This is a genomic window from Campylobacter concisus (assembly GCF_902460715.1).
GTDB classification, from domain to species: Bacteria; Campylobacterota; Campylobacteria; order Campylobacterales; family Campylobacteraceae; genus Campylobacter_A; species Campylobacter_A concisus_AK.
Genome location: NZ_CABPUX010000003.1, coordinates 30,870 through 88,540, shown reverse-complemented (window position 1 = coordinate 88,540; position 57,671 = coordinate 30,870). Strand labels below are relative to the sequence as shown.

Here is a 57,671-nt window from a genome sequence, read left to right as displayed (position 1 = left end):
AAGGTCATAAATGAGCCAGCCACGCTCTTTTGCATCGTAAAATTTATAGACAAATTCATAGTTTTTGCCGTCATTTAGAAGCTCTGATGTGAGCCAATATCTATTTTTTTGAGGCTCACTCTCTCCAGTGATGTGGATTTGTTGGTCTTTGTAGCCTAAGAGTTTATCTATATATGAGCTTTTTAGTTTTTGCTCAAATGCAGCGTCAAATTTAGCTTGCTCGTCAGCACTTAGGCTGTTGTAGCGTTTGCCAAGGCTGATCTTTGCCATTTGCTTGTAGTCAAATAGTGGATCAAGCAGAGCAAAAATCTCTTTTGTCTTTGCATTGTTGTCTAAATTTGTATTTTTTAAAATTTCAATCACCTTTGTTGTCTTTGCCTCTATCTCAGGCTTTATCTGCTCTTTTGAGAGGGCAAAAAGGCTAGTTGCTAAAAGTAAAATTGCCGCAAAAGCTTTAAAAATTTTCATACTTACTCCTTGATAAGTTTATCGCGTCTTTGCTCGTAAGCATCGCGTAAAAATGGATATAGATCGATCGCGTCTTTTCTTAGTTTTTCATAAGCAGTTGGATCTTGTGCAAAGCTATTAAACGTCCTATAAGACTTGATACCAGCCGATAAAAGCATAGGATCTACGTAGCTGATAGGATCGGCAAAATAGTCGCCAACTAGGCCGCCAGTATCTCTTAAATTTGATGGTCCGATAAGTGGCCAAACGATGTGAAAGCCGCTTCCAAGCCCCCAGTATCCAAGGGTCTGTCCAAAGTCCTCGTTGTGAGCCTTTAGATCATAGTATTTTGCCCCGTCTGTTAGCCCACCAAAGCCAATTATCGTATTTGCTAAAAAGCGCAAAGTCTCTTCGCCAGCATTTTGAAATTTAAACTGAAGCAGGTTATTTACAAAGCGCACTGGAAAAAGGAGGTTGTCAAAGAAATTTGCAACCATCGTTCTAGCTGTGGCTGGCACGACATAAGCGTAGCCTTTTGCTACTGGAGTTAGCATGTTTATGTAGATAAAGTCATTTACATTTGTCATCACTCGGTTGTAGCCACTAAGCGGGTCAAATACATCTTTTTTTGCTTCAAATTCAACATCAAAGTCATCATTTTCATTGCCATTAGTCGCGTTTATATCGGCGCTGGCACAGGCTAAAAGCAGGCTACAAAAGATAGCTAGCAAAAATTTCATCATAAAACCTTAAAATTTATTTATAAAATACAGCTTGATTTTATCTTCTTGAAACTTTACAAAAAGTTAAAGAAAATTTGTAATTTTAAGTTTTTGTATTAATATAATTAGATATACTTTGCAAATTATTATTATATATTTAGAGGTTAAAATTTTGAAAGCAGATATAAATTTAGAGCTATTTCTAGGCGAAGATACGCAGGTTTTAGCAAAGCATATAGCGCTACTTAAGGCGATAAAGGAGACAAAAAGTATCACAAAAGCAGCTGATGTTGTCGGCATATCTTATAAAAACGCTTGGGACTGCCTAGATACCATAAATAACAAAAGTAGCAAACCGCTAATTGTAAGGGCCGATGGCAACAAGAAAAATAGCGGCTCTGAGCTTAGCCCATATGCCAAAAAGCTGATAAAAATTTACGACGCCATCCTTGAGACACAAAAGGACTTTTTGCAAAAAATTTGCCAAAAGGTTGATTTTGAAGATGTTGATATCATAAACCTTCAAAGGATGAGTATGAATTTAAGCGCTAGAAACCAGCTCTCATGTGAGATCGTTAGTATAAATAGAGGCGCTGTAAATTCTGAAATAGTTGCAAAACTAAGCAATGGCAACACACTTGAAGCGACAATAACAGTTGAGAGCGAGAAAAATTTAGCTCTTAAAGTGGGTCAAAAGGTAGTTTTTATCTTTAAAGCTCCAGCAGTCATTCTCGCAAAAGATCTTGATATAAAAATAAGCACAAAAAATCAGCTAAAAGGCGAGGTCATCGAGGCAAAAATAGGCGCCGTAAATGCTGAGATCACACTAAAGCTAAGCGACGAGCAGACTCTAACTGCCATCATCACAAAAGATAGCGCCATGGATATGCAAATAGGCGCTGGCGACACGCTAATAGCGATAGTAAAATCATCTCAAATCATAATAGGAGTATAAATGAAAAGGGTTTTTAAATTTTTATGTGTGGCGGCGTTGCTTGCCGTAAATGCACTTGGCGCAGAGGTAAATGTCTATGCCGCAGCAAACACGACTTACGCATTTCCTGAGCTTATAAAAGAGTTTAACAAGCTTCATCCAGACGCTAAGATCAACCTAACTCTTGGCGCAAGCGGCGGCCTTGTCACGCAGATACAAAACCAGGCCCCAGCTGATATCTTTATGGCTGCTGATATGGGCTTTGCGCAAAAAGCCTACGACACAGGCTTTGCAGTAGCTGCTCCAAAAGTTTATGCACAAGGCGCTTTGGCGATCTTTTCTATAAGAGATGTGAATTTTAAAAAGGGCATAGAAGTGGTTCGCGGCCTAAAAGCTATCTCAATAGCAAACCCAGAGACCGCACCTTACGGCAAGGCTAGCATCGAGGCTCTTAAAAATGCAAAAATTTATGATGAGGTAGAGAAAAACATCGTCTATGCTCAAAAAATTTCTGAGACACTTTCTCAGGCACTAAGTGCTTCAGATGTTGGTTTTATCGCTGCTAGTGCGCTTTTTAGCGAGAAAATGGCAAAATACAAAGAGAGCACTAACTACATCTTCGTGCCTCAAGAGCTCTACACTCCGATCGATCAAGGCATCGTGCTTTTAAAACGTGCTGAAAATAACGCTGATGCGAAGGCATTTTATGAGTTTGTCTTGGGCGAAAAGGCAAGAGAAATTTTCAAGAAATTTGGCTACAACGTTCCAGCTAAATGATAAAAGCAAAGATCGTTCAAATTTCTTCTAAAGATGGCGTCAGTTTTTTTGAGCTTGAGTGCCTAAATTTAGGGACAAATTTATATATGCTAGCTTTAAATGAGGCTAGCAAATTTGCTCTAAATGATGAGGTGAGCTTAAATTTTAAAAGCTCAGACGTCATCTTGTCAAGACTTAAATTTGAAACTAGCTCGCTTGAAAATGAGCTAAAATGCGAGGTTGTAGGCATAACTCGTGGCGAAATTTTAAGCATAGTTAGCCTAAGGTGCGAGCAGCTTTGCTTTGAAGCTATCATCTCAAATCACGCCCTAAAAGGGCTAAATTTAGAGGAAAATGACGAGCTCTTTGCCTACGTTAAATCAACAAGTATCCACGTAAGCGCTTAAAAATGATAGAAATTTCTTGTAAAAAAGAGCTAAATGGCGGTGGCGGTAAATTTATGCTTGAGGCTGAGCTTGCTTTTGAAAGTGGCGAGTTTGTCGCACTTTATGGAGCAAGTGGCGGAGGCAAAACGACAATACTGCGGCTCATCGCTGGCTTTGAAGCCCCGCAAAGTGGCGTGATAAAGGTCGGAGATAAGATATTTTTTGATGAAAATACAAATTTAGCCCCACAAAAGCGAAATATCGGCTTTTTGTTTCAAGACTACGCCCTTTTTGAAAATATGAACGTCTTTAAAAATTTACTCTTTGCAAATAACGATGAAAATTTAGCAAATAAACTGCTTGAAATTTGCGAGCTAAAGAGCCTAAAAAACGCCAAGATAGGCGAACTCTCGGGCGGTCAAAAGCAGCGCGTAGCACTTGCTCGTGCGGTGATGAGAAAGCCAGAAATTTTACTGCTTGATGAGCCACTAAGTGCCCTAGATAACGCCATGCGTGAGAAGCTGCAAGACTATTTGCTAGCACTTCACGATGAGTTTAAGATGAGCGCTATCTTAGTAAGTCACGACATAGCTGAAATTTACAAGCTTTGCAGCAAGGTTTTTGTCCTTGAAAATGGCAAAATTTCAAGGTCTGGCAGTGCGAGCGAGATATTTTTAAAAAGTGCAGGATCGCAGAAATTTGCATTTAACGCTAAGGTTTTGGAGATCAAAAAGCGCGACGCCATTTTTGTAGCAAGCGTGCTAATAAACCGCCAAATTTGCGAGGTCGTGCTAAGTAGCGCAGAGGCTAGTGGGCTAAGAGCTGGCGACACGGTCATAGTTAGTACAAAAGCCTTTGGCGTAAATTTGGTAAAAGTATGATGAGCGAGCTAGCAAATATTGATTACGAGCCATTTTGGCTCTCACTAAAACTCTCTTTCATCACGACCTTTATCCTATTTTTCTTCTGCGTAGGGCTTGCTTACTTTATGTCGCAAAAGAAATTCTTTGGCAAGGCATTTTTAGAGTCCATCATCTCGCTGCCTTTGGTGCTGCCGCCAAGCGTTCTTGGCTTTTATTTGCTCATTTTTCTCTCGCCTTACTCGGCCTTTGGTAAATTTATAGAAGAGCTCTTTGGCGTGAGGCTAGTTTTTAACTTCACTGGCCTTGTTGTGGCAAGCTGCATCTACTCGCTGCCATTTATGTTTGGACCCATTTACGCTGGGCTAAATAGTCTAAAAAAGAGCCTTTTTGAGGCGAGCTACAGCCTTGGCAAAAGCAAGCTTACGACCATTTTTAGGGTCATCTTACCAAGTATCAGATCAAATTTACTAACCGCGATCGTTGTTAGTTTCGCTCACACGATGGGTGAGTTTGGCGTGGTTTTGATGATAGGTGGTAGCGTGGCTGGAGAGAGCAAGGTCGCTAGTATCGCGATATTTGAGGCGGTTGAGATGCTTGACTATACCAAAGCTCACATCTACGCGCTTTTGATGCTAACAATTAGCTTTTTCGTACTTTTTGCCGTCTATCTCTTAAATTCTAAAAAAGCTTAAAGATATATAATAGATAAAATTTTTAAAGGACCAAACATGATAAAAGTGCCTACAAGTATCTATTTAAGGACTTTAGACGGTAAAGAATTTGACTTTTCTGCATTTGCAAGAACCCATAACTGCGTGGTTTTTATCTATCCAAAGATAGGCGAGGACTTCGAGCTTTTAAGCGAACAGCTGCAAAAAACTGCTGGCATGAAAGGCTGCACGAAGCAAGCGATAAACTACAAAAAACTTCTTAAAGAATTTAATGATCTTGGCTTTATGGTAGTAGCTATTGGCTCCCAAGATATCGCAGCTCAGAAGAAATTTGAAGAAGAGACCGCAACTGGCGTAATGTTTTTAAATGATAGCGAGTTTATGCTAGAGCGCGCGCTTGAGCTTCCGGTATTTGCAGCTTCAAATGGGCATAAATTTTACTTTCGTCAAACACTTATCATAAAAGGTGGCAATATAAGGCGCGCATATATCGTTGATGAGCCTGAAAACGACGCTAAAAATATGCTGGAGAAGATAAAAAACGAAGACTACTAAGGATAGAAAATGGACAAAAATAGCAAGATCGAAAAGTCTTACGACGAGCTAACATATAAATCAGCAGCATTTGCGCAGTCATCGCCCTATAAACTAGAGGCTTGCGCCACACTTCTTGGCATCAATCCACCGCCTTGCAAAAACGCAAAAGTGCTTGAGATAGGGTGCAGCTTTGGTGGGAATTTGATCCCATTTGCCGTAAATAACGAGAACGCAAGAGTAGTTGGCATCGACCTTAGCGGCGAGCAAATAAGGCGTGGCAAAGAGATCGTTAAAGAGATAGGACTAAGCAATTTAGAGCTAATTCACGGCGATATCTGCGAGTTTAAAAGTGATGAGAAATTTGACTACATCATCGCTCACGGCGTCTTTAGCTGGGTGCCTGACTTTGTAAAAGATGCTATTTTAAGGGTTGTAAGAGAAAATTTAAGCCAAAACGGCGTGGCGTTTATCTCTTACAATGTCTATCCAGGCTGGAAGGTAAAAGATGTAGTGCGTGATCTTATGTTGCTTGCTGCAAAAGATAAAGATAGCACTGAAGAGCGGCTAAAGGCTGCTAAGGAGGCACTTTTAGTCTATAAAGAGGTCTTACTAACAAAGCTTGGTGCAAACTATGAAGATAAAATACCTGTAAAGCTGCTACTTTATTGGATAGACATAGTGTTTGAAAAAGATGATTTTTATATAGCACATGAGTTTTTAGAAGAGATAAACGATCCATTTTACTTTAAAGACTTTAATGCCATGCTAGCTAAAAACGATCTTGCCTATCTTTGCGAATATGGACTTGAAGACCTTTTTGTGCCAGATCTTGGCATAGAGCATGTAGATAATTACAAAGATAGCAAATTTAAAGATAGGATCGATCTAGAGCAGTTTATAGATATAGTTAATAATAAAGTTTTTAGACAAAGCCTCATAGTACATGCTAAGGCTTATGAGAGTGTGGCTAATAAACAAATAGGGCCAAGTGATGTAAATAAAATTCACGTAGTGGCAGACTTTATAAAAAAAGATGACGGATGGCACGATAAATTTTCTCTTATGCCTCAAGATATATCTTGGCTTTGCGAGGTCTTTTATAGGATGTATCCAGCGAGCATAAATCTCTCTCAAATTTTAGAGATTTTGCCAGAAGATAAGCTCATGGTTTATAGCGCTTTTGTAAGACTTTTAACTAACTCAGCAAGCGCAATGATCGTAAAAGATGAGCTAAAAGATATAGAATACGCTCCAAATCACTCAAGACTAAAGGCAAATTTAACTGGCTACATAAAGTACTTTTTAAATCACAAAGATAACGCAGACATTACCTTTGCAAACAAATTTGGTCTCACAGAACGTCTTGACAGACTTGATTACTATATTTTTTTACTACTTGATGGTAAAAATACTTTCGAAGAAATAACGGCTAAGAGTTTGAAATTTATAAAAGAAAACAGCATAAAAATATCTGATAAAAATGGCAAAGAGCTTAAAAATGACAAACTAGTCACTCACTTAAAGGGCTATATCGTGGGCACAACAAAAATAGCTAGCATGCTCTATTTGCTTGAGGAAATTTAAAATGAAAAGAACTTTAGCTCTTATATTTTGTATATTTTTAGCAGGTTGTGCGAGCCAGCCAAGCGTGAAGAACTTAAATCTTAAAAGCAGCCTAACCTACGGCGGAGAGGAGCTTGCAAAGATACTTGAGCAAGATGATGCAGTGGCGTTTAGTAGTAACTTGCGTGAGGGGGTTTTTATCTACATAAGTAATGTTAAAGTCGCAAACTATCTTGGCGTAGTAAGGGCTGAGAGACACACTAAATTTAGCGTAAAAGAGCTAGGCAAAAACGATCTTTTGATAAAAAGCGTAAATGATCTAACGCAAAGCTTTGATGCTAGTTTAGAGCGAGCTAGAGAGCTAAAATGTGGCACTTTGGTGATCAGGCTAAAAGATAAATTTCAAGATTTAGAAGCGGCAAATAAATTTTTAGAGCAAAACGAAAGCGTATTTTTAAAGATGAGTAGCGAGATAAGGTGCAAGTAGCCTTATCTACCCTGCTCTATTAGCTTAAAAACTTCATCTTCTAAGCCCAAAGCATTTTTGCCAAATGCTACGTAAAATGGGCTTTTTAAATCCGCTAGCTTGTAACTTGGCTCACATCTGTCGCTAGCATTTAAGACCTTGCCACCGCTAAATTTCACCACCGCCTCGCCTGCAGCATTGTCCCAAAGATAGCTTGGACTAAATCTCACATATACCCCACCAAGCTCAGCTAAACGGCAAAATTTAATGGCAGATCCGATGCATTTTTGCTCTAAATTTAAACTATCTCTTATAAGCGTGGCCATCTTCGTCTCGCCTCTTCTGCTTGAAAAGATAAAGTTATTTAAGCTTTTAGCTTTTTCATTTAGATTTTGCTTTGCTATGACCTCATCATTAGCGCCTAAAATTTCTTTAAAAGCGCCGTTTTCATCGGCATAAAAAAGCTCTTTGCTAACTGGGATAAAAATGACGCCAAGCACCGGCCTAGCCTCTTTTATAAGCGCTATGCAAACGCAAAATTCGCCATTTCTAGCCAAAAATTCTTTTGTGCCATCAAGGGGATCAACTAACCAAAATTCATCTTTATCGCTCTCTTGCAAGATGCTCTCTTCAGAGCAAATTTTTATCCCGCTTTTACTTAGCTCTTTTAGTATCACCTCATTTGCCGCTAGATCAGCGCTAGTTAGCGGCGAGCTGTCATCTTTTAGGCAGACTTTGAGCGCCTTGCCATTAGATGAGTAAATTTTCATTATCTCACTCCCAGCGCTAATGGCTGCTTTAATGGCTAAGTTTAAAAGCTCGCTCATTTTGGTGTTCTGTTCGTCTCTCCGACGTAGAGCTGTCTTGGGCGGACGATCTTTATAGTGTCTTGCTCTTTTAGTTCGATCCACTGGCTGATCCAGCCTGGCGTCCTGCCGATGACGAAGATAACGGCAAACATATTATTTGGTATGCCAAGCGCCTTTAGGATGAGCCCTGAGTGAAAATCAACATTTGGATACAAATTTCTACTTACAAAGTAGTCGTCATTTAAGGCGATCTCTTCGATGCGGTTGGCGATCTTTATAAGCTCTGAGCTAATGCCGATCTCATCCATCAGCTGATCTCTCATCTTTTTAAGCACCTTTGCGCGTGGGTCGAAGTTTTTATAGACCCTGTGACCAAAGCCCATTAGTCTAAATGGATCGTTCTTATCCTTTGCTCTAGCGATGTATTTATCGACGTTTGCGACCGAGCCGATCTCTTCTAGCTGGCGGATAACGCCCTCGTTTGCCCCACCATGAGCCCAGCCCCAAAGTGCGCCGATACCTGCGCTTATACATGCATATGGGTGCGCGTGCGTAGAGCCAACAGTCCTAACGGTAGTCGTCGAAGCATTTTGCTCGTGATCAGCGTGGAGCATAAAGACCGTATCAAGCGCCTTTATCTCGATAGGCTTAAGATCAACATGTTCGTATGGATAGCCTCTCATCATGTAGAGGAAATTTTCAGTAAAGCCACGATCTAAATTTGGATAGATGATAGGAAGTCCGCGTGAGTAGCGGTAGCTAAAGGCCGCAATCGTTGGGATCTTAGCGATGATACGCATAGCCATTTCGTGATACTCTTCAGGCTTGTCCATGTTTAGGTGGTCTGAGTAAAAGGCACTTAGCGCTGAGACCGCTGCCTGCAAGATCGCCATAGGGTGCGCCTTGTCTGGAAATGCGTCAAAGAGCTTCATCATGCCCTCGTGTATGAAGCTTCTTTTTTTGAGCTCATCTTTAAAGCCCCTGTATTGCTCGTTAGTTGGTAGCTCTTTGTTTAAAAGCAGGTAGGCAACGTCTAAAAATGTCTTATTTTCAGCCAAATATGCGATGTCGTAGCCCCTATACATGAGCTCGCCCTTTAGGCCGTCGATGTAGGTTATGGCTGAGCGGCACATCGCAGTTGAGGTGTAACCTCTGTCAAAGGTAAACATCCCAGTGTCACTAAAGAAGGTCGATATGTCGATGACATCTGGTCCCATAGTGCCTTTTAGGATAGGAAATTCATAGCTCTTGCCAGTTCGGTTGTCGATTAGTGTGGCTGTATTTGATGACATTTTTACTCCTTGCTTTTTGATTGCATTAAAATTTTGATGATTATAGCTCCTATTATAGCTTGTGTGAGGCTTGCTAGGATAAAAGATGAGTAAGAATAGTCACTTATCTCGCCTGATTTGTGTGCGATAGTAGCAACTGCGATCAAAAGAGTGAGTGGCATAGATTGCGAAATGGCAAATAAAAATATCCCTCTAAAGCCAAGCTTGCCCAAAAAGAGCAAACTAGATATAACTCTGGTGCCAAGCATCGCTAAAAATATAAAAATAGCATCCTTTATCACTTCGCTAGATCCTAGGCTTGAAAGCTTGAAAGTCGAGCCTATGTGGATGAAAAATATCGGCACCAAAAAGCCAAATCCAAAGCTTGAAAGCTTGTGCGGCAGATCCTTTTTGTGATCAAAAAATGTCGTGATAAACATACCTGCGATAAACGCACCAAAGGCTACTTCTAAATTTAGATATAGCATCAAGGCTATCATCGTGAAAAATACCGCGATGCAAAGCCTGATGTCCTTCTCGTCCTTGTCATAGTGTGGCATAAGCACCACTTTAAGCCCCGGATACCACCAAAAAAGCACGTCCAAAATTTTAAAACTAAGCACGCTGATAGCCAAAAATAGGATCAAATAGCCAATCGTTAGCCATAAATTTATACTCGCTCCAAACTGCAAGTAAGCAGCGGTAAATGTTAGAAGCGTGATGCTTAAAAGCTCGCCGATAGTTGCTATTAGCATGCTTAAATTTAGCCACTCTTGCTGCTTGCCATACTCCTTAAATAGCGTAAATACCATACCAACGGCCATTATCGGGATGATGATGATGTAAAGTAGGCTAAGCTCAAGTCCTAGCGTCAAAGCCGTGGCTAGAGCGTAGATGAGCGCAAGGTAGATGAGCCCAAGGCGCAAAATTTTACGGTCGATGTTTATGAGCATCCTAAGATCGATCTCCATGCCAGCTAGAAACATCAAAAAGAAAAAGCCAACTTCGCTGATGAGCTTAAACATCTCGTTGTCGCCAACGACTCCGATGTAGCCGGCAACCGCTCCAAGTAGTATCTCAGCAGGAGCAACTGGTATGCGTAAAATTTTAGAAATATAAGGCGAAGCAAAGACGATAAATGCCAAAACGACAAGGATGCTAAGCTCGCTTGCTTGGTGTAACTGCAAAAAGATCCTTAAAATAAAAATGCCTGATTGTATAAAAAGCTTTGTTATTTTTTGATTAAGCTAAGCAAAATTTGGGCAAAATGGCGGCTATTTTTAGAAATTTGGAGTGAAATTTTATGCGTAAATTTAGCCTTTTTATTTTGATATTTTTTGGCGTCTTTTCTTTGGCAGGCGAGCTAAATTTAGTTGAGAGTTTTAGATTTGATGGCAGCACATTTTATAAAAAGCAAGTGGTTAAAAATGAGAGTTTTTACTTTTTAAAAAATGAAAACATGGACGAGCACTTTGCCTCTTTTAGAGTAAAGTTTGACAAAGATGTCAAGACAAAAAACGAGCTAGAAGAGCTAAAAAGGGATCTTAAGCAAGATAAAAACGTGCTTTTTAGTGAAGAAAATGATCAAATTTTAGCCCTCATAAAAGATGAAACTAAGAGCAAAAATATAGAAATAATCTACTTTTTACTTAAAAAAGATGGAGTTTTGATACTTTCGTATGAGAGAATTTACGACCCACAAACATCAGCAGATGCGCTTAAGCCGGTGCTTTTAAGCGAAGCTAGAAATTTTATGCTGCAGATGCCAAAGGTAGAAGCTAAGTAGAGAGGTGCATGTGACGGCGCTACGCACTGCATGCAGTTTTGTTAAATTTGAGCAAATTTTAAAATTTCATGAACGAGTAATTTCGGCTCTGATTTTAGTGGCAAGCTTTGCGAGACCTAAAATCTGTAGTCAACTCTTGCGAGTGAATGAAAGTTTAAAATTTGCTTTGAGATGTAAATTTATCAAAAGGGAGACAAGGGGACTTGAATTACGAAGCCGTCCCCTTATCCCCCTTTTTAAATCCCCCAATCCCCTCGCACGTTCAAGGAGCATGCGATAGCACTATCGTGCCGCATGTGTTTTATGCCAAAGGAGTTTATAACAAATTTTAAAATTTATGAGCGAGCATATCACGGCTCTAAATTTAGTGCTAAACGAAGTGCAGCCCAAATTTAGTAGTCTGCTAAGGCGAGTGAGTAAGATTTTAAAATTTGCAAAATAGTTTTTTAGAAATTTAAAGTTTTTTCTTCTTTGTTAAGGTGGAAGAGGCTTGAATTACGAAGTCGCTCCCTTTCCCCTTAACAATCCCCTAACTCCGACAACGTTAGAGGTGCATGCTTCAGTGCTTCGCACTGCATGCGGTTAAGAAAATCTAGCAAAATTTAAGCTCTGTTAAATTTGCAAGCTCTCACAAATTTTTACCAAGTAAAATGCCAAGATAGCTTGCAAGTAGGCAAAGACTAAGGTTTAAAAATATATTTAAAAAGCCTTTTATGAGTTCGCCTTCTAGTAAAAATTTAACGCTATCAAGGCTAAAGCTTGAAAACGTGGTAAAGCCGCCAAGTATGCCAACGACTAAGAAAACCCTCACGCTTTGGCTTAAATTTAGGCAAAATAAAACACCGATAATGAAGCTGCCAAGCACATTTACGCCAAGCGTGGCTAGGGGAAAGTGGCTAAATTTTAGCAGCTCACCGACTAAAAACCTGCATCCAGCTCCGATAAAGCCCCCAAGCCCCGCACAAAGTAAATTTACTAGCATTAGTGGCAGATACTTGCAAAGCTAAAACCGCGCTTTGTAAGCTCCTCGATGTCCTTGCTTGCCTTCTCGCCCTTTGCGGTGAGGTAGTCGCCTATCACGATCGCATCGGCGCCATTTTCAAAGATCTCGTACTGCCTCTCGCCTAATATCTTCTCCCTGCCGCCAGCTATCATGACCCTAGTTTCTGGCAGCGCGCTTTTGGTCTCACGCACGATTTTTAGGGCTTCATCCGCGCTAAGAGGTGGCAGATCAAGGCGCAGGGCGTCGCTTTTTATGAAAAAATTTATAGGCGACGAAAATGGCTCAAGCTCTTTTAGGCTAGCTCTAAAGCTCACCCTGTCAGCCTCGCTCTCGCCAACGCCGTAAATGCCGCCAGTGCAAAGCATGAGCCCAGCCCTTTTTGCGTCTAAATTTGTCTGATATCTCTCGTCCCAAGAGTGCGTTGTGCAGATTTTTGAGAAATATTCGCGGCTTGTTTCTAGGTTGTGGTTGTAGCTAAAAACGCCAGCCTTTTTGAGCTCACAAAGCTGCTCGTAGGTCGCCATGCCATTACATGCGATGAGCATCAAATTTGGCACTTCTTTGCTCACAGCTCTTGCTAAAGATGCGATGTAGTCGGTCTTTTTGTTATTTAGCCTAGCGCCACTTGTGACTAAACAAAAGCCAAGAGCGTGATTTTTATATGCCATTTTGGCCTCGTCCACCACCTGCTGCACGCTTTTTTCTTTAAATTTTGTGATATCAGCGCCAGCTTTGGCACTTTGCGTGCAATAAGCGCAGTCCTCAGCGCAGTTTCCCTGCGTGACGGAGCATATCGCACAAAGCATGATTGTCTTCATTTTTTGTCCTTTTTGGGGAGCATTATAGCTTTGATAGGTTTAAAATTTAAGTAGAGTGGCTTGAATTTACGAGAAAACGGATAAATTTTAAAATTAGAGCTTGCATATCACGGCTCTAAACGTAGTGCAGCCTAAATTTAGTAGTCTGCTAAGGCGAGTGAGTAAAGTTTTAAAATTTGCAGAATTACTTTGTTAAATTAGATAGGTGTCAAGCAAATTTTAAAATTTACAAAACAGTTTAAGCAAATTTGCAAAAAAGAATAAATTTAAAAAATCACATACTTATTTATATATGTAAATTTACTAGAGAGAATTTAAGAGCCAAAAAGGCTCTTAAATTTTAGTGGAGTTCGCTCCAGACTTTGCGCTTCCAAAGCCAAGCAAAAATTCCTAAGATAAAGAAGTAGATCATCGTGTAAATGCCAGTGCTTTCGCGCTCTGCCTTTTTACTGTCGCCTACTTTTTGGATGTAAGATACTATGTCGTCTTCAGCGGCTTTGTTTAAGCCAACTCTAGGCATCGCAGTGCCTGGAAGCATCTTTTGAGTATCGTTTATAAATTTATGCAAATAGTCTGCACCTTTTGAGCGGATCATCATAGATAGATCAGGTGGGTTTGAGCCCATATAAGCTGCAAGGCTTACTTTGTTGCTAAGAGTATATTTTTTATCATACTTCATATCGTGGCATCTTTGACATGCATCAGCAAATACCTTTTCTTCAGTGATCTTGCTCTTTGCATCCGCATCAGCTGATACTTTTTTAAGATAAGCAACTATGTCAGCGATCTCAGCGTTTATATCGCCGTCAGCACCCATAAATGCAGTCATCGGATAAGGATGCTCGTCGTTAAATTTATGAGATAGTTTTACAGCCATAGTTGGATTTTTGATAAGTGCAGCCAAAAATCTCTCGTCATAAATTTTACCAGCTGTGCTAAGATCTGGCGGCACTACGCCAAAGCTTTGGCTAGCTGTCTCAGCGTCCATACTAGCTGGCATACCAGCTGCTTCGATGCCGTGACATCCTGTACATCCAGCTGCCCCAAACGTTTCAGCACCTTTTGCAGCGTCACCTTTTGCAAGGTCGATCGAGTTTATATCAGCCCAAAAAGCTGTGTAGTCATCAAGAATTTTTTGTGCTGTCTCAACATCTTTTGTAGCCGCTTCTATGCTAGCTTTGTTGCCGCTAGCTTTTGCAGCTTCAAGCGCCTCTTTTTTCTGCTCTAAAAAGTGCTTTGCGTAGTCAGTATCTTCTTTTGAGAAGTTGTACTCAGCATTTGCAGTGTGCGGATGAAGCTTTGTGTGAGCGTAAGGCTCGATACCCCAGTATAAAATACCTGAAAGGATAACAACGATGGCAAAAATTTTAAGCTCTTTCATGATTAGCCCCTTTTTCTTTCAAGTATTGTGATAACTGGAAGTGCGATTATAAATAGCACTAAAAATAGCAGTGACGCATAAAATCCTATCCAGTCGTTGATGCCACCTGTTGGGAGCTTGCCATATATCGATAAGACGATAAGGTCGATAACTAGTATCCAAAACCATACGAAAAATAATGGTCTTTTGTGAGCTGGTGCCACAAGGTCGCTTCTATCAAAGAGTGGTATAAGCATAAATGCCACGCCCGCAAAGGCAAACGCGATAAGACCGATGTTATAAGCTGAAATTCCAGCTATATCAAAGAAGAAGCCACGTAAAATTTCATACTGCCACAAGAAATACCACTCTGGATAGATGTGTGGTGGAGTTTTTAGTGGATTTGCTGGCTCAAAGTTGATAGGATCCATCGCAAAGCCAAAATGATAGCAAACGAGATACATAACAAATATCATAAAAAATGATACATACATGAAGTCTTTTGCCAAAAATCCTGGCCAAAATGGTATAACTTTAGCTTTTGCTCTGTCACCGTGTAGATAGACCTCAGCCTCTACGTCAAAGTCGATATCTTCGCTTGTTAGGTTATTTACGTGTGGAACTCTTAGTGAGTAGAAGTGGATAACCAAAACAACGATAGTTACAAGTGGTAGCAAGCATACGTGAAGCATGAAAAATCTTGTAAGTGTCGAGTCGCCAACTGCATAATCGCCCCTGATCCACTCAACCAAAGCATCGCCGATAACTGGCACGCCACCAAAGAGCTGAGTGATAACAGTAGCCGCCCAGTAGCTCATCTGACCCCATGGGAGCATATAGCCGCTAAATGCCTCTGCTGAAAAGCAGATAAATAGCACCATGCCGCTTACCCAAATGACCTCTCTGCCTCTTTTGTATGAGCCATAGTAAAGTCCAGTAAGCAAGTGGATATACATGATAAGAAAGATAGTCGATGCTGAAATCGCGTGGATATGACGCCACAGCCAGCCGTACTCGACCTCTTGCATGATAGTGTAATTTACGCTATCAAAGGCTAAATGTATGTCTGGTTTGTAATACATCATAAGCAAAAAGCCAGTGATGATCAAAAGTAAGAAAAGTGTCGTTAGGATAACACCCATCGCCCAAAGGAAATTTATATTTTTTGGGATCCAGTATTCGCTAACTAGAACCTTCATCAGTTTTGTAAAAGCTAGGCGCTGGTCAAGCCAGTCAATAACGCCAGTTGATTTATGAGATAAAGACATCGCTAACCTCCTAAGCTTTAGCTACTAATTTTTCATATTCTGGGCTTGTTTCGCCTAGAACTAGCTTGGTTCCATCTATCTTAAATGGTGGGATATCAAGCGGTCTTGGTGGAGGTCCGTATGTCTGCACGCCATCAACGTTAAATTCGCCGCCATGACAGGCGCAGACAAAAATTTGCTTGCTAGACTTGTACTCAGGGATACATCCTAGGTGTGTGCAAAGTCCGATAAGAACTACATATCTCGCATCTCCAACGACTACATCTCTCTTGTCGTTTTTAGCCATATCTGGACTTTTTTTGAGGATGAAGATAGGCTTTTTACGCCACTCAACCTGTCTCATCTCGCCATCTTTGATCGGGCTTAGATCGACAGTTGTAAAACCAGCAGCTTTTACGCTAGGGAGCGGATCCCAGGTCTTTTTCATGGCAACTAGTGACATAGCGCCACCCACAGCTGCCACAGCACCAAACGCAAGGCCGATAAAGCTTCGTCTTTCTTGCTTTACTGACATTAATTTCCTTTCTATAAATAAAATTTAAACGATTATACTCCCAAAAAATTAAAAAACTATAATCTAGCAATATAGTTTGTAAAAATAAAGTGAATTTAAGCTTTAAATTCACGTTTTTTTGGGATAAATTTAGAAATTTATTTAAAACAGCCCTTGTTAAATTTAGAGCTGTTTTTAAATTTAAGCCTTTTTCTCGCTCATCTTTATGTAGATATGCAAAATGTCAATAGCTGCTGGCGTGATACCTGAAATTTCACTCGCTGCAAAGAGCGTTGGCGGGGCAAATTTCTCAAGCTTTTCGACCACTTCGTTGCTAAGTCCGCTTATGCTTCTAAAGTCGAAATTTTCAGGAATTTTCACATCCATCATATCTTTCATTTTTTCTATCTGATTTTTTTGCTCGCTGATGTAGTGCTGATACTTGCACTCGGTTAAAATTTGATCCATGCTCGCATCGTCTAAATTTACAAATCTCTCATCAAGCTTTCTTAGTTTCTCGGCCGTAAAGCTCTTGCGTGCGACTATCTTTTGAAGGCTCACGTTTTGGCTGATCGGCTCTTCATCAAGACTTGCTAAAAGCTCTAAATTTGCCTTACTTGGTGTGATCTGAGTCTCGTTTAAAAACTCTAACCCATCTTTTAAATTTCTTCTTATATTTTCGATCTCGTTAAAAGTCTCATCATCAAGCAGCCCAAGCTCATGACCATATCCGCCAAGCCTTAAAATGGCATTTTCTTCACGCAAAAGCAAGCGATACTCCGCCCTACTCGTAAACATCCTATATGGCTCTTTTGTCCCTTTTGTCACAAGATCATCTATCAAAACACCGATATACGCCTCGTCACGGCGCAAGATGAGCGGCTCTTTATTATCAAGAGAAAGCGCTGCATTTATACCAGCCATTAGCCCCTGAGCACCAGCCTCCTCGTATCCTGTCGTGCCGTTTATCTGCCCAGCCAAGTATAACCCTTTTACCTTTTTAGTCTCCAAGCTATGTTTTAGCTGTGTTGGCTCGACGTAGTCGTACTCGATAGCATATCCGTGCCTTACGATTTTAGCGTTTTCAAAACCCTTTACAGAGCGGAGCATCTGCACTTGCACCTCATAAGGCAGGCTCGTTGAAAAGCCGTTTATGTAGTACTCTGTCGCTTCAAGGGTCTGAGGCTCGATGAAAAGGTGGTGTCTGTCGCGGTCGCCAAAGCGGTTTATCTTATCCTCGATACTTGGGCAATATCTTGGTCCGATCCCTTCGATCTGACCTGTAAAAAGCGGCGCTTTGTCGAAATTTGAGCGGATTATCTCGTGCGTGGTTTCGTTTGTATAGGCGATGTAGCATGGCAGCTGCGTTGGAGAGAAATTTTTAGTTCTAAAGCTAAAAGGCGTTGGGTCTTGATCGCCATCTTGCATTTCTAAAATTTCAAAATTTATCGTTTTTGCGTCGATCCTTGGGCATGTTCCAGTCTTTAGCCTGCCTAAATTTAGCCCAAGCTCCCTTAGACTAGAGCTTAGATCCTTTGCGCTTAGCTCACCCACACGGCCAGCCTCAAGTTTGTTAAATCCAACGTGGATAAGCCCGTTTAAAAATGTGCCAGTTGTAATTATCACTTTTTTTGCGTTATATGTGTTATTTAGGTGGGTTTTAACGCCTGTTATCTCGCCATTTTCGCTTAAAATTTCAGTAGCGATCTCTTGAGAAATTTCTAAATTTGGCGTGTTTAAAAGCAAATTTCTCATATAAACGCGGTATCTATCCATATCAATCTGAGCGCGGCTACCACGTACTGCTGGGCCTTTACTCTCATTTAGCACGCGAAACTGGATACCAACTGCATCAGTTGTAAGCCCCATTTGACCGCCAAGCGCGTCGATCTCTTTTACAAGATGCCCCTTTGCAAGGCCTCCGATGGCTGGGTTACAGCTTGCAGCGCCTATTTGCTCGGCTAATATCGTGATCAGTAAAGTTTGTTTGCCCATTCTAGCAGCCGCAAGACTTGCCTCAATGCCAGCATGTCCGCCGCCAACGACGATGATTTCATAGTTCATGATAAATTTTTCCTTGTTTTTTGATAGGCGGATTTTATCAAAAAGCATATAAAATTTAAATTTTTTCAAAGAAATTTCACCACAAAATTTATGACTAGAGTTTTTTATTAATGATATTTTAAATATTTTACTGCTAGATTTACAAAATTTTAAATCCAAAAAGGCTTTATTCATGAGGAATTTACTAAAAGTCGCTGGCTTTTTGCCCTACCTTGCGATCGCATTTTTAAACGCAAGTGTCGATCTAGCACACAAAATCACCATCCAAAACGTCCTTTTAAAGACCTACTCAGGCGACACGCTTTTCATCCTAACAGCCGTTATAAACGCGATGATCTTACTTCCATTTATATTTTTATTTTCGCCTTCAAGCTTTATAAATGACAAATTTGCAAAGACAAAGGTTATTAGAATTTGCGCCGTCTTTGGCGTTGTTATCAGCGTTGCGGTGTTTATTAGCTACCTTTTGGGCGCTTTTGGCGTGGCATTTGCACTCACTCTCATACTAGCTGCTCAAAGCGCGATCTACTCGCCTGCAAAATATGGCATCATCAAAGCACTTGTCGGCACTGAGCGACTTGGCACAGCAAACGGCGTCATCCAAGCGCTTACCATCGTAGCGATACTTGTTAGCTCATTTTTATTTTCATTTATATTTGAAAATTTATACATCCAAGGCGAAAACTCAGAAGAAATTTTAAAAAGCGTCTATCCTATCGGCATCTTTTTGGTCGTTTTTAGCGCACTTGAGGCATTTTTTGCCTACAAGCTACCTTATATCAGCGAAACAAACGAACAAAGCGGAGAATTTGAGCTCAAAAAATACATCAGCCTTAGCTACTTAAGAGAGAATTTAAAAGAGGTAAGATCAGATAAAAATATCTGGCTAAGCATCGCTGGACTTAGCATATTTTGGGGCATCTCTCAGATCATCATAGCAGCCTTCCCAGCTCACTACAAGGCAGTTTTTAATGACGACAGCTCTCTAGCAGTGCAGGCGATCCTTGCAGTAAGCGCCATAGGTATCGCATTTGGCTCATACGTGGCTGGCTCTATGTCAAAGCTACACATCGAGCTTGGCATCGTGCCGATGGGCGCTATTGGTATATTTTTCTCGCTATTATTTTTCGCTTTTGGCTCAAATATCGGCGTAGTGAGCCTTAGCTCATTTGCATTTGGCTTTTTTGGAGGCATATTTATAGTGCCGCTAAATGCGATGATCCAGTACTTTGCCCCGCAAAAGAGCACCGGCAAGATAATGGCGGCAAACAACTTCTTGCAAAACGTCTCAATGCTGCTATTTCTAGCCATTGGCATAGGCTTAGTATATTTTGAAATTTCAACCACCGGACTCTTTGTCTTTACAGCGCTTGTTTGCTTAGTCGGCAGTTTTTACGCCATTTTACAGCTTCCACATCTTTTCACAAGGCTACTTTTACTACCATTTTTAAAGACAAAGTACCGCTTTTTCGTTGAGGGACTTCAAAATTTACCGCAAAGTGGCGGCGCGCTACTTCTTGGCAATCACATCAGCTGGATCGACTGGCTCGTGCTTCAAGCCGCAAGCCCAAGGGGCATAAGATTTGTCATGTATAGAACGATCTATAACAAATGGTATCTAAAGCAAATTTTTAAATTTTTTAAAGTGATCCCAATAGGCGCAGGCGCTAGCAAAGAGTCGATCGAGCTAGTTAGAGAGTGCCTAAAAAATGGCGAAGTGGTCGCACTTTTCCCAGAGGGCCACATCAGCTACAACGGCCAGATAAATGAATTTCAAAAAGGCTTTGAGCTTATCATCAGAGATCTGGAAGAAATTTGCATCGTGCCATTTTATCTTCGTGGCCTTTGGGGTTCGAGCTTTTCAAGGGCTAGTAAATTTTACAAAGACCTCACTTCTAAAAATGGCAGACGCGACATCATCGTCGCCTTTGGCAAGCCAATAACCACATTTATAAACGCTGCAAAGATGAAGCAAAAGGTGCTTGAGCTTAGCTTTTCATCGTGGGAGAGCTTCATCTCAAGGCAAAAACCACTAACAAGCGAATGGCTAAATAACGCAAAAGAAAATAAATTTAAAGAGTGCGTGAGCGACAGCACTGGGCTAAATTTAAGCAACTTGAAATTTATAACAGCCGTTTTAGTCTTTATCAAAATTTTCAAACGCGAGCTAAAAGATGAGAAAAATATAGGCATCTTGCTGCCTAGCTCAAGCATCGCAGCGATAGTAAATATGGCGCTTCTTGCCATGGGCAAAGTGAGCGTAAATTTAAACTACACACTAAATGAGACCTCGCTAAATCACGCCCTAAGAAAGGCAGATATAAATACAGTCATCACCTCTAGCAAATTTCTTGAAAAACTAGCACTTAAGGGCTTTGATCTAAAAGATGCGATGAGTGGCAAGGCTAAATTTGCAGAAGATCTCTCAGCTAGCGTCTCAAAAAAAGAGAAATTTTTAGCGCTTTTAACTGCCTTTTTTGCTCCAACTTGGCTCATCAAATTTTGCTATTTTAAGCGTGTAAGCTTAGAAGATACAGCTACCATTTTATTTAGTAGCGGCAGCGAAGGCGAGCCAAAAGGCATCGAGCTAAGCCACAAAAATTTACTTGCAAACATTAAGCAAATAAGCGAACTTCTAAATTTCAAAAAAGATGACGTGATCTTAAACTCACTCCCTGTTTTTCACTCATTTGGACTAACAGTGACCACGCTCATGCCGCTTTGCGAGGGCATAAAAATGGTAAGCGTACCTGACCCAACAGACGGAGCGACTATCGGCAAAATGGCCGCGAGACACAGCGCTAGCATCATCTTTGGCACCTCAACCTTCTTTAGGCTCTACACCAGAAACAAAAAGCTTCATCCGCTGATGTTTCAAAGTGCCAGAATGGTCGTAGCTGGGGCTGAAAAGCTAAAACCTGAGATAAAAGACGAGTTTAGGCTCAAATTTGGCATAGAAATTTATGAAGGATATGGCGCGACCGAAACGGCGCCGGTAGCTGCTGTAAATATGCCAAATATCCTAGAAAAAGAGAGCCTAAAAGAGCTTACATTTAATAGACCTGGCAGCGTTGGCATGCCTCTGCCTGGCACTATCATCAAGATAATCGACCCAGAGACGCTTGAAGAGCTAGAAACTGGCACAGACGGGCTCATCGTCATCGGTGGATCGCAGGTGATGAAGGGCTATCTAAACGACGAAGCCAAAACAAGCGAGGTCATCACGCACATTGACGGCGTAAGATACTATAAAACTGGCGATAAAGGCCACATCGATGAAAACGGCTTTGTGTTTATCGTAGATAGATACTCAAGATTTGCCAAGATAGGCGGCGAGATGATAAGCCTTGGAAGCGTCGAAGAAGAGCTTGCAAAGGTACTTGGGGGCGACGTCGTCTTTAGCAGCGCAAACGTGCCAGATAGCAAAAAAGGCGAAGCGATCGCACTTTTAGTAAAAAGTGGCACAGAGCCTGAGAATATCGAGCAAATTTTAAAAGAGAGCAGCCTAGCTCCTATAATGATGCCAAGCTATATATTCATCGTTGATGATATCCCAACGCTTGCAAGCGGCAAGGTTGATTTTAAGGGCGTTAAAGCTCTAGCGGTCTCACTTTTAGCGGAGTGAGACGCCGCCCTTTTATTTTTGTGATAAAATAGCGCCAAAATATTACCTAGGTCGCAGTTGCGACTGACATTTGCATAAATCTTAAATTTATCTTTTTTGCAAATTCCATTATTGATTTTATTTTTTCTATAAGGAGTTTTGTATGAAATTTTCTAGTGCTTTTAAATTTGGTGCGCTCTGCGTAGTTGCTTGCTTGTTCTCTTTAAATTCTGCCTTGGCAAATTCTTACGAGCAGATCAAAAAAGATGGCGTCATAAGGATAGCAACGGAAGGCGTTTATTCGCCATTTTCATTTCACAATGAAAAAGATGAGCTAATGGGCTATGACGTGGAGATAGCAAGAGCCGTGGCTAAAAAACTAGGCGTAAAACCAAAATTTATCGAAGCTTCATGGGATGCGATGCTTGCGGCATTTGACGCTGGCAAGGCGGACGTGGTGTTTAACCAAGTAAGCATAACAGACGAGCGAAAGAAAAAGTATGACTACAGCGTGCCATATATGGTCTCTTACTCGGCCATCGTCGTGCATAAAGATAATAACGACATCAAAAGCTTTGCCGATCTAAAAGGCAAAAGAAGCGTGCATTCAGTAAATAGCATGTGGATACCAACCGTTGAAAAGTATGGCGCCAAGCTAGTTGTGGCTGATAGTTTGAGCGATCAGATAAATTTGATCATCACAAAAAGAGCTGATGATACGATAGATGATGCGGTGATGTTTTATGACTACATCAAACAACACCCAAACGCCCCTATAAAGATCATCGAAGCTGGCGATGAGCCGATGTATACGGCTGCGATTGTTAAAAAAGGTAACAAAGAGCTACTAAATAAGATAAATATTGCCCTAAATGAGCTTAGCAAAGAAGGAGTTTTAAGCGAAATTTCGCTTAAATATTTCGGCAAAGACATTTCTAAATAAGGAGAATCAATGAATTTTAAGCCCATTTTTGGCTTTATCGCAGGTGCTTTTTTAGCTTTAAATTTAAATGCTTCAACTATCAAAAAAGGCGAACTTATAGTCGCAACTGAAGGCACTTACTCACCTTACTCATTTTATGATGAAAAGGGCGAGCTAGTAGGTTATGACGTAGATATCGCAAAAGCTGTGGCAAAGAAGCTAAATTTAAAGATAGAGTTTCTAACAGCTCCATGGGATGCGATGCTAGCTGCATTTGATGCTGGCAAAGCGGACGTGGTATTTAATCAAGTTAGCATAAACGAAGATAGAAAGAAAAAGTATGATATGAGCGTGCCTTACACCATGCCATATCCAGTAATTGTCGTGCATAAAGACAATAACGACATCAAAAGTTTTGCTGATCTAAAGGGCAAAAAAAGCGTGCACTCTGCAACTAGCAACTGGGCAGCGATAGCTGAGAAAAATGGCGCAACAGTGGTCGTAGCCGATGGCTTTAGCAAAGGCGTGGAGCTTATCATCTCAAAAAGAGCTGATGATACGATAAATGACAATGTCACATTTTTTGACTACATCAAACAACGCCCAAATGCACCACTAAAGATCGCATATACTAGCAATGAGCCGATGCCAACAGCTGCACTTCTTAAAAAAGGTAACACCGAGCTACTAGAAGCGATAAACAAAGCGCTTGATGAACTAAAAGCCGAGGGCAAGATAAGCGAAATTTCGATGAAATATTTTGGAAAAGATATTTCAAAATAAAGGATCAAAATGAAATTTACAAATTTATTAAAAGTAGTAGCTGTGCTTGCGATGGCTCTAAATTTGCAAGCAAAAACTATAAAAGATGGTGTGCTAACAGTAGCAACAGAAGGCACTTACGCGCCTTTTACATTTTATAATGACAAAAATGAGCTAGTAGGATACGACGTAGATATCGCAAGAGCAGTAGCGCAAAAGCTAAATTTAAAAGTTGAGTTTCTAACAGCTCCTTGGGATGCGATGCTAGCAGCATTTGATACTGGCAAGGCAGACGTTGTATTTAACCAAGTAAGCATAACTGATGAGAGAAAGAAAAAATATGCTTTTTCAGTGCCTTATACTGTGACATTTGGTGCTATCATCACTAGAAAAGATAATAACGACATCAAAAGTTTTGCTGATCTAAAAGGTAAAAAAGATGCCGACTCAGCAACTAGCAACTGGGCGAAAGTAGCCGTAAAATACGGTGCTGAGCACGTCGTAACAGATAGTTTTGCTAAAAGTATGGAGCTTCTTATATCAAGGCGTGTAGATGCTGTTGTAAGAGATAACATCGTATTTTACGACTTCATAAAAGAGCGCCCAAATGCACCTGTAAAGATAGCTGCCTCACTTGATGAGAAAGACTACACAGCAGCAGCTGTTAAGAAAGACAACGCCGAGCTTGCGGAGCAAATTTCAAATGCTTTAACTGAACTTTCAAAAGAGGGCAAACTAGAAGCTATCTCTAAAAGCTACTTTGGCAAAGACGTCTCAAAATAAATTTATAAACCAACAAGGCAAAAATGGAAAATTTAGATAGAGTGATCGAGCTTGTTTCAAGCTCGACACTACCGATGATCATCGCGCTTTTAAAAGTGACGATCCCACTTACTTTGCTCTCGTTTTCGCTAGGGCTTGTCATCGCAATTATCACAGCAGTAGCGAGGCTTTCAAATATAAAAATTTTAAAATTTATATTTGCCACCTACGTTTGGATATTTCGTGGCACACCGCTTCTTGTGCAGCTTTTCATCGTATTTTACGGGCTTCCTAGCATCGGTGTCACGCTTGATACTTGGAGTGCGGCCACTATCGCATTTAGCCTAAACGTGGGCGCTTATGCGTCTGAGTCTGTAAGGGCTGCCATACTTTCTGTGCCAAAAGGTCAGTGGGAGGCTGCCACATCACTTGGCATGACGCACTATCAAATTTTAAAGCGCATCATCGCGCCTCAAGCAGTGAGAATCTCGCTACCACCGCTTTCAAACACATTTATAGGCCTTGTTAAAGACACTTCACTAGCAGCTTCTATAACGATGGTAGATATGTTTATGGTCGCTCAAAGGATCGCAGCAAGGACCTTTGAGCCACTCATCCTCTACATCCTAGCAGCACTCATCTATCTAGTGGTTTGCACACTTTTAACCTATCTTCAATCAAGGCTTGAAAAAGCTGTCTCAAGGTATGTCTAATGGCTATAAATTTTAAAAATATAAGCAAATCTTACGGCGATCATTTGGTGCTAGATAACATAAGTACAAGCTTTAAAGAGGGGCAAACGACCGTGATAGTTGGCTCATCTGGTTGTGGCAAATCAACACTTCTTAGATGCATAAATTTACTTGAGATCCCACAAAGTGGCACTTTAGAGGTAGATGATAGGAGTGTAAATTTTAAAGAGAAGCTTAGCTCAAAAGAGCTTTTAGAAATTCGCAAAAAAACAGGCATGGTCTTTCAAAGCTTCAACCTCTTCCCGCACCTAACAGCGCTTCAAAATGTCACCGAAGCTCCGATCTACGTTCAAAAAAAGGATAAAAATGAAGCGATAAAAGAGGCAAAAGAGCTTTTATCTAAAGTAGGACTTAGCCACAAAGAAGATACCTACCCAAACAGGCTCTCAGGCGGACAAGCACAGCGCGTGGCCATCGCTAGAGCGCTAGCTGTAAATCCATACTTTTTGCTACTTGACGAACCTACAAGTGCGCTTGATCCAGAGCTTGAGGCCGAAGTTTTAAAGGTCATCTTATCTCTTGCAAAAGAGAAAAAGTCTATGATCATCGTCACTCATAATATGAATTTTGCTAGAAAGATAGCTGATAGAATTTTGTTTTTAGATAAAGGCGTGATCGCCTTTGATGGCTTAGTTGATGAGTTTTTTAACAGCCAAAATGAGAGGATAAAAAGCTTCATCTCGGCTATGGATATATAAATTTAGCTAGAAGATCTAGCTAAATTAATTACGCAAAGTATGGTTTTATCTGCTCGATCCAAGCTGAAATTCTACCCTCAGTTTTGTCACTTTGGTTATCAGCATCAAGCGCTAGACCTACAAATTTACCGCCTCTTACGGCATCAGAACCATCAAATGTATAGCCATCAGTGCTAACTTCGCCAACTACTTTTGCACCTGCTTTTACGACCTTATCGTAAAGCTTTGCCATGCCGTTACAGTACTCATCAGAGTAGCTCTCGCTATCGCCCATGCCAAAAACAGCGACCGTTTTACCGCTTAAATTTAACGCTTTAAAATCAAACGCGTCCCAGTCATCTTGAAGATCGCCGCTACCCCAAGTCGATGTGCCAAGGATGAGCTTATCAAAGCTATTTAGCTTCGCTGCGTCCACGTCAGAGACGTTTAAAAGCTCGTTTTCAAGTCCCAAACCCTCGCTTATAAGTTTTGCTGCATCTTCGGTATTTCCCATGCTACTTCCAAAAACTATACCTATCATTTTTATCCTTTTTAAAAAATTTTACTAATAATCGTATAAGGCACGAGCTTTATGCACCCTCTTGCAAAACAGTGTCTAACCTCAACGTGCCGCCTAAATTCCTCATTTCTAGGGCAAACGATATAGACCATCTCGCACTCGTGACCAAGCACGCAAACGGCTGCATCGATGTCGTCGTTTAAATTTCTCATATCATCAAAGCTCACTTTTTTAAAGCTTGGCATGACGCTGAGTAAATTTTTGCCACCCTTTTTGACCGAGATGACGCCGCCATTTAGCACGACCTCTTTGTCCTGATGGCGGAGGCGTATTTTATCATAAACAAATTGACAAAACATCTGCGCTGCGTCAATGAAAAACTCAAATTCTCCGCTTCTATAAAGCATCTTTATCATCTTTGCAGCTGCCATCTTTGGCTCTTTTGCTACAAATCTCAACGCCTTAAAATCATTTTTCAAATAAGCATTTATAACGACGTTTGAAGGTATGCAAAAGCTATCAACTGGTTTGAAATTTAAAAATTTATCACGCAGTAAGAAATTTATCCTAGCCTCAAAAATGTCTTTGAAATTTAGAAATTTAGCGTAAGAAAGCGGTATCTTTAGCTCGCTCTCTACGCCAACATTATAAAGTGCGATAAAAATTTTTGCACGCGAAAGCTTGTCAAGCTTTGCAAAAATACTTGGAGTTATTTCGCCAATATCTGATAAAAACCCGAACTTCATCTATTATTCTTTGCATCCAAATTCCTTATCTAGGCCAAAGACCTTACAATACTCGCAAAATACGCAACTAACGCTTCTTTTTGCACAAACGATAGGGATATTTCTCTTTTTCGCTTGAGTTTTAATAGTCTTCATCGTATTGTGGTTTAAAAAGCTAGTTAGCATCACCACGCACTCAGTATCTTGTGGGATCGGCTTGCGATTTACGCGGTTTTCGTTTCTAGCGTCCCAGTGCTCTATCTTCTCAGCTCCCAAATCATGCAAAACAGCCTTAATAGGCGTGATCTCATCTGCTCCGATAACTAAAACTGACATAACAAGCTCCTAAAATTTATTCGTTTTCTGATAACGATTATAAAAAAGCTTAGCTAAAATTATTCTTAGTTATGATATTTATTATCACTTATTTGTAGAAATTTGTAACGTTTTTGGTTGTTTTGGGAGGTTAAATTTAAAAGTTAATTTTCTTTTCTAGCTTTTTAAACTCATCTGCGTAGCCCAAAGCATGGTCCACACACTGAAGCCAAAATTCGCTTCTTCTGGCATCTTTTTTGAAGTGTTTTTGCAAAAGATCTTCAACGCTCATCACCCCACTATCTATCAAAAATGCCTTATATCTTACCAGAAATTTACCGCTATCATTTTCAAATTCGCTTATTAAAAACTGCGATATCAAATAGCCGATCATATAAGGATAGTTGTAGATGTATTGATCTGTTTTGTAAAAATGCAGCTTAAAGTAAGGCAAAATGCTCTCACTATCTTTTGTCGTCTCGCCATAAAATTTATCCCACGCCATTTGCATGAAATTTTCTATCTCTTTAGCGCTCACAACGCCATCTTGTCTAGCTTTTAAAAAGGCACTCTCAAACTCATATCTAACGCCGATATTTAGCATAAAATTTGCCGCTGATTTTAGCTCCTGCCAAAGGATATCAAAGCAAAATTTATCATCACTGCTACTTTTTCTAAGGTGATTTCTAAGTAGGGCTTCATTAAATGTACTAGCACACTCAGCTAGGCTCATAGGTGGCTTTTGATGAAGTGCGCAGATGTCGCGCATGAGCCAGTAGTGCCAAGCGTGGCCCAGCTCGTGAGCCTGCTGTATGACGTGAGATAGAGCACCTGTATAGCTTGAAAAAAGTCGCGGCTGCTTAAATTTACCAAGCCAAACGCAAAATGCCCCAGCCGCTTTATTGTCACGCACCTCGGCCTCTATCCAGCCTTTTTCTAGCATCATCTTTACAAATTCGCAAGCTTCAATACCCAGCTTGCTAAGTGCTGCAAGGATCAAATTTATAGCCTCTTCGTAGGAGAATTTATCCTTGCTAGCAAATGGTGAGGGAGCCAAAAGATCGCAGGCGTAAATTTCGCCATTTGGAAGGTACTTCGCCCTAAGACTCACGCACTCTCTTATCTTCTCTAGCCTCATGCAAACTGCCTCAAACATCGCTTCAAGCGTATCTTTGCTGATCTTATTTTGCTCCAAGCTTGGCGTTAAAAAGTCGGTTTTTGCAGCATTAAATTTACTAAGCCTAAAGCCAGCTAGCATATTTAGTAAGTCTGCATATAAATTTGCATGTTTTTCATAGTGCTCTTTTAGTCCGCAAAAGACATTTTTTCTTAAAATTTGATCTGGCGAGCCTTTTAAAACACCAGCGCATTTTGCGTAGCTATACGCATTTTCTTCGCTAGAGCCATTTACTGTTTTTACTGATATGAGGTTGTTTAGGTGCCTAAATATGCCATAAATCGGCGCAAAGCTGCTAAGTGAAATTTGATCATAAATTTCGCCACTTTTTGCGTCAAGTATACGCTGATAGCTATTTTTATGCTCATCATAAAGTGGCTTTATCTTTTTAAACTCATCACTTTTAAAGAATAAATTTGAGCCCTCAAGCTTGTTTATGGCATTAAAAATAGCTAGCTTTGCTTTTTCTAAATTTACCCCACTCATCAAAAGTGGGATCTCCGCAGCGCTTGCTCGCTCGTCTTTTACGTCATTGCTCGCCTTGCACCTGCAAAACGCCAAAAGCGAATTTAGCTCACCAAAAGCAAGCTCATAAGCATTTATGGCTAAGCTTAAACCTTCTTTTTTGCTGGCTAAATTTATAGCCTCTAAGATAAGAGCTTCTAAATTTTCAAACGCCTCTTTAAATTTAGCACTATCAATGTCGCCATAAGCATCGCTAAAGTCCCAAACAACTCGCTTCATACCATCCTCACAATGAAAGTAAAAATACAAAAATATGATGGCTTACTAGTCCCAAAATAGCAGGCACACTGCAGCGTTTTACAATATCCATTGGGCTGCACTTTAGCATGCCAGCTATGGCGATGACTACGCCTGATACTGGCGAGATCGGACGGGCGATCGTTGAGGCTTGATGCATAGGAAGTACCAGCATGACTGAGCTCACGTTTAGTTTAGATGCGATTTGTGGCACCATCTCTATGAGCGGATAGAAGCTCGCTCCGTTTGAGCCAGAGATGATAGTAACTAGCGTTGTAATAACGACAAAGAGCACCGACATGCCAAAGCCAGCAAGTCCTAGAGTATTTGCGAGTTTTATGATCGCATCTATCATACCAAGAGCCTTAAAACCCTCTGCAAAGACGCCAGCTGCGATGATTAAAACGACAACGCCGCTTAAACTTTTACCCATAGCATTAAAAAAGACCTTTAGCCCATCAGCAATAACGTCAAATTTAAATTTACACCTTATCGCCTCAAATATCATGGCAATGACAACTGAGATGATGATGATAGCTGAAATATCAAGCTTGATAGAAGTGATAGCGTAGCGCGAGAATACAACGACTAATATCATCGGTAAAAATGGCAGTAGTGCATAAATTTTAGGCGCATCTTTTAGCTCGCTCTTTGTCCCCTCAAACTCCATAACATCGCCCACATGCTCACTGCAAACCCAGCCCTCTTTTTTATCCAGATATCTGTTCCAAAAAACTAGAGCGATGCCAATAACCAGCGTCGTTGGCAGACCGGCTGGAATTTTATATGTAAATACATAATCCAGTATATTAAGCTGCGTAGCCTTTGCGGCGGCAGCTGTCGAAGCACCAAGAAGCACCAGCGAAACAGCTCCAGACATAGCACAGATCGAGCCTACTGTTAATTTATTTAGCCCAAGCGAGATGAGCACTGGCCCAAGTAGCGCAAGGCACAAAACGCCCAGCCCAACGGCACTGGTGATAACCATACTGATGAGCTTTGCGACTAAAAATGCGACAAAAACCATAATGTAAGGGTTTTTTATCATCTTAAAGCGCTTTGTAGCGATACCAACGAAGGCGTGGTTTGCTCCAATGTGCGTCATATAGCTTGCAAAACCGACCATAAACATAATGATGAGGCCAAGATTTGAAAGCCTGTTTGAGAACATGTAGCGTATAAATTCTACGATGTTAAAATATTCATTTCCTGTTGGCACAGCCTGCTTTGGCATAAAGTGCCCAGTGCCAAGCATGACCGAGCAGATCAGCATAAAAACGCCAGAGAGAAAGAGAACGAGTGGCGCGTATTTGCCTTTGACGATGGCATATCCCACTACAAAAAGGGTCACTAGACCAATTATAATACCCCCAAAAGCCATTTTATACTCCTTTGAGCGAATTTAACTGGTCAAATTCTAGTGCAGAAAACCTTTTTTTAAACTAAAATAAAAATTTTCATTTAATTTACTTTTGGAGCTCTTTTGCCCTAAATTTAACCGCTGCAACGAGAAAGATGACAAGTCCAGCCGCTGCAAAAAGGCTGCCAACGTTGCCGATATTTTGCTCGCCAAGACGAACTATCGTTTGATGACCTATTAGTGCGCCAGCTCCTATGCCAATGTTATAAATGGCTGAATATATCGCCATCGCAGCGTCCGTGGCATTTGCGGCTAAGCTTAGCACCTTTATCTGAAAGCTCATATTTATCCCAGCTATGCCAAGCCCCCAGATAAAGGCAAGCGCAAGCATCAAGCTCTCATTTGTAGCGATGAAATTTAACGTCAGCAAGCAGACTAAAATGATCGCTATTGAGATAGCTGTAAAGGCAGTTGGTATGAGCTTATAAAATTTAGAGAAAAGCACGCTTGCTACGATGCCAGCGATGCCAAATAAAAGCAAAAATATGGTGATAAATTTACCATCAAAACCGCTTATATCTTTAGCAAACGGCTCGATGTAGCTATAGGTGCTAAAATGCGCGCTGATAACGATAGCAGTTAGCAAAAATATCACCATTAAAAAGCCATTTCTTGCAAGCTCCGGTAGGCTCTTTAATGAGCCTGAGTTTTTGCTAGGCAAAAGTGGCAAAATTTTATATAGCCAAGCGCCAACGCCCACAGCAAAGATCCCTATGAGCCCAAATGTGACACGCCAGCCCAAGCTATCGCCTAAAATCCTACCAAGTGGCAAGCCAAGTATCATCGCCATCGATGTGCCAAGAGCCAGCAGTCCAAGGGCTTGCGAGCTTTTATTAATAGGCGCAACTCTAACAGCAAGCGAAGCTGTGATCGACCAAAATATGGCGTGTGAGATAGCTATTAACACGCGAGCTATGACTAAAACCGTGAAATTCCATGCAACCGCGCAAAGTGCGTGAGAAGCGACAAAAATGATAAAAACCTTTAAAAGTAACGACCTTCGCTCTAAATTTGCAGTTAGCAGCATAAAAGGTAGCGAGAGTATCGTCACACTCCACGCATATATCGTGATGATGAGCCCAGTATCAGCCGTGCTCATGCCAAAATCCTTTGCTATGTCGCTTAAAAGCGGCACCGGCACGAACTCGGTTGTATTAAATATAAAAGCTGCAAAAGCTAGCGCGATAACCCTTAGATAGGCTATTTTATGGATATTTATCAAAATTTCATCCTTTTTACTTTGCCCCTACAATATTAAAATTTGACTTACATCTTAGTTATTTATAAATTTTAATTTTTTAATGATAGAGATTAATGACAAATTTTGGATTATTTCCTTATAATAAAGCCATTTTTAAGATAATTTTAAGGTGGAAATATGTCAAAAATAATGAAAACTATGGACGGAAACGAGGCCGCAGCTTACGCGTCATACGCATTTACCGAAGTAGCTGGAATTTACCCTATCACTCCTAGCTCGCCGATGGCTGACTACACTGACCTTTGGGCAGCACAGGGCAAGAAAAATTTATTTGGTATGCCAGTAAAAGTAGTCGAGATGCAAAGCGAAGGCGGTGCAGCTGGCACGGTGCATGGCTCGCTACAAGTTGGCGCGCTAACTACGACCTACACAGCTTCTCAAGGCCTACTTTTAAAAATTCCAAATATGTATAAGATAGCAGGCCAGCTCCTCCCTGGCGTCATCCACGTCTCAGCTCGCTCGCTCGCGGCACAGGCTCTTTCAATATTTGGCGACCACCAAGACATCTACGCCTGTCGCCAAACTGGCTTTGCGATGTTAGCAAGTGGCTCAGTGCAAGAGGTGATGGACATCGCTGGCGTGGCGCATTTAGCGGCGATCAAGGGCAGAGTGCCATTTTTACACTTCTTTGATGGCTTTAGAACGAGCCATGAAATTCAAAAAGTAGAGGTGATGGACTACGCGCACTTTGATAGACTTCTTGATAGAGAGGCGCTACAGAAATTTAGAGACGAAGCGCTAAGCCCAGAGAGCCCAAAAACAAGAGGCACAGCGCAAAATGATGATATCTACTTTCAAACAAGAGAGCTAAGCAACCGCTTTTATGACGCGGTGCCAGATATCGTGGCAAACTACCTAGCTGAAATTTCAAAGATCACTGGCAGAGACTACAAGCCGTTTAACTACTACGGCGACCCTGAGGCTACGCGCGTCATCGTAGCTATGGGCTCAGTGACGCAGACCCTTGAAGAGGTCGTTGATTATCTAAACGCAAAAGGCGAAAAGGTGGGCATCATCAAGGTGCATTTGTACCGCCCATTTAGCACAAAGTATCTCTTTGACGTGATGCCAAAGTGCGTGAAAAAAATAGCCGTTCTTGACCGCACAAAAGAGCCTGGCAGCCTTGGTGAGCCGCTATATCTTGATATAAAAGCTGCATTTTATGGCCAAAAGGACGCCCCAGTCATAGTTGGCGGCAGATACGGCCTAAGCTCAAAGGACGTCGATCCTGCGCAAATGCTAGCTGTATTTGAAAATTTAAGCCAAAGCGAGCCAAAAGATGGCTTTACGGTGGGTATCGTTGATGACGTGACCTTTACGTCGCTGCCAACTGGAGAGAAAATTTCACTAAGCGACGAGAGCGTTAAAGAGTGCTTATTTTACGGCCTTGGCGCTGACGGCACCGTGGGCGCAAACAAAAACTCGATCAAGATCATCGGCGATAAGACTGATCTTTACGCGCAGGCATATTTTGCCTACGATAGTAAAAAATCAGGCGGCTACACACGCTCGCACCTTCGCTTTGGCAAAAAGCCAATCCGCTCGACCTATCTCGTCTCAAACCCGCACTTTGTGGCTTGCTCGGTCGCTGCATATCTTGAAATTTATGATGTCATTGACGGCATCAGAGAAAACGGCACGTTTTTGCTAAACTCTATCTGGGACGCAGAGCAGACCATAGCGAAGCTGCCAAATAAAGTTAAGAAAATTTTAGCTAGCAAAAATATAAATTTCTACATCATAAACGCAACCAAACTAGCGCACGACATCGGCCTTAAAAACCGCACAAATACCATAATGCAGTCGGCATTTTTCAAGCTTGCTGACATCATACCATTTGAAGATGCGCAAAAATATATGAAAGAGTACGCGCACAAAGCCTACGCTAAAAAGGGCGAGGCGATCGTGCAGATGAACTACAGCGCTATCGACGTTGGCGCAAATGGCCTTATAAAAGTGCCAGTCGATCCTGCGTGGGCAAATTTAGCAGATAATGAGCAAAAAGAGGAAAAATACATCGGCAACAACTTCATCGAAAACGTCGTAAAACCGATAAATGCAGCTCGCGGTGACAGCCTGCCAGTCTCAGCCTTCATAGGCTACGAGGACGGCCACTTTGAAGCTGGCACGACGGCTTACGAGAAGCGCGGCGTTGGCGTCATGGTGCCAAAATGGGTCGAGCAAAACTGCATCCAGTGCAACCAGTGCGCATTTGTCTGCCCACACGCTGTAATCAGGCCATTTTTGATAGACGAAAACGAGCTTAACGCAGCTCCACAAAGCGTGCAAGATCACGTCCTAGAGGCCAAAGGCAAAGAGGTCAAGGGGCTAAAATATAAAATCCAAGTAAGCCCACTAGACTGCACCGGCTGCGAGCTATGCGCGCAAAACTGCCCGAGCAAGGAAAAATCGCTCGTCATGGTGCCGCTTGAAGAAGAGCTAGGCAAAAACGAGCAAGAAAATGCTGATTATCTATTTAAAAAGGTCGCTTACAAAGACGATCTCATGAACAAAGAGAGCGTTAAGGGCGTTGGCTTTGCTAAGCCACTCTTTGAATTCCACGGCGCTTGCCCTGGGTGCGGCGAAACTCCGTATATCACGCTCATTACAAGGCTCTTTGGCGAGCGCATGATCGTGGCAAACGCAACTGGTTGTAGCTCGATATATGGCGGCTCTGCCCCATCTACTCCGTACACTACAAATGACGAAGGTAAGGGCGTTGCGTGGGCAAATTCGCTATTTGAAGATAACGCCGAGTTTGGCATGGGTATGAACGTAGCGATAGAGACCATGCGCCACCGCATCGAAGACATAATGAGAAACAACATAGATAGCGTTCCAAACGCACTTTCAGCGCTTTACAACGACTGGATAAATTTCAAAAATGATGGCGTTAAAACGCAAGAGATCACGAAAAATTTATTGCCTATTTTAGAGCAAAATTTAAGCGCGCCAGGCGTTAAAGAAATTTTAGAGCTTAAGAAATTTCTCGTCAAAAAGTCGCAGTGGATCATCGGCGGCGACGGCTGGGCGTATGACATCGGCTTTGGCGGACTTGACCACGTGCTAGCAAGCGGCGAGAACGTAAACGTGCTAGTGCTTGACACCGAGGTCTACTCAAACACTGGCGGCCAAAGCTCAAAATCAAGCCGCGCAGGCTCGATAGCGCAGTTTACGGCTAGCGGCAAACCAGCTCAAAAGAAAGACCTTGGCTACATCGCGATGACTTATGGAAACATATTTGTAGCGCAGATCAACTCAAACGCAAGCCAAGCAAACGTGATAAAAGCGATCGCGGCGGCCGAAGCATATGACGGCCCAAGCCTCATCATCGCCTACTCTCCGTGCATCGCTCACGGCATCAAAGGCGGCTTGTCGCAGTCAGGCGGTCAAGGCGAGCTCGCGACCAAGTGCGGATACTGGCCGACATATCTATACGATCCGCGCCTTTTAAAAGAGGGGCAAAATCCACTTAAAATCACCTCAAAAGAGCCAGACTGGTCGCTTTATGAAGAGTTTTTGCTAAACGAAGTTCGCTACAACTCGCTTAAAAAGACCAACCCTGAGCACGCAGACGAGCTACTGGCTAAAAACAAAGCCGACGCGCAAAGACGCTACCGCCAGCTAAAACGCCTTAGCCTAGCAGACTTTAGCGACGAGGTCGAAACTAGCGTGGAGACTACTCAAAGCGCTGAGTAAATTTAAATTTCTCTTGCCAAATTTAAGCGGCAAGAGAAAATTTCACTAAATTTAGCCGTTTTTTTGCGGCTAAATTTTCAAATTTAAAAGGTGAAAAATGAGCCAAACGCACCCTTTTAAGCCCATTTTTGATAAAAACTCTAAAATTTTGATCCTAGGCTCGTTTCCGTCGGTCGTTTCTCGTAAATTTGGCTTTTATTATACAAATCCACAAAACCGCTTTTGGCGGGTTTTGGCTGCGATTTTAAACGCTGCCGTGCCAGAAAGTACGGATGAAAAGATAAATTTTCTACTTTCTCATCACATCGCAATATATGACGCTGCGATCTCGTGTGAGATAAAGGGCTCAAGCGACGCAAAAATGAGCAAGATCGTGCCTGTAAATTTAAAGCCGATATTTAAAGAGGCAAATATCACGCAAGTTTATGCAAACGGCGGCAAGGCTTATGAAATTTGCAAAAAATACTTGGATGATGAAATTTTAAAAGCAACAAAAAATGAAGTGATAAAACTACCATCAACCAGTCCTGCAAATGCTAAATTTAACCTTGAAAAGCTCAAATGCGAATGGAAAGTAGTAGCCAAAGCAGTAATAGAAAGTTAAATTTAGTTAATTTGCTTGTCTATTATTGCAAATGCTAAAATATAAAACAAAGCCTCACTTTCTGGCCAATTTCATAAACTCCAATTTTTTCTCTTGAAAAAATTCACATATTTAATAGTGCTTAAGACAAGATATTTATGAAGTCTAAATCTATAATCATAAATTTTCCATCACACTACTTATATTTTTAGGATATAGCCCCCCCTACCCAACCTCTAGCTTGACCTCTTTGCTATCTAGTCCAACTCTTTGCTTTACTTCGTTAAATTTTTGGATAAATCTGTTTTTATTCTCACTATCTATCAAATTTATCCCACTTTTTATAGATGATGCTCTTTGTATATTGCTATCTATTGCATAAATTTTACATGGCTCTATATATGATCTATCTTTGCCATCTATGCTTTGGTAGCATACTACACTTAGCTTATCATCTTCATATATATCTATATCCCCGCTATTTAAATTTGAGCTTATATAGTACGTTCCTTTAGGCATATGCTCTACTTTCTCATCTTTGCCCTCTTTACCAAAAATATCATCAGACAAGCTTGTATCAAAGCACATAGTAGCATCAGTATGCCCAAACTCATATATACAAAGCTTGCCATTAGAGTATTTTAAATAGATAGGTGCTTTTATATCTACCCTAATATGTGTCTTTCCAAATTTAGTCTTAAATGCAGGTAATCTTAGATAGGCAAAAAACATTATGATATGGTTGCCATGATTTAGTCTTTTTAGTAGCTCTTTATCTTTTATATCATCTTTTGGACTAAAAGTGATCTTTTTACCTTTAAATTTCTCTTCACTTAAATTTATTGTCCCTATTGGCTTATCTACCATAACCTCACTATTATATTTATCCTCTCTTATCACCTTATAGGCCCAGTTTATCTCTTTGTAGTCATCATCTCCCTTGTTTGGTAGATAAACAGCTTCTAAATTTAAAGTATCCTTTATGCTTAGATTTGTAGCACTAGTATTTTCTGAAGTATTTAGTCTGATCTCAGTTATATTTTTTTGATAAGCGACTGTAGATACTTTGATATCAAACTCAGCACCTCCATCTTTTTTATCTTTACTAGCTAAAGTGACAACAGCAGTATCTTCTTTGGCATGTATCTCGGCAGTGTCATACCTTTTACTAAGATCAAGTGTAGCTATGATAAATTTTGAAGTCTTTTTAAAGCCTGTAGAGTTTTTATCTAAATTTATATTTATTCTAAATTTAGCCGTATATGAGTTTTTAGAGCTACTATTGCTATCTGCATCTTTATCATCGTTTTTCTTTAGGTAGTAAGAGGGATAGACCCTTTTATCTTCACCATTATGAAGATACACCTCTTTTATATCGCGGCTTTTACCTTCTTCATCCTCTATGATCAGATCACTCACTACTAGGTTGAAATTTCCTTCATTTTTTGTAGAGATACTATCAGTAGCGTCTGGTAGCCTTAGCTTTATATCAAACATGCTTGAAGCCTTGTCGCTTCTTATGCTATAGCTGTTTTCTTTAGCAAAATTTAAGAGGTTAAAGTTCATTTTTTCAAAGAAGTTAAGAGTTATTACATTGCCACTATTAAAGGCATAACTCTCATCTTGTGATATGAAAATGTCGTTAGCATTTTTGTAGATGGTTGTTTCACCATTTGTAGAAGGCTTTATAAAGCTTATCTCTTCATCTCTTGAGTTTTTATTAGGCTCTCTTACATCTTGCTTATAGTTCATAAGCACTATCTCACTCTCATTACTATTTCCGTCTGGGTTTAAATTTGAGCAATCAAGCGATGTATTATCTGCTAAGACGATAGTAAAGGTTGTGTTTTTTGGTTGGATAGGCATTACAGGAAGGGCTGAAGCCGTTGGATATATAAGCAAGATATCTCTTTTGGCTTCAGGTTTAAACTCGCCATTTTCTGCTCTTATCTTTAAAAGCTTATTTATCCTTGAGATATTATGACTATTATCATCTTTTGTGGTGATCACATAGATATCTTCTAGCTTAAAGGTCTTTGAGGTGACATTTTTTAAAAGAGCATTTATCTTATCTGCAAAAAATTGCAAGATAGTGTTGTATTTTCTGTAGTGTTCGTTAAAGTTTATAGCATTCTTTGGTGTTGATAAGTATCCTGGGATGGTTCTATTGCCTTTAAATTCCTTAGTAGTCTCATAAGCTATAGCGTTTTGTAGATAGGTTATAGATGGCTCATCTTTATCTTTTATCTTTGCAACATTTAAAAGAGAGAATAGATCCAAACACTCTTCAAAGGATATTGCGTTTATGCTTATGTTTGCCAACTCATTTCTTTTAACCCTTCCGTTATTGTCCGCATCTTCATAGAGTCCAAATTCGTTAGACTCTATAAATCTTCGTTTAGCTATACCTATCTCATTATCTGCATTACTCTTATATCTTATCTCATACCAAGCTCCAAAGCGGTTTTTAGCTCTTAAGTGAGCTTTTAGGCCATTTCCTACAAGGCTTGGATTATTATATGTCATGCTCATTAGAGCTATATATTCGCTGCTACCTTTAGTTTTATCATCTATCTTTTTCTCTTGCGGACTTATAGTGGTATAAGCTAGTTTTTTATTTAGACCATCTCTAAAATTTTCAATCACCTCTGGCAATATATCGCCAATTTGTTCATCATCTAACTTAAATTCGCCAAATTTAGCACTTTTTCCATCTTCTATTTTTATGCCATCAAGATACTCTGATACCTTAGATCTTAGATTTTCATTAGTTTTTACTTTTACTCCATTAATGGTATTAAGTAGTCCAGCAAATTCTTCTTCATTCATTTTAGGATCAGAATATTTTTTATCACAAACTTCTTTTAGTATCTCTTTTAAGGTAACATTAAAACCGCAACCTATAGTAGCTATTTTATTAGTATCATAATATAGTTCATATATAAAATCTTCAGCCTTTTTTAATGCATCTCTTAGTTTATTTTTAAAATCACTAGCATTTCTCTCATTGATTGGCATTAAAACTCCTTAAACTGATCAAGATACTCTCTTATAAGCTTAGTATCATTTCTATCTTTAAATCTGCTTTGGATAGGCATTCTGCATATAAGATTATTAGCATATTCTCCTGTAAAAACCCTAAAGAAAAATTTATCAGCAACTATAAGAATAGGCCAATCAGAAGAGTTGCTTGAGAGAAAATGTTCTCCGAATTTCTCTTTTGATTTTTCCCAGCCTAAATTTGAAGCATATAGTATTCTTACCATTCCGTCTGAAAGTATATTTGCGTCATAGCTTTTATCAGTACTATATATTGCATTACTAAAACTATCTGCATCATTCTTTATTGCTTTTTTATAGACCTCTGTTGAAAAGTTATCATCCTTTTCATAGTCTAAGCCTCTCTTTTTAAACTCCTCCTTGGTCTCTTCTACCTCTTTAAATTTAAGTCCTGACTCTGGTTTTTGACCAGCCCTTATATAATCCCCATGTAAAAAATCCTCGAACTGCATGCTAGTACCTCTACAATATGGCTTATATGTTTTACTTCTTAGATCGTATATATCTTTTTCTTCTCCACCTATACCTACGCACATGATATAACTTCCAACTGGAGCTCCATCAAGTTGTGTGTAGTAATAGTTCTTAGTGGTATTTAATTCCCTCTCTGCAATGTCTTTACCAAGAGCATTAATTAGAAATTTCTCATAAAACTCTTTATCTTCTCCATAAGGTGGGTTATCTTTATTTACAGGCTTTGGGGAGTCCATCCAGAATTTTTGAGTAAAGTAGTTATAGCATAGATCATTTGTGCTATTTTTATCATTTATTGAAAAACCTGTTCTCCAATCGTAGCTTGACACTATAGATTGTATTCTATAAACATATCTACTAAAGACACAGCTATTAAATTCTTTTTCATCTTTTTTTGTGTTGCAATACCTATCTCTATACTTAACCCACTCAATCTGACTTTGTTTTAGCTTTTTTAAATATGGCTTTATCTCCTCTTTAGCCTCTTCATTCATATAAGCAAGGTCATATTTACCCATCATTAGATCATAAGCTTTTTGCATATCTCTATCTACTCTTGATATATCTTCATCAGAACATACTAGTTTTTCTACTCTTGTTTTAGCTTTAGAGCAATCAAAGCTAGGCTGGATTTTTTCACTTGAGTAGAGGTTTGATGTGATTAGTAGTGTAGATATAACAATAAGTTTTAAACTTTTCATTAGAGTTCCTTTTTGTGATAATAAAGTCTTGTTATTGTATCTTTTATGGGATTTATTAATCATAATTTAAAAGCGTATTTTAACGCAAATCATCTTCTATTTCGTATTTGTCTCCACATTTTTCATATAAAATTTTTCTAAGCTCATTGATTTTTTGCATATATTTTGCTTCGGATTTGGGACTAGCAAAGCCCTTATAGCTAAATTCTTTTTCATTGTTTATAAAAAGACTATTGTATTCTTTCATGATTTCCATCGAGAGCCTTTTTATATCTGGGCAAGATAACAGTTCATCTGGGAGTTTGCTGTCCCAAGATGTTTTATCTTCTTGCTCTACCCATGTTCCGCCATTTATGTTTTCACCAAATTCATCATATATCCAAAATACGCTATCACATGCAAATTCTGTTTGTAAAACTATTTTTAACTTTTTATTCACTCCAAACTCCTTCTATTCAATGATACACCTATGCGGTTAAACATATTTCCTACTTTCTAGCATTGTTTTTCAAATTTTCCATGCGTCTTTTCGAGCGAGACATTCTAAAAAATTTTGGCTTGGCTTTTGAGATGTTGTTATAATTTTTTGATATTTCTTTTACTTCCTTATAGATAGTCCAAACAAAAACCGCTCCAACTAGAAAAAGTGAAAAATTTGCTACGTATCGCAATGTCCCGTAGCTATAATTAATATACAAAAACAAAACACACCAAAAATGGCAGACACAAAAATAGAAGATATTATTGTGTTTTTATTAAAGTACTCAATAGATCCATGCTTAATAAAACAACACAGATCAAACACAATCATGCTCAAAAAAATGCTAAAAGAAGCTAGCCCAACCACATCAAACAACACCCAATATAATAGTGGTGGCCCACTATTTATTGTTATTTCAATTAAGCCATTTATGAAAATATCCCAAAATCTACCCAATCAAACTTCCTTTTTTTCGGCCAAACTACTCGGCAGATACAAACCTTAAACCACTTCTCATCTTGGCAATATCGCCTAAATTTTAAATGAATTTATTGCTACGCCAAAAATATTTACCGGTGGAGCTGGATCTATAAGTATAGACAGCTCTCCGGCGAAAATAATAAAACCTACTAAATAGTTCATTTGTTAGACGATCTGATTATCATTTTTATTTGTTATCATACCTATTTACTAAAATTATTCTTTAAATTCTCCCTGCGTCTTTTTAAGCGAGGCATTCTAAAGAATTTTGGTTTGGCTTCTGTGGTTTCACTTGGCTTTTGTTTTACAGGTCTGACAGCCAGCAAGAATACAACAAAGGTGGAGATATAACTAAAAATACAAGGATAAACAAGATAGTCGTTTGATTTTGTAAAAGTAAATTTTATAAGTAAGTAAAATGGAAATAGTGAAACCAATACAAAGAATAACTTCATTGTAATATCTTTTACGAGATTGTCTTTATTAAAAACAATACTGCTGCGCAAAAGTATAGCTGTAGCCTTCCATATATAAAACATAAGCGGCAAGCCAAAGATATTATAAATAACCCAGTGCAGCAATGGGTGATCTCCCATCATAAGCTGCAAGATTAGCTCACTCCAAACTTTATCCATTATTTTTTCAAATTCTCCTTGCGTCTTTTTGAGCGAGACATTCTAAATAATTTTGGCTTGGCTTTTATAGTATTGCTTCTTGATTTTACCAAATGCCTAATTGTCCCAAAAATAGTATAAATGCAAACCACAACAACAAGAAAGAGTGACAAATTCGTATCAGAGGCAGGATGCCCTCTACTCCAGTGACGCTAAAATATAGCCTATAAAATAAAAAAGCTATCAAGAATATAACCGCCAAGTCAAACAAAATATATAAAAGAGACTGGATATTACCCTTTGTATTAAATTTGAAATAATATAAACTTGAAATGACATCCTCTATCAGCATCTTTAAAAATAGTAATCCTACAGTGTCAAATACCAGCCAATACAGCCACGGAGCGTTTGGCATAAAACCAATGTCAATTGTCCTGCTAATAAAACTACTCATGCAAAACCACTCCTTAAGATATCACATAAAACACCATTGCCAAATTTATTAGATATTATTTATACATCTATTTATTTAACTTTACGAAAAAAGCACAAATAACATAGCAAATATCAACTATGAGCTGAATACATAAACAAGCATATGCGATATAGAGTAAATTTCTATCACCTAGGTCGTATGCAAAAAATTGAGGAATGTTTATAAAATTTGTCAGGATGATCATTATAGCACCAACAAAAACAAACAAGTATCTAATCATAAATTTTCGACCCTTGTTTTTAGACTCTTTTAGCCAAAAAATCAAAAATATAAAACTTGCAATAGATCCGAAAATTAGACCAATATTATTAAAAGCCAACGTTATCCCCCATCAAAAAAATAGTAACTATCAGAAATATATTCAAAAAGAGTTGATAATAGCCAGAAAAGTGCTTAGGGTTATTTTGCCAATCTATCACTATAATGGCTGGCCAGATCATATTCATAAAAAAAACAACTATCACAGCCATGAATATTCCAGTTCTCATTTCTGACCAATTGTTGTGATAATAGACAATATAGCAAGCAAAATAGATAAGTATGGCAAAACCTATAACAATACATAACGTAGATAAAAATCTCAGAAATTTATATATGAAATTTATCATAAATCGCTTACTTATATATAGTATTAAATAAAGCACTAAATTTGATATTAAAAAAATAGATACTAGTTCCACTTGTTATCCTGTCACTTTGTAAGCTAAAAATGGATTTACTCCAAACCTTGTCAATTAGTTCAAAATCTGCCAACTTTTGCTTTTATCCTTTAATTTTACATTTTTAACCTTTAGCAAATTCTTGTTTTTTTCGATTTCTCTTTTTGGATTTTGGTGTTATAAAATGAAAATTTGCATTACTCGGGCATTTTTTGATATTTTTTTGTGAAGCGAAAAGCAAGATAGAAAATGCAAAACTAGCTGCCAAGCTCATAATAACTGGAACAAAATAAGTATCACCCAAACTAGAAAAATCATGTTCTATTGCAAATCTTTCAAATTTTTTGTTCGCAAATATCCTAATAGATATAAATAAAAATCCAAAGCCTATAAATCCATAGCAGAATTTATAAAACATAGTTGTTCCTTGAATTTGTTATTATTGTTTTTGTTTTTTTAAATTTTATTTTTTCAAATTTAACTTATTTTTGGATTTTTCTCTTTTTTATTTTGGTACACAAAAAGAGAATTTGTAAATTTATCGTTTCCAGTATTCTTTTTTATAATAATATATTAAAGATATTGTTACAATTACATGAAATATAATATCTTCTATTTCGGCATTGTGCCAACCACGAAAATAATATTTACCATAAAAGATACACAAAAAACTTTCTATCGACATTACAATAATTGATATTACTATATAATATTTCAAAGGAATAGAGTAATTCATAATTTTACACCTTAATGTTTCTACTGGCATACTATCACTGAAATTTAACCTAGGTTGCTCCATTTTGCCTATTGATTTACTATACTGGCAATCCACTTATATCTTTTTGCGACATTTTATTCATTTAGGATTCTTTTTATAAAAAATGCCAAAAAGACAAAAACTCGCAAATATAAAAAATAACGCAAAAAATATAAATTTTTCTACATCATTTGAAAAGTAATATTTAAATCCACGATATGAAATATAATTAAATTCCAAAAACTAAAAGCATAAATATATGAACTAATAGATATAAAAATCAAAAAAATCTTAGCTCTCATTTGTCATTTTTTCCACTCTTTATAAACTCCTCACAAGCCAGTCCATACTGCCCAAAGTAAGAGAATATCTAACCGATTTTATCTTTTTCTAAATTTTTCAACTCATCTGGAAAGTGCCTATAATATTTTTCAACTTCTATTGTTTCAACATTACATTTAGGGCATTTGCCATTTTTAGTATCAGCGTAATTATAACTATTTTTACACTTTGGACACTTTGTAAATTCTGGTATTTTAGAATTTAGCCTTATCAAATATATCGTATATGCGATCAACAAAATGATTAAAACTATCTGCATGGTTATAGACTGCGCAGTTGATACTACATATACTTTTCCGCCTTTATAGCCTTCTTCTGTGAATAGTTTATATAAATTTAAATATGATAACAATGTAAAAAATATTGCTATAGCGATCCTTATTTTAATCATGACCTAAGCCTATTTACTCGTAAATTTACATCAATCATCAACGTTACCTTTATCTTTTTTTAGTTTATTTCTAACGCTTCTTCTTTTGGGTCCTTTTTTTCTTTTTTCTAAAAATTCTAGTTTTCTTGTATAGTCACCATATTTACTTGCATCCATCACCTCGCCACCACAAAAATTGCATTTACTTTTATCACGTAAATGCCCAAACCACCAAGTAGTTTTACATTTAAGACATACTAAATACTCTGAGTATTTTTTGATGTTTTTTGTGGAACGCAAGGCAAAATAAAATCCAATACAGCCTAAAATAAAAAATGCAAGTACTGATAGAAGATACCAATCCCCCATATTTCTAAAATCAATAAATTTTTCACCTATCTTTACGCTTTGATTAACAAGCAGACTAAACACATGTAAAAAACACATAACACCCACAAAAAAAGCAAAAATTCTATCCACTACTTTCTCTCTTTTGTATTAATTTCTTGTATTGAATTTATAGTATTTATTATGCCTTTTTTAAAAAAATAATAAGTATCTTTTATCTGTTCTCTTGGGTCAGAAGCAATCCAGCCACCAATGCCAGCCCAAGTAGCTTCTGTTATCCCGGTCGGGGCATAACTTGTAATAAAATCTTCTCCTCATCGCGCATAATTTATCATGCTAAAATCGCTAGTTTTCTTAAATTCCTGCTTTGAGATAGTCATTTTTCATTTCTTTTATTCAACATTAATAAACACCCACCAATAATCAAAAAGCCGCTTATTGGTATGTATAATAATGGATTTGAAAAATCATGAAAAGCCCCTTGCGACCAAAATTGCTTAACAAACAACACTTTAAATCCAGCAATAATCATAACTACTGCGAGTAATTCCTTTCCTTTAATCATTTGGTTTAGTCCAATTTACAAATTTCTCATATATTTGTTTAACTTATTATAACTATATATGACACCTATGCCACCAATATAATTTAGAATTCCATATAAATATCTTTCAGCAAATTCAGGTATAACATTATTTCAATACAAAACTAATTCCACTGCAATAAATACTTGAAATAGAACTCGTTGATTTATTGGTATATTTTAATAAATTTTTAAATTCTTATTTCGAAATAGTTTTTATACCTGATCGTTGCAATGCGTTTTTCCCAACAGCCAAAAGTCCATCTTGCATAATTTCATAATGATTTCCGACAAGCACCTTTTCTTTTTTTATTACCCCGGTCGGTCTTATTATATAGTTTTTAGTTAATGAATTATGTCACCGTATCATCACCGCCACCACATTGTTTGTTCTTTAACTTTACATTTGTAAAATTAAGCGAATTCTTGTTTTTTTCAAATTTGACTTTTTGCTTCTTTTGTTTTTTGGGTTTTCTGTGCTGTGGCTCTTTTGGTATAATTTTTTCAGGCCGCAAAGCCCAAATAATCATACCAATAGCAGAAATCCATGAAAAAATACACAAATAGATTAAATAGCCATCTGATTTATAAATTGTAAATTTAATGAGAAAGTAAAAAACAATAATAATAGAAATTAAAAGTAAAATATTTGTTTTTAACATTTTTATATTTCCAGTTTTGCTATAAATTATAAAGCTATAACAAATAAACTTGAAACTAAAATACAACGCTGGTAAACCAATAAAATATAAGATAGTCCAAGCTACAATTGGGTACTGATTAGCCAAATATACGATCAAATCTACAATTTTATATTGCAACTCTCGCCAGAAAGCACTAAAAAACTCATTCATTACTATTACCACCAACAGTATTATCTTTATTACATTACGAAAATCGTAGTTTGTTTAAGGTGATGTCATTTTTTTATTTTATTTTTTGCTATACAAAGCGCTAAATATCCGGCAAAAACAGCAGAAAATAAATTAAAGGCTACATTAATAATCACTGCGAATATTGCCAAATTCCATGCTAGTACAAAAATCATTTGACTTATTTCACTTGACAACTATCCAAAATACCAATACAAAAGTACAAAAAACAAGCCATACAAATGCTACAAATCCATTATTTTTTACTTGATCGTTTTTTATTTTATACAAAGTTATGTCACTTCTTTTAATGCCATTTTTTATCACGTAATATCCGTTAAACAAAATAGGGCACAAAATCAACATATACAGCCTTTGTTCACCAAAAAAATAAATAAATATCCTAAAAATAAGATACACAAAAAATAGCAGTAGCCAAACTTTTAAAAGCATTAACAAATTATTTTTCATTTTTTATCGTTTTTGTTATTTTTATCGTCTTTACTATTCATACTATCGGCTACTGCTTGACCTGTTCATGTAGCAACTAATACTATACCGACTTTTATGTTTATCCTCTTGTTGCATTGTAACCAACCCACATTATAAATACAAATATAGCTTGTATCAAAGAGACACCACCTATTGTGACGTCCATTGTTTTAAAATTCTTTTTCTGAAAGTCACTCTTTTTTATGCCGTTTTTAATTATGTAATATATATTTGTTAAGATTATCCCAGCAAAAATAACATCACCGTAGTGTTCTCCAAAAAGAAGTTTTAGGATTACTATGCAAATAGCACCTACTATAAAAAATGCTATTGATCCAAAAAATACAATCCAATTCTTCTTCATTGATTATCTGCTTTTTTTGCTTTATCTTTTTTGCTTTCTACACTATCTGCAATAGCTTGTCCGGTTGTAGTAAGAAAATTTGCTCCTACTTCAGCTGCAGTCTGCAAATCCTTATCACCAACTTTTATGGTTTTGTCATAGTATAGCCAAGCCAAAAAATGAATACTAAAAAAGAGTGAATTAAAGCAATACCGCCTCTTTTTATTTCCATTTTTTGTATATATTCTTTTTTAAAATCGCTCTTTTTTATACCATTTTTTATCATAAAACATACATTGGCAAATATTAGCAACACAGCCATAGCATCAATATAGTGTTCTCCAAAGAAGTAAACTAATATTCTTAAGCAAATAAGTAAAAATGCCACAACAGCAATTATTACTAAAAATTTAAGAAAACCGTTTTTCATTTTTTATCGTCTTTGTTATTTTTATTATCTTTACTATTCATACTATCGGCTACTGCCTGTACTATTCCGGTAAATATACTTGCCCCAGCTTCTGCCTCAGTCTGCAAATCTCCATCGCCAACTTTTATGGTTTTACCGCCTGCTCCCGCAATGCTACCAAACAGTCCATAAAATCCACCAGCAAAACCTTTTCCGACCACTCTCTCTGCGTCTACATCTTTTGATCTATCTTTAAGCTGAGAATACAGCTCAGTAGATGAGTTAACAAAGGCGCCTCTACCTATTGCTGAGAATAAACCACTAGCAGCTCCGCCATAAGCACCACCTAATGCATTTATTATTATTTCGGTGTAGTCAAGATTTTTAAAGCTATAGCCATTATTTATATATTGTGATCCAAGATCTATGCCTCCACCTATAGTGGTACCTGCTACTATACCTGGGGTTTTTGAGATATCATAGAATTTAATATCCTTTATAGGATTTACCCCTGGTTTCATAAATTCAGCTAAATTTGAATTTGTAATAACTTTTGTTCCAGTTCTTTGTAGAGCATTTTTTCCTATCATATATAGTCCATCTGCTGTAGATACATAGTGATTTCCTTTTAGAGCATAGCTTCCTTTATTGTATCCTATTTCTCGCAATATAGGCGAATTTGTCAAAGTGTCAGTTCCTACTTGAATGAAATTTTTATTTTCTATTGAAATAATTCCATTTGTTTTATTATACATAGCATTTTTTGGCAAATTCTGTGTTATTTTATTTAAAGCGTTTGTTTCTATTTGATTAGCGATTTTAGAAGCTCCATTTACACTAGCTTTACCTACCGCAACCACTCCATCTTTTGCTAACTTGCCTAAACCAACAGCACCTTTTCCAAGACCAACGCCCGCTCCTTTGCCTATTGCTGCTACACCAGTCAAACTAGATGTATCAAATCCTGATATTAATGCTATATCATCGCTTATGCCATTATAGTCATAAACTTTTTCTAAAATCTTTTTATCGTTGTTAAATATATTATAGTACATATTTCTTACGCCACTTACTCCGTTTACGGCTATATCTTTTGCCAAAGATACAGCACCGTCACGCAAGCTAGAGGCGGTAAAAGTCTGATCTTTATACCAGTTTTGCAAGTTACTTGGTATTTTATCTGCATTAGATGCCAAGTTTAATATACTATTTTTAACTGTTTCTAGTGGCAAAGAGTCTATATTTGGATGAATATATTTATTGTAAAAATCTATATTATTAATAGCTACATCTAAATTTAATCTATTATTTCTATTGTCAAATTTATCAACAACAAATAGACCCTCTTTGTTGTCAGGTTTTGCCAAAAACTCTTTTGCTAAAGCATCATCTTTATTAAACATCAAAGACCAAACATTATCACTTTGTTTTAGTGCTTGCACTGAAAGTCTTGAAATGGCTTCATCTTGAGAAATGTCTATACCTGTTCTCTCTCTAATGAAGTTGGCGAAATTATTGCCATTAGCCTTTAGCCAGTCTATTTCTGGCTGACTAAATTGTCTATTATCCCCCTTACTCTTATCTAGTCCATTAAACATATAAGAATTTAAGAGTAGAGTATTTAAGCTACTTTGATTTTTAATATAGTTTATCGCTGCATCTTTGGCATTGATGCCACTATCTTGTAAATTTAGAGCTTTGCTTAGATAGTCACTAAAACTATCTTCTTTTAGTTTTGCATATCTATCTTGCTTACTATCTCCTGGTATAAATTTGCCAGCTTTATAGTCTATGGCATGTTTTAACTCATGTCCTAGAGTGCTCACAAACTGATCAACATTTTTAATGTGAGCTAAATTTAGTATTATTGATCCACTATTGAAATGCCCAAGGAATTTTTCATCGTCTTTTCCCTTTGCAAATTTATCATCAATTATTCTTAAAGATATGCCATTAAGGTCAAGACCTGACATACTTGCAAATAGCTCTATAAATTTATTTCCCAAGGCCTCCTTTTCTTCTATGGTGACACTATCATCTATTAGTTTTTGAGCAAGTTCTTTGCCTAATAGTTTTCCAGCTTCATACTGTGCAACATTTTCTTTTACTTCACTGTTAAAATTAAACTCGCCTGTTTCCATAATGGCATTTAGTGCTTTTGTTATAGCAGTAGCTGTATTAAACTCATCTTTGATATCCTTTTGTCCACTCTTAGTTAGCACTCTTAAATCCATACTACCATCTACATTTGAGCTTATGCTAGTATTTACTAGATCTTTTGTTAGTTTAGTTGTATCTCTATTTAGTCTTGTTAGATCATCAGAGTTCTCTTTATCTGCTATCTCTATGTTACCACTACCTAGAGTTGCTAGGTTTTTAGATAAGCTGTAGCTTAAATTTCTATGGTTAGATATATCTATTGATTTAAGACCTGTAAATTTATCTTCTTGATTGTTATTTGATTTGCTATCTTTATTGTTTTTATCTTCTAGGATATAGTTAGCTCCTATACTAAAGTTTGTTCCCTTGGCATAGCTTGTATTTGATAGGTTTTCATAGCTTAGGGTATTTGTCTTTAAATTTAGGTTGTGGTTATCTATAAAGGTATTATCTTTATCATACTCTCCTGCTGCTAGAAGTGATCCTTTTAGATGAGTGTTTTTACCTACCTCTACATTTAGCTCATTTGCTGTTATAGATGAGAGAATGGTTTGTTTAGTTATAATATTTGAGCTTGATCTAGAGAAATTTGCATTGGTGCTAGTTGCTTTTGTGCTAGATGGATTAGCAAAGCTTGAGTTTGGTGATTTATCACTACTAAATCCTATGCCAACACCTACACTATATCCTCTTTCGTTGTATGCGTATTTGTCTCTTACACTCTCTAAGCTTAGGTTATTTCCTACTTTTAAATTTAATCTCTCATCAGCTCTTAAATTTGCTCCTTTGATGGTTGCGTCATTAGCTGTGTTTATATTCATATCTTTAGCTGAGTAAAGATGAGAGTTGTTGTTTGTTAGGCTCTCTGTGTCACTACTACTAGTAGAATAGTTTAGACCAGCACTTCCGCCGCCACCGCCATACATAGTATATCTCATGGTTCCACCTATGCTTTTGTCTTTACTTTCTGATGTATAGGTGTTTTTGCTAGAGTTTATATTTAAGTTGTTTGTGTTTATATCTATTAGATTATTAGCGCTTAAATTTGAACCAGTGATAGTTGTATCATTTGGAGTTTGTATCTTGATGTTATTTGCGCTTAAATTTGATGGATTAGAGATAACTTCATTTGAGTTTGATTTTGATTTATGACCATTTACACTAGCGGCTACTCCTACACTAAAACCAAATGTATACCAGTTAGATGCTGCCTTTGCAGCTGCTGCTACTTGAGCTATAAGTGCTAGGCTCTTAGCTTCTACGTTTGCCATAGCTAAAGCTATATTTGCCTTATAGTACCTCTCTTCGTCATTAACATTTTCAAGGATATCTGATAGATCTTCTATATCTGAGCCATCTATGCCAGGAGTTTTACTTTTATAGGCTTGCTTTAGCTCATGTAGTTTATCTTTTAGATCATCTCTAGTGTGTTTATAGCTATCATACTCTTTTTTTACCTTTTTAAGCTGCTTTATAGCTTCTATCAAAGCAAGACTGGCTGGAGCCACCTCTACGTATTCGTTTTGGGCAGTGATAGAAAGTGTGCCAGTTGCCTCTTTTAAAGTGGAGGTGGAATCATATCTTAGCATTTCATGAATCCACTTTTAATCTTAAATCCTATCCATGAAAACAAGCGTCATTGTTATCTATTTATTCCCTTTAAGTCGTTTAGATAGCCTAGTAGACGCTTTCGACTAGCTTTCTATGCAAATAAAGATTTGCTGGTTTTATCTTGTTTATTTAGTAATATAAAGATCTTTCATACTGTCAAGCATGTTATAAATATGGCAATTATGGTCTATAGCCACACACTGCGCCATCTTTTTCATGGTCTTGACATATATATTCTTTTTCAGCGCAAGCCGTAAAAACAAATGCCAACAAAGCAAACATGATTAATTTTTTTATTTCCATTTTATCTCCTTTGATTTTGTATTAAATAATAACCCATGCTGACGCATCTTTTGTCTATCCATATTGATTTTTATATTCGAAAAAATTTCTTCCGTATCTTGCCTAAATTGTCTTGTTATTTTATTTAACTTTTCTTTTTCTGAGAGGGTGCTTTTTTTAAATACCTCACTTGATAAGTTAAAACTATACTCAGATCTTATACGAAGCACCTTTGGCACACCATTGGCACCATAAAAGCTACAATATGTCTCATACTCTTGCGTCTGAATTATGCCATCACCCTTGTTTTGATGATTATATTTTTTATTTAGTTCTTTGGGAAAGCTTCTACATTTTATACCATCTATGATATTGACAAAAGCCCTATCATAATACTGTCCAAATGTTTCATTTTTATATTTTACATTTGGATTATTAGTATTTAGCTCAAAAGAATTTATATTTTCCAAATCAAGATACTTTTCCCCATCGAATGTATCTATCTTATCTATTTCAAGATAAAATATCTCAACTATCTCCCCGATGATACGGCGCTGCAACACTGTAAAATCATCATATTTGTCTAAACCCTCAAATAAGACACCTCTATTTATCGGCGCCTTTACTGAAAATGTTTTATTTGAGCTATAAAGTGTAGTGTTTGCATCCATTTTTATATAGTCGCGATCATATATATCACTTTTATATGTATTATCAAAACTACATCCTGTTATAAAAGCTATTAATAATGAAATTATTGGTATCTTCACCTTACTACACTCCTTTATGTATGGCCACTATTTTTATCAAATTCTTTGCATATAGTTTGCAGTTGTAATTTTATCTAAAACTGAACCCTATATGGTTTATCAAACAAAAGCCCTTCTTTTCTCATCTTCTCTCTGTCCATGCCAAGCTTTATGGTAGAAAATATTGCTTGTATGTCTTGCCTAAATATATTGTGTATATCATTTAAGACTTCCTGCTCTGTTTTGTTGCTATCTGTAAAAGCTTTTGATTTGCGATTAAAACTATATTCATATTGTAGTCTAACCATATTTGTTGGTTTTTTAATGTTTTTTGGTTGATAAAATGAACAATATGTATCATAGTATTGCGTATATGTCTTTTCACCATCAATTACATTTTGATAAATCTGTCTCAAATCCGCATGGACAAATGTCCTGCATTTAACTCCATCTATATAATCAAGATATGCTTTTTTATATATAGCACTAGTAGTAGTATTGTAAAAACTCTCTTTAGTTTTTGTCTCTTCTTCAAAAATTTTAAGATTTTTTGGATTGAGATATTTTGCAGATTCAAAAGTATGTCCAGGATAAGCTTCTGTCGAAATAATAAGCTTTGAAGCCATCATATTTTTTACAGCCCAAGTCAACGCCATGCCTTCCTCTACTTTATATACTCCATAAAAAACGCCTATATCCTTATGTATAGGTGCCATCAAAGAGAGCAATCCCTCTTTAGTAGATATTCTTTGATCTACACTCAAAATTTTAGATTCTTTATTGTCATCATCTACACTCGTAACAATACCGCATCCCGACAAAAATAAGATAATAAATAAACATTTCGTAAGTTGCGGTTTTAAAGTAGCAACCAATACATCAAACGGAGTGATTATAAATAATATAAAATTTCTAAATTTCATCTATTCTCTTTCGCTTTACTATAACATCCTCTCGATCGCTATTGCTTTCCTATCTCTTTAGCTTTCGCTTTTTATTTCTAGGCTTTGATCTAAACAGCGGCTCGGTCTTTGGTTTTGGCCTTGTTTCATAGTGCGTGTTATAGCATTTTAGTAGCTCTTGTCCGCACTTTTCACATGTAGTTTCACCTATATTATAAAATTTCATGCAGTCAGGACACCACATACCCTCTAGCCTTTGCACGACTGGCGGTTCTTTTCTAAAAGCCATGCAAAAACCATAAATGCTTAGCACCAAAAATCCAAATGCTGGTAGCAAGTATAAATAACCAGTATCGTCAAATTTAAAAAACTTCTCACCAACTTTTACATTTTTGTTGGCTAGCATAGAGATGCAGTAAAGAAAGCACATAAATCCTATAAAAAAGCCACCTATGCGGTTAAACATCTATTTATCCTTGCTTTTACTGTATATGATTTATAAACTCAGCAACATTATTTTCTACAACATACCAGATGTATATATAGTATAAAAGCAGTCTTTATCTATATTATGATATTTTTCTATGTAATCAATTGCTTTTTTAGCAGAATACTCATGTAGATCATATGTATATTCTTCAGAATTAAAGCTCCAATTATCATAAGTATATTCAGCTGCTTGCCCGTCATACTTTATTACATCGCCACCGACAATAACTTGCCCCTTGGCTTTCAATACCGCGATCTTCTTTATAGCATTTTCGTAGTCGTAAGCAATTTCACATATATTGCTAAAAAAGAATTCCTCTATTTTTATCACATTATTTATTAAATTCATACTATTTTTCCTTTATTTTAAAAAATCTATGATTAACTGTATTATCAGGCTCTATTATATACTCAAACACTCCATCGTGATTTTTGTAGCTACCTTGAATTTCAATCTTTACTCTCTTAATCCCATCATTACCGATAATTTCCGATTTTTTGCCATATTTAGCAAAAGCATCTACTGCATTTGGAAACGAATGAAAGTAATCACTTTTATTTGACATTTGGGTCAAAACTTTTTTGTATAACTTATATTTTCTAATGGGTTTTTTAGCGCAGTATTTTTAAAAAGGCCAAATACACTTTTTAAAAAAATAGGCGCTGGCAAGAATGATAAGCTCCCATCCTCTAGCCCCATACTCTTATCCGGCGTATAACCGCTGTTATTATACTGCTCTTTTGTAGCAGTAAAGTAATTTTGCTTAGCAAATTCCTCTTTATATATATCTCTAAAAGATTTTCCTTTAGAATTTACTAGTAGATATGCTTTAGCGTTATTTATATCTCCTTGATTAAATTTATAAAATTTCTCATTGTAGTTTATTATACTTATTTCATCATTTTCATCTCTTACTTCAAATTTCTCTTTTGAAGTAAAATCATTATATGAACCTTTATCTACTAGCACGCTAGCAGCAGTATATAAGATTTTAACAGCCTGCTCTTTAGAGATATTGTTTTTAGTAGCATAATCATCTGCCATAGAGTTTATAAAGTCTATCTCTCTTTGATGAAGCTGTCTATTATAAGTATCTGCACTTGTAGTTATTTTATATCCTGTGTTTGCTCCTTTATCGACATTAGTATCATTTAAATTTAGAGAAATACCACATCCGGTTATAATAAAAATGGTAAATGCACAAATGAAATTTATAAATTTAGTCGTTTTTATATTCCGCTATCCATTGCCTAAAACATTTTTTAGCAAATAAAATTTTATTTACTAATTTTTTAGCTCATAGATGATATAAATACTATCAAATTTTATACTACCCAAATTTCTGGCGATATACTACTAAAAAACCATCTAAATTTTGAAAATATAGACCACTTAAAAACTTATATGCATAAGCACACGCTTCATTTATAGTTAAATATTTTTTTCATAATTTAATTCCAATTGGGTCGTATTGAAGAAGGTAGTGTCGTAGGGTGGTCATTTTGCCTGCCGAATTTTTATATATTTATTAAATTTAATCATTTTTAATCCTTTACCAACCATTGTAGCGGGCAAATATACTCACCTTACGAAACTATTTTTTATCTATAAAATCAATTATTATTCTCACAAAAATTTCTTTGGAATTTGTTTTAATTGTTTTTCTAGCGACCAATTATTAGGCTTAATACTAGAATGAAACCAACTATTAAAATATGATACATTGTTTTGCCATTTCAATTTACCACTCAGCCATTGTTTTCTATATTCTCTAATAACATCTATATTGTAATCATTGCAACCAAATTCACAACCACAACAGCCACAAATTTCAAAATTAGCAGTTTTGTCATCATCACCCCAGGGTGCCTCTAGCTGCTCTAATCCACAAATTCTACAATAAAATTTATTTTTGTCTATCAAAATAATCACTTCCTTTTGTAAAGTTGCTATTATAAATTTTGGTTATTTTTAGACACTTGCTTATATTTATTCCAAGCAACTATGACATTTTGTGCTTTTTTAACGACGATCTGCCAATTTGGGTCTTTAATAATCGCTTCATCATCATTATCATCTTCTGCAATATAATTTCTTAGTTCATCTCTAAAACCATGCAATGAATTTATAAGTTCATCTGAAAAACCTAAAGTGGATACTGTATTTTCCACAAAGTCATCAAAATTTAAATCATCAAAAAGCGAGCACATCAATTCAACATAAGACGATACTCCGCCATCAATATTGTCCTCATTTAGCCAATGCATTTTTTGTTGTTTTATATCAGAAGCTTCTTTTATCCAATAATAAATCCATGGTAAAAATTTTTTCTCAATATTTAAATCTGCCATATTCATTGTTACATAATCTTATTAAGTATATTTAAGTCAAAATTTTCCAAATCTACATGACTTTCAAAAGATGCCGACGGTTTGTCGCTTTTTATTATATTGCCATTTTTATCATAAAAGCCTTTATCAGTTTTTATCTTTATATAATCATGCTGCTTGTGCTATATATTGACTATTTGATTTTCCGGGCATTATTCTTATTGCAAATTACGAATTAGATGAATTTATATTTTTTACACATCTCTCTTGTTTGATTGTTTGATAGTAACATAGTGCGATCATCATTGTCTACAAAATTTTTATCATTTTTAATCCCTTACCAACCATTGTGATAGAGGAGGATACTCACCCTACAAGTATCGTCATTTTATTATTTTCTTTATCTATCATTTCATATTTTTTAATTGTCCCATATTTTGCCAAACTAAGCAAAAAATTTGCAAAATTTAATAACTTTGCTTTATCACTAAAGGATAGAAATACAAAATTTTCTTCATAGTTATTTTTAAAAAAAATATTAACTTTTTCTTTAAATAATGATTTATCTATTTCTATATATTGATTTTGTATATTTAAAATTTGAGAACTATCTTCTATATCGATTAAAAATTTACAACTTTTACTTGCCAATCTAACCCCATTAACAATATCATTATTTAAATTGGGTATAAATTCTAAAAATGGTACAAAATCTTTATCAAGAGCATGATATAATAAATTTTTTGCAAAATAAAATAAAGCTAAATCAGTACTAAAACAAAAAAAAGCAGATTTGTCTTTTTTATTTAAACTAACAGATAAAAAATGTTTTTTATCTAAAATTAGATCATCATCAATCGTAACCATGTTTTCATCGGTTGGAATTTTATTTATTAAAAGTTCTGACATTTTATTCACCTTTTATTATTTTATCTTTACCATACCAAATATACCCTTTTTCTGTTGGAATAATATGTATGTTTTCTATTGTTTTATATCCTTTTTTAAAAGGAACTTGAATTTCCAAGTTATAATGATCCATTTTTTCATTAAATGGTTTCCCTAGGTTATGTGCATTTTCTCCAAAATCTTTCCTAATTATAATTTGCGTTCCATCCTCAAGAGTCCTTATAATTTGTTTATGTGTATAAGATTGTATATTTGCATTTTCTATTATATCTTTTATTAAATCCACATTTTTATTAACTCTTTTATATGTTTCAATTCCCCTAACCCCATCATTGCCACTATTTCCATTGTGTTTTATATTTGTGTTAGAAGCTGGATTATCTATTTTAGTAACATCACTAGTTACCTCACTAGGCTTTTTACTAAACCTATCCCAAGCTGCTTTTCCAACTTTGTTTGTAGTGGCACTAGAACCAGTAAGTCCAGCTATAAATTCAAAGTCTCTTGCAGTTACACTCTCATAATCACCCAATACTGTATCTAGTTCGCTTTTCATAAAGCCGTTATAAATGAGCGTATCTGCACTTAAGAGAGTATTA

The 57,671-nt window shown here is 37.4% G+C and carries 57 protein-coding genes (1 of these 57 only partly in view); 17 read left to right on the top strand and 40 right to left on the bottom strand.

Annotated features, from left to right (window positions below):
• Together F3G91_RS09190 and F3G91_RS09185 are read right to left on the bottom strand one after the other, a co-directional pair.
• On the bottom strand, nt 1–468 hold the 5' portion of the coding sequence (locus F3G91_RS09190) for a Tgt2/MlaC family protein (protein WP_107848074.1). It extends 135 nt beyond the left edge of the window; the window shows 468 of its 603 coding nt (coding positions 1–468); its start codon is at nt 466–468; its stop codon lies beyond the left edge, outside the window.
• Between the two features lie 2 nt (nt 469–470).
• The gene (locus F3G91_RS09185) at nt 471–1,187 is read right to left on the bottom strand and encodes an MlaA family lipoprotein (RefSeq protein WP_149701384.1); all 717 of its coding nucleotides are present in this window, start codon (nt 1,185–1,187) and stop codon (nt 471–473) included.
• 154 nt (nt 1,188–1,341) lie between these two features.
• Here F3G91_RS09185 and F3G91_RS09180 point away from each other — a divergent pair, with 154 nt between their 5' ends.
• Genes F3G91_RS09180 through F3G91_RS09145 form a run of 8 tightly spaced genes read left to right on the top strand, consistent with a single transcriptional unit; the run spans nt 1,342 to nt 7,366 of the window.
• Nucleotides 1,342–2,124, top strand: coding sequence for a TOBE domain-containing protein (locus F3G91_RS09180; RefSeq protein ID WP_149701383.1), 783 nt, complete (start codon nt 1,342–1,344; stop codon nt 2,122–2,124).
• Nucleotides 2,125–2,880: a molybdate ABC transporter substrate-binding protein gene (gene modA / locus F3G91_RS09175; RefSeq protein WP_149701382.1), complete on the top strand. Its 756-nt coding sequence runs from the start codon at nt 2,125–2,127 to the stop codon at nt 2,878–2,880.
• Nucleotides 2,877–3,266 (top strand): TOBE domain-containing protein, encoded by a 390-nt coding sequence (locus F3G91_RS09170; RefSeq protein ID WP_148823613.1) that lies wholly within the window; start codon nt 2,877–2,879, stop codon nt 3,264–3,266. The genes modA and F3G91_RS09170 overlap by 4 nt, the downstream gene beginning before the upstream one ends.
• A 2-nt stretch (nt 3,267–3,268) precedes the next feature.
• The gene (locus tag F3G91_RS09165) at nt 3,269–4,126 is read left to right on the top strand and encodes a sulfate/molybdate ABC transporter ATP-binding protein (RefSeq protein ID WP_149701381.1); all 858 of its coding nucleotides are present in this window, start codon (nt 3,269–3,271) and stop codon (nt 4,124–4,126) included.
• The gene (modB, locus tag F3G91_RS09160) at nt 4,126–4,800 is read left to right on the top strand and encodes a molybdate ABC transporter permease subunit (RefSeq protein ID WP_149701484.1); all 675 of its coding nucleotides are present in this window, start codon (nt 4,126–4,128) and stop codon (nt 4,798–4,800) included. The genes F3G91_RS09165 and modB overlap by 1 nt, the downstream gene beginning before the upstream one ends.
• Before the next feature lie 36 nt (nt 4,801–4,836).
• Entirely contained in the window at nt 4,837–5,334 is a 498-nt protein-coding gene (locus F3G91_RS09155) for a redoxin family protein (protein ID WP_103585984.1), read from the top strand.
• 9 nt (nt 5,335–5,343) lie between these two features.
• Entirely contained in the window at nt 5,344–6,900 is a 1,557-nt protein-coding gene (locus F3G91_RS09150) for a class I SAM-dependent methyltransferase (protein ID WP_149701380.1), read from the top strand.
• A gap of 1 nt (nt 6,901) precedes the next feature.
• Nucleotides 6,902–7,366, top strand: coding sequence for a damage-inducible protein (locus F3G91_RS09145; RefSeq protein ID WP_149701379.1), 465 nt, complete (start codon nt 6,902–6,904; stop codon nt 7,364–7,366).
• A 2-nt stretch (nt 7,367–7,368) separates the two neighbouring features.
• Here F3G91_RS09145 and F3G91_RS09140 read toward each other — a convergent pair whose 3' ends face one another.
• Genes F3G91_RS09140 through F3G91_RS09130 form a run of 3 tightly spaced genes read right to left on the bottom strand, consistent with a single transcriptional unit; the run spans nt 7,369 to nt 10,612 of the window.
• Nucleotides 7,369–8,172 (bottom strand): 3'(2'),5'-bisphosphate nucleotidase CysQ family protein, encoded by an 804-nt coding sequence (locus F3G91_RS09140; RefSeq protein WP_149701378.1) that lies wholly within the window; start codon nt 8,170–8,172, stop codon nt 7,369–7,371.
• Nucleotides 8,169–9,446 (bottom strand): citrate synthase, encoded by a 1,278-nt coding sequence (locus F3G91_RS09135; RefSeq protein ID WP_021085366.1) that lies wholly within the window; start codon nt 9,444–9,446, stop codon nt 8,169–8,171. The genes F3G91_RS09140 and F3G91_RS09135 overlap by 4 nt, the downstream gene beginning before the upstream one ends.
• 2 nt (nt 9,447–9,448) lie before the next feature.
• A complete protein-coding gene (locus tag F3G91_RS09130) occupies nt 9,449–10,612 on the bottom strand; it encodes a cation:proton antiporter (RefSeq protein WP_149701377.1) in 1,164 nt (387 codons plus the stop codon).
• Nucleotides 10,613–10,728: 116 nt separating this feature from the next.
• Between F3G91_RS09130 and F3G91_RS09125 the strand changes: the two genes are divergently transcribed.
• Complete coding sequence (locus F3G91_RS09125) at nt 10,729–11,211, top strand: hypothetical protein (protein ID WP_149701376.1); 483 nt, start codon at nt 10,729–10,731, stop codon at nt 11,209–11,211.
• Between the two features lie 628 nt (nt 11,212–11,839).
• On the opposite strand, the gene crcB is transcribed toward F3G91_RS09125, so the two are convergent.
• The 6 genes from crcB to mnmG form a co-directional block, all read right to left on the bottom strand.
• Nucleotides 11,840–12,193 (bottom strand): fluoride efflux transporter CrcB, encoded by a 354-nt coding sequence (gene crcB, locus F3G91_RS09120; RefSeq protein WP_149701375.1) that lies wholly within the window; start codon nt 12,191–12,193, stop codon nt 11,840–11,842.
• Nucleotides 12,193–13,032 carry a biotin synthase gene (locus F3G91_RS09115; protein ID WP_149701374.1) on the bottom strand — a complete coding sequence of 280 codons (840 nt, stop codon included), beginning with the start codon at nt 13,030–13,032 and terminating at the stop codon, nt 12,193–12,195. Before F3G91_RS09115 ends, crcB begins: the two co-directional genes overlap by 1 nt.
• A 340-nt stretch (nt 13,033–13,372) precedes the next feature.
• Nucleotides 13,373–14,413, bottom strand: a complete 1,041-nt coding sequence (locus F3G91_RS09110) for a c-type cytochrome (RefSeq protein WP_149701373.1) — start codon at nt 14,411–14,413, stop codon at nt 13,373–13,375.
• 2 nt (nt 14,414–14,415) lie between these two features.
• The gene (locus F3G91_RS09105; RefSeq protein WP_103650272.1) at nt 14,416–15,660 is read right to left on the bottom strand and encodes a cytochrome b; all 1,245 of its coding nucleotides are present in this window, start codon (nt 15,658–15,660) and stop codon (nt 14,416–14,418) included.
• 10 nt (nt 15,661–15,670) lie between these two features.
• On the bottom strand, nt 15,671–16,174 hold the full coding sequence (petA, locus tag F3G91_RS09100) for a ubiquinol-cytochrome c reductase iron-sulfur subunit (protein WP_103650271.1): 504 nt from the start codon (nt 16,172–16,174) through the stop codon (nt 15,671–15,673).
• 180 nt (nt 16,175–16,354) lie between these two features.
• A complete protein-coding gene (gene mnmG, locus F3G91_RS09095; RefSeq protein WP_149701372.1) occupies nt 16,355–18,217 on the bottom strand; it encodes a tRNA uridine-5-carboxymethylaminomethyl(34) synthesis enzyme MnmG in 1,863 nt (620 codons plus the stop codon).
• A gap of 172 nt (nt 18,218–18,389) precedes the next feature.
• Here mnmG and F3G91_RS09090 point away from each other — a divergent pair, with 172 nt between their 5' ends.
• From F3G91_RS09090 to F3G91_RS09065, 6 genes are all read left to right on the top strand, one after another.
• A complete protein-coding gene (locus tag F3G91_RS09090) occupies nt 18,390–21,842 on the top strand; it encodes an acyl-[ACP]--phospholipid O-acyltransferase (protein ID WP_149701371.1) in 3,453 nt (1,150 codons plus the stop codon).
• A gap of 142 nt (nt 21,843–21,984) precedes the next feature.
• The gene (locus tag F3G91_RS09085; protein ID WP_149701370.1) at nt 21,985–22,764 is read left to right on the top strand and encodes an amino acid ABC transporter substrate-binding protein; all 780 of its coding nucleotides are present in this window, start codon (nt 21,985–21,987) and stop codon (nt 22,762–22,764) included.
• 9 nt (nt 22,765–22,773) lie between these two features.
• Nucleotides 22,774–23,526 carry an amino acid ABC transporter substrate-binding protein gene (locus F3G91_RS09080; protein ID WP_021093337.1) on the top strand — a complete coding sequence of 251 codons (753 nt, stop codon included), beginning with the start codon at nt 22,774–22,776 and terminating at the stop codon, nt 23,524–23,526.
• Nucleotides 23,527–23,535: 9 nt separating this feature from the next.
• Nucleotides 23,536–24,288 (top strand): amino acid ABC transporter substrate-binding protein, encoded by a 753-nt coding sequence (locus tag F3G91_RS09075; RefSeq protein WP_149701369.1) that lies wholly within the window; start codon nt 23,536–23,538, stop codon nt 24,286–24,288.
• Between the two features lie 23 nt (nt 24,289–24,311).
• Nucleotides 24,312–24,980 (top strand): amino acid ABC transporter permease, encoded by a 669-nt coding sequence (locus F3G91_RS09070; RefSeq protein WP_021089366.1) that lies wholly within the window; start codon nt 24,312–24,314, stop codon nt 24,978–24,980.
• Nucleotides 24,980–25,717, top strand: a complete 738-nt coding sequence (locus tag F3G91_RS09065; protein WP_103573841.1) for an amino acid ABC transporter ATP-binding protein — start codon at nt 24,980–24,982, stop codon at nt 25,715–25,717. Before F3G91_RS09070 ends, F3G91_RS09065 begins: the two co-directional genes overlap by 1 nt.
• 28 nt (nt 25,718–25,745) lie before the next feature.
• On the opposite strand, the gene fldA is transcribed toward F3G91_RS09065, so the two are convergent.
• The 6 genes from fldA to F3G91_RS09035 all read right to left on the bottom strand — a co-directional run bounded on the left by fldA (nt 25,746) and on the right by F3G91_RS09035 (nt 31,837).
• The gene (fldA, locus tag F3G91_RS09060; protein ID WP_149701368.1) at nt 25,746–26,237 is read right to left on the bottom strand and encodes a flavodoxin FldA; all 492 of its coding nucleotides are present in this window, start codon (nt 26,235–26,237) and stop codon (nt 25,746–25,748) included.
• Nucleotides 26,238–26,248: 11 nt separating this feature from the next.
• Complete coding sequence (locus F3G91_RS09055) at nt 26,249–26,962, bottom strand: UDP-N-acetylmuramate--alanine ligase (RefSeq protein ID WP_103611538.1); 714 nt, start codon at nt 26,960–26,962, stop codon at nt 26,249–26,251.
• A gap of 3 nt (nt 26,963–26,965) precedes the next feature.
• Nucleotides 26,966–27,277, bottom strand: coding sequence for a DUF2325 domain-containing protein (locus F3G91_RS09050; RefSeq protein WP_002939277.1), 312 nt, complete (start codon nt 27,275–27,277; stop codon nt 26,966–26,968).
• 136 nt (nt 27,278–27,413) lie between these two features.
• Nucleotides 27,414–29,177, bottom strand: coding sequence for a M3 family metallopeptidase (locus F3G91_RS09045; protein WP_149701367.1), 1,764 nt, complete (start codon nt 29,175–29,177; stop codon nt 27,414–27,416).
• Between the two features lie 7 nt (nt 29,178–29,184).
• Nucleotides 29,185–30,576 (bottom strand): C4-dicarboxylate transporter DcuC, encoded by a 1,392-nt coding sequence (gene dcuC, locus F3G91_RS09040; RefSeq protein ID WP_149701366.1) that lies wholly within the window; start codon nt 30,574–30,576, stop codon nt 29,185–29,187.
• Between the two features lie 85 nt (nt 30,577–30,661).
• Nucleotides 30,662–31,837: a sugar transporter gene (locus F3G91_RS09035; RefSeq protein ID WP_149701365.1), complete on the bottom strand. Its 1,176-nt coding sequence runs from the start codon at nt 31,835–31,837 to the stop codon at nt 30,662–30,664.
• A gap of 156 nt (nt 31,838–31,993) precedes the next feature.
• On the opposite strand from F3G91_RS09035, the gene nifJ reads away from it, so the two are divergent.
• On the top strand, nt 31,994–35,575 hold the full coding sequence (gene nifJ / locus F3G91_RS09030; RefSeq protein ID WP_149701364.1) for a pyruvate:ferredoxin (flavodoxin) oxidoreductase: 3,582 nt from the start codon (nt 31,994–31,996) through the stop codon (nt 35,573–35,575).
• Between the two features lie 97 nt (nt 35,576–35,672).
• The gene (locus tag F3G91_RS09025; RefSeq protein WP_149701363.1) at nt 35,673–36,179 is read left to right on the top strand and encodes a DNA-deoxyinosine glycosylase; all 507 of its coding nucleotides are present in this window, start codon (nt 35,673–35,675) and stop codon (nt 36,177–36,179) included.
• A gap of 204 nt (nt 36,180–36,383) precedes the next feature.
• Here F3G91_RS09025 and F3G91_RS09020 read toward each other — a convergent pair whose 3' ends face one another.
• The 23 genes from F3G91_RS09020 to F3G91_RS08925 all read right to left on the bottom strand — a co-directional run.
• Nucleotides 36,384–39,176, bottom strand: coding sequence for a hypothetical protein (locus F3G91_RS09020; protein WP_149701362.1), 2,793 nt, complete (start codon nt 39,174–39,176; stop codon nt 36,384–36,386).
• Nucleotides 39,176–40,393, bottom strand: a complete 1,218-nt coding sequence (locus F3G91_RS09015; RefSeq protein ID WP_149701361.1) for a lysozyme inhibitor LprI family protein — start codon at nt 40,391–40,393, stop codon at nt 39,176–39,178. The genes F3G91_RS09020 and F3G91_RS09015 overlap by 1 nt, the downstream gene beginning before the upstream one ends.
• A 79-nt stretch (nt 40,394–40,472) precedes the next feature.
• Complete coding sequence (locus tag F3G91_RS09010) at nt 40,473–40,832, bottom strand: hypothetical protein (RefSeq protein ID WP_188116829.1); 360 nt, start codon at nt 40,830–40,832, stop codon at nt 40,473–40,475.
• 725 nt (nt 40,833–41,557) lie between these two features.
• Nucleotides 41,558–41,989 (bottom strand): hypothetical protein, encoded by a 432-nt coding sequence (locus F3G91_RS09005; protein WP_149701360.1) that lies wholly within the window; start codon nt 41,987–41,989, stop codon nt 41,558–41,560.
• A gap of 1,258 nt (nt 41,990–43,247) precedes the next feature.
• The gene (locus F3G91_RS09000) at nt 43,248–43,541 is read right to left on the bottom strand and encodes a hypothetical protein (protein ID WP_149701359.1); all 294 of its coding nucleotides are present in this window, start codon (nt 43,539–43,541) and stop codon (nt 43,248–43,250) included.
• A gap of 709 nt (nt 43,542–44,250) precedes the next feature.
• Nucleotides 44,251–44,613 (bottom strand): hypothetical protein, encoded by a 363-nt coding sequence (locus F3G91_RS08995; RefSeq protein WP_149701358.1) that lies wholly within the window; start codon nt 44,611–44,613, stop codon nt 44,251–44,253.
• A 30-nt stretch (nt 44,614–44,643) separates the two neighbouring features.
• The gene (locus F3G91_RS08990; RefSeq protein WP_149701357.1) at nt 44,644–45,072 is read right to left on the bottom strand and encodes a hypothetical protein; all 429 of its coding nucleotides are present in this window, start codon (nt 45,070–45,072) and stop codon (nt 44,644–44,646) included.
• Nucleotides 45,073–45,316: 244 nt separating this feature from the next.
• Nucleotides 45,317–45,505, bottom strand: a complete 189-nt coding sequence (locus tag F3G91_RS10315; protein WP_188116828.1) for a hypothetical protein — start codon at nt 45,503–45,505, stop codon at nt 45,317–45,319.
• A 371-nt stretch (nt 45,506–45,876) separates the two neighbouring features.
• On the bottom strand, nt 45,877–46,377 hold the full coding sequence (locus F3G91_RS08985) for a hypothetical protein (RefSeq protein ID WP_149701356.1): 501 nt from the start codon (nt 46,375–46,377) through the stop codon (nt 45,877–45,879).
• Between the two features lie 589 nt (nt 46,378–46,966).
• Nucleotides 46,967–47,251, bottom strand: a complete 285-nt coding sequence (locus F3G91_RS08980; protein ID WP_149701355.1) for a hypothetical protein — start codon at nt 47,249–47,251, stop codon at nt 46,967–46,969.
• Nucleotides 47,252–47,375: 124 nt separating this feature from the next.
• Nucleotides 47,376–47,660, bottom strand: coding sequence for a hypothetical protein (locus F3G91_RS08975; RefSeq protein ID WP_048809725.1), 285 nt, complete (start codon nt 47,658–47,660; stop codon nt 47,376–47,378).
• Nucleotides 47,657–51,388, bottom strand: coding sequence for a hemagglutinin repeat-containing protein (locus F3G91_RS08970; protein ID WP_149701354.1), 3,732 nt, complete (start codon nt 51,386–51,388; stop codon nt 47,657–47,659). Before F3G91_RS08970 ends, F3G91_RS08975 begins: the two co-directional genes overlap by 4 nt.
• Before the next feature lie 202 nt (nt 51,389–51,590).
• A complete protein-coding gene (locus tag F3G91_RS10615; protein ID WP_257784944.1) occupies nt 51,591–51,713 on the bottom strand; it encodes a hypothetical protein in 123 nt (40 codons plus the stop codon).
• Complete coding sequence (locus F3G91_RS08965) at nt 51,704–52,462, bottom strand: hypothetical protein (protein WP_149701353.1); 759 nt, start codon at nt 52,460–52,462, stop codon at nt 51,704–51,706. Before F3G91_RS08965 ends, F3G91_RS10615 begins: the two co-directional genes overlap by 10 nt.
• 74 nt (nt 52,463–52,536) lie before the next feature.
• Complete coding sequence (locus F3G91_RS08960; protein WP_149701352.1) at nt 52,537–53,364, bottom strand: hypothetical protein; 828 nt, start codon at nt 53,362–53,364, stop codon at nt 52,537–52,539.
• 49 nt (nt 53,365–53,413) lie between these two features.
• On the bottom strand, nt 53,414–53,809 hold the full coding sequence (locus F3G91_RS08955) for a hypothetical protein (RefSeq protein ID WP_149701351.1): 396 nt from the start codon (nt 53,807–53,809) through the stop codon (nt 53,414–53,416).
• 54 nt (nt 53,810–53,863) lie between these two features.
• Nucleotides 53,864–54,181 (bottom strand): Imm40 family immunity protein, encoded by a 318-nt coding sequence (gene imm40 / locus F3G91_RS08950; RefSeq protein WP_149701350.1) that lies wholly within the window; start codon nt 54,179–54,181, stop codon nt 53,864–53,866.
• A gap of 1 nt (nt 54,182) precedes the next feature.
• The gene (locus F3G91_RS08945) at nt 54,183–54,398 is read right to left on the bottom strand and encodes a hypothetical protein (protein ID WP_196779842.1); all 216 of its coding nucleotides are present in this window, start codon (nt 54,396–54,398) and stop codon (nt 54,183–54,185) included.
• A 5-nt stretch (nt 54,399–54,403) separates the two neighbouring features.
• Nucleotides 54,404–54,877 carry a hypothetical protein gene (locus tag F3G91_RS10525; protein WP_223227863.1) on the bottom strand — a complete coding sequence of 158 codons (474 nt, stop codon included), beginning with the start codon at nt 54,875–54,877 and terminating at the stop codon, nt 54,404–54,406.
• A 582-nt stretch (nt 54,878–55,459) separates the two neighbouring features.
• Nucleotides 55,460–55,756, bottom strand: coding sequence for a hypothetical protein (locus tag F3G91_RS08940; protein WP_223227862.1), 297 nt, complete (start codon nt 55,754–55,756; stop codon nt 55,460–55,462).
• Nucleotides 55,757–55,785: 29 nt separating this feature from the next.
• Nucleotides 55,786–56,190, bottom strand: a complete 405-nt coding sequence (locus F3G91_RS08935) for a hypothetical protein (protein ID WP_149701349.1) — start codon at nt 56,188–56,190, stop codon at nt 55,786–55,788.
• A 339-nt stretch (nt 56,191–56,529) separates the two neighbouring features.
• Nucleotides 56,530–57,072 carry a hypothetical protein gene (locus tag F3G91_RS08930; protein WP_149701348.1) on the bottom strand — a complete coding sequence of 181 codons (543 nt, stop codon included), beginning with the start codon at nt 57,070–57,072 and terminating at the stop codon, nt 56,530–56,532.
• A 1-nt stretch (nt 57,073) separates the two neighbouring features.
• The coding region (locus F3G91_RS08925; protein ID WP_223227861.1) for a hypothetical protein at nt 57,074–57,671 on the bottom strand (598 nt) is incomplete at its 5' end.

Excerpts from the sequence above, each read along its gene's own strand:
- F3G91_RS09055 (WP_103611538.1), bottom strand. The coding sequence starts at position 26,962 with ATGAAGTTCGGGTTTTTATCAGATATTGGCGAAATAACTCCAAGTATT.
- mnmG (WP_149701372.1), bottom strand. The coding sequence starts at position 18,217 with ATGAACTATGAAATCATCGTCGTTGGCGGCGGACATGCTGGCATTGAG.
- F3G91_RS09090 (WP_149701371.1), top strand. The coding sequence starts at position 18,390 with ATGAGGAATTTACTAAAAGTCGCTGGCTTTTTGCCCTACCTTGCGATC.
- F3G91_RS09045 (WP_149701367.1), bottom strand. The coding sequence starts at position 29,177 with ATGAAGCGAGTTGTTTGGGACTTTAGCGATGCTTATGGCGACATTGAT.
- F3G91_RS09080 (WP_021093337.1), top strand. The coding sequence starts at position 22,774 with ATGAATTTTAAGCCCATTTTTGGCTTTATCGCAGGTGCTTTTTTAGCT.
- F3G91_RS09070 (WP_021089366.1), top strand. The coding sequence starts at position 24,312 with ATGGAAAATTTAGATAGAGTGATCGAGCTTGTTTCAAGCTCGACACTA.
- F3G91_RS09140 (WP_149701378.1), bottom strand. The coding sequence starts at position 8,172 with ATGAGCGAGCTTTTAAACTTAGCCATTAAAGCAGCCATTAGCGCTGGG.
- F3G91_RS08995 (WP_149701358.1), bottom strand. The coding sequence starts at position 44,613 with ATGATTAAAATAAGGATCGCTATAGCAATATTTTTTACATTGTTATCA.
- F3G91_RS10315 (WP_188116828.1), bottom strand. The coding sequence starts at position 45,505 with ATGATTAAAGGAAAGGAATTACTCGCAGTAGTTATGATTATTGCTGGA.
- nifJ (WP_149701364.1), top strand. The coding sequence starts at position 31,994 with ATGTCAAAAATAATGAAAACTATGGACGGAAACGAGGCCGCAGCTTAC.
- F3G91_RS09155 (WP_103585984.1), top strand. The coding sequence starts at position 4,837 with ATGATAAAAGTGCCTACAAGTATCTATTTAAGGACTTTAGACGGTAAA.
- imm40 (WP_149701350.1), bottom strand. The coding sequence starts at position 54,181 with ATGAATTTAATAAATAATGTGATAAAAATAGAGGAATTCTTTTTTAGC.
- F3G91_RS08980 (WP_149701355.1), bottom strand. The coding sequence starts at position 47,251 with ATGAAGAAGAATTGGATTGTATTTTTTGGATCAATAGCATTTTTTATA.
- F3G91_RS08930 (WP_149701348.1), bottom strand. The coding sequence starts at position 57,072 with ATGTCAGAACTTTTAATAAATAAAATTCCAACCGATGAAAACATGGTT.
- fldA (WP_149701368.1), bottom strand. The coding sequence starts at position 26,237 with ATGATAGGTATAGTTTTTGGAAGTAGCATGGGAAATACCGAAGATGCA.
- F3G91_RS09085 (WP_149701370.1), top strand. The coding sequence starts at position 21,985 with ATGAAATTTTCTAGTGCTTTTAAATTTGGTGCGCTCTGCGTAGTTGCT.
- F3G91_RS08960 (WP_149701352.1), bottom strand. The coding sequence starts at position 53,364 with ATGAAATTTAGAAATTTTATATTATTTATAATCACTCCGTTTGATGTA.
- F3G91_RS08975 (WP_048809725.1), bottom strand. The coding sequence starts at position 47,660 with ATGAAAAACGGTTTTCTTAAATTTTTAGTAATAATTGCTGTTGTGGCA.
- F3G91_RS09020 (WP_149701362.1), bottom strand. The coding sequence starts at position 39,176 with ATGCCAATCAATGAGAGAAATGCTAGTGATTTTAAAAATAAACTAAGA.
- F3G91_RS09145 (WP_149701379.1), top strand. The coding sequence starts at position 6,902 with ATGAAAAGAACTTTAGCTCTTATATTTTGTATATTTTTAGCAGGTTGT.
- modB (WP_149701484.1), top strand. The coding sequence starts at position 4,126 with ATGAGCGAGCTAGCAAATATTGATTACGAGCCATTTTGGCTCTCACTA.
- F3G91_RS09110 (WP_149701373.1), bottom strand. The coding sequence starts at position 14,413 with ATGAAAGAGCTTAAAATTTTTGCCATCGTTGTTATCCTTTCAGGTATT.
- F3G91_RS09185 (WP_149701384.1), bottom strand. The coding sequence starts at position 1,187 with ATGAAATTTTTGCTAGCTATCTTTTGTAGCCTGCTTTTAGCCTGTGCC.
- F3G91_RS08985 (WP_149701356.1), bottom strand. The coding sequence starts at position 46,377 with ATGAATGAGTTTTTTAGTGCTTTCTGGCGAGAGTTGCAATATAAAATT.
- F3G91_RS10525 (WP_223227863.1), bottom strand. The coding sequence starts at position 54,877 with ATGGCAGATGATTATGCTACTAAAAACAATATCTCTAAAGAGCAGGCT.
- F3G91_RS09025 (WP_149701363.1), top strand. The coding sequence starts at position 35,673 with ATGAGCCAAACGCACCCTTTTAAGCCCATTTTTGATAAAAACTCTAAA.
- F3G91_RS09125 (WP_149701376.1), top strand. The coding sequence starts at position 10,729 with ATGCGTAAATTTAGCCTTTTTATTTTGATATTTTTTGGCGTCTTTTCT.
- F3G91_RS09065 (WP_103573841.1), top strand. The coding sequence starts at position 24,980 with ATGGCTATAAATTTTAAAAATATAAGCAAATCTTACGGCGATCATTTG.
- F3G91_RS09000 (WP_149701359.1), bottom strand. The coding sequence starts at position 43,541 with ATGTTTTATAAATTCTGCTATGGATTTATAGGCTTTGGATTTTTATTT.
- petA (WP_103650271.1), bottom strand. The coding sequence starts at position 16,174 with ATGTCAGTAAAGCAAGAAAGACGAAGCTTTATCGGCCTTGCGTTTGGT.
- F3G91_RS09135 (WP_021085366.1), bottom strand. The coding sequence starts at position 9,446 with ATGTCATCAAATACAGCCACACTAATCGACAACCGAACTGGCAAGAGC.
- F3G91_RS09150 (WP_149701380.1), top strand. The coding sequence starts at position 5,344 with ATGGACAAAAATAGCAAGATCGAAAAGTCTTACGACGAGCTAACATAT.
- F3G91_RS08945 (WP_196779842.1), bottom strand. The coding sequence starts at position 54,398 with ATGTCAAATAAAAGTGATTACTTTCATTCGTTTCCAAATGCAGTAGAT.
- F3G91_RS08970 (WP_149701354.1), bottom strand. The coding sequence starts at position 51,388 with ATGCTAAGATATGATTCCACCTCCACTTTAAAAGAGGCAACTGGCACA.
- F3G91_RS08935 (WP_149701349.1), bottom strand. The coding sequence starts at position 56,190 with ATGAATATGGCAGATTTAAATATTGAGAAAAAATTTTTACCATGGATT.
- dcuC (WP_149701366.1), bottom strand. The coding sequence starts at position 30,576 with ATGGCTTTTGGGGGTATTATAATTGGTCTAGTGACCCTTTTTGTAGTG.
- F3G91_RS09005 (WP_149701360.1), bottom strand. The coding sequence starts at position 41,989 with ATGGATAAAGTTTGGAGTGAGCTAATCTTGCAGCTTATGATGGGAGAT.
- F3G91_RS09050 (WP_002939277.1), bottom strand. The coding sequence starts at position 27,277 with ATGTCAGTTTTAGTTATCGGAGCAGATGAGATCACGCCTATTAAGGCT.
- F3G91_RS08955 (WP_149701351.1), bottom strand. The coding sequence starts at position 53,809 with ATGTTTAACCGCATAGGTGGCTTTTTTATAGGATTTATGTGCTTTCTT.
- modA (WP_149701382.1), top strand. The coding sequence starts at position 2,125 with ATGAAAAGGGTTTTTAAATTTTTATGTGTGGCGGCGTTGCTTGCCGTA.
- F3G91_RS09075 (WP_149701369.1), top strand. The coding sequence starts at position 23,536 with ATGAAATTTACAAATTTATTAAAAGTAGTAGCTGTGCTTGCGATGGCT.
- F3G91_RS10615 (WP_257784944.1), bottom strand. The coding sequence starts at position 51,713 with ATGGAAATAAAAAAATTAATCATGTTTGCTTTGTTGGCATTTGTTTTT.
- crcB (WP_149701375.1), bottom strand. The coding sequence starts at position 12,193 with ATGCTAGTAAATTTACTTTGTGCGGGGCTTGGGGGCTTTATCGGAGCT.
- F3G91_RS09165 (WP_149701381.1), top strand. The coding sequence starts at position 3,269 with ATGATAGAAATTTCTTGTAAAAAAGAGCTAAATGGCGGTGGCGGTAAA.
- F3G91_RS09015 (WP_149701361.1), bottom strand. The coding sequence starts at position 40,393 with ATGAAAAGTTTAAAACTTATTGTTATATCTACACTACTAATCACATCA.
- F3G91_RS09170 (WP_148823613.1), top strand. The coding sequence starts at position 2,877 with ATGATAAAAGCAAAGATCGTTCAAATTTCTTCTAAAGATGGCGTCAGT.
- F3G91_RS09105 (WP_103650272.1), bottom strand. The coding sequence starts at position 15,660 with ATGTCTTTATCTCATAAATCAACTGGCGTTATTGACTGGCTTGACCAG.
- F3G91_RS09115 (WP_149701374.1), bottom strand. The coding sequence starts at position 13,032 with ATGAAGACAATCATGCTTTGTGCGATATGCTCCGTCACGCAGGGAAAC.